Source organism: Halorubrum distributum JCM 10118 (assembly GCF_000337335.1).
GTDB classification, from domain to species: Archaea; Halobacteriota; Halobacteria; order Halobacteriales; family Haloferacaceae; genus Halorubrum; species Halorubrum distributum.
The window spans coordinates 1-57,671 of the sequence record NZ_AOJN01000024.1; the positions used below are offsets into that span (position 1 = coordinate 1).

The window sequence follows — 57,671 nt, forward strand, 5'->3', positions numbered from 1 at the left end:
GGCGCTTCGCGCCGGCTGCCAGAGGGACCTTCGGTCCCTCGCGTCTCGCGGCCGCCGAGGGCGGCCGCTCGCAGGCACGCGCCGCCGCACCGCCGATCAGTTATAAATGAAAAGTTAGATTCCGCCTTGGGCCGTCCTACGCGCTCGGCAGGTCGACCGGCTCGCCGTCGGCGTAGACGGTCGGATTCCGGATGATACCGTCGAGGTGGAGCGGCGCGTCGGTCTCGCCGCCGATCCCGGCGTTGTCGCCGATCGCGATGTGGACGGTGCCGCCCGCCTTCTCGTCGAGAAGGACCGAGCCGACGAGCTCCTCGACGCCGCCGTTCGTCCCGATGCCCAGCTCCGCGAGGTTGTACGCCGCGTCGCCGACCGCCTCGGCGGCCCCCTCCACGTCCGCGCGGATCTCGTCGTCGCCGATCTCGGTCACGAACCCCTCCTCGACCTCGAATGCGAGTTCTTGGCCGTCGTCGAGCAGGCCGTGGGGCATCATCGTCCCGTCGACGACGAAGGTCCCGGTCGCGGTCTCGGGGGCGACGAACACCTCGCCCGCGGGCAGGTTCGAGAAGTCGCCCGGCTCGCGGACCATGCCCGTGTCCGCGAGCCACTCGCGGTCGCCGATCCCGAACGTGATGTCGGTGCCGGCGGGCGCGGTGACGCGGACCTCGTCGGCGCCCGCGACCTGGTCGAGCACGTCGTCGCAGGCCGCGTCGATGGCGGCGTAGTCGGCGTCGAGTCCGGTCGTGAACACGGCCTCGGTGATCCCCGGGAGCGTCGCGCCGCGCGCGCCGGCGTCGCAGGCGGCGCCGCGGGCGCGGGTGTGGCTCAGGCTCTTCGTCGTCGGCGCGAGGAAGACGTCGGCTTCCCGCATCGCGGCCGCGACCGGGGCCGGCGGCTCCGTCCCGTGCTGCTCGGCCGGCGGGTACCGCAGGACCGTCGCGTCGTCGGTGACGGCGCTCGCGGCCGCGTACAGCGCCTCGCCGATCGGCTCGCGCTCGTCGTCGGTGACCACGACGACCGACTCGTCGGGCGCGACGTTCAGACACTGTTCGACCGCGGTCGCCGCGGCGTCGGAGAGGTCGGCTACCATGCCCGCGTCTCCGTTCGGCCGGGCGTTAGGCCTTGCCATCGACGATTTTACTCAATTCTGTAATCGAATTATTTACGTCCGGTGGCGATCGGCGTCGAATTAACCGATCGATTACTCGTGGGGTAGTTAATTCCAATTTGCGAACCTCGAAACAATTATACCGGTTCCCGAGCGAGGGGCAGATATGATACGCGTGGGCGTCAACGGCTACGGGACGATCGGGAAGCGGGTCGCCGACGCCGTCGCGGCCCAGGCCGACATGGAGCTCGTCGGCGTGACCAAGGCCTCGCCGGACTACGGCGTCGAGGCCGCGGCCCGCCGGGGCTACGACCTGTACGCGGCCGTCGAGGACCGCACCGACGAGTTCGCGGCCGCCGGCGTCGACCTCGCCGGGGCAATCGGGGACCTGCTCGACGCCGTCGACGTCGTCGTCGACTGCGCGCCTTCGGGCGTCGGCGAACGCAACGCGCCGGTCTACGAGGCGCACGACACGAAGGCGGTGTTTCAGGGCGGCGAGGACGCCGCCGTCGCCGACGCTTCCTTCAACGCGCGCGGCCGGTTCGAGGCCGCCCGCGGCGCCGACTCCGTCCGCGTCGTCTCCTGTAACACGACCGCGCTCTCGCGGCTGCTCGCGCCGCTCGACGAGACCTACGGCGTCGAGAAGGCGCGCGTCACGCTCGTGCGCCGCGGCGGCGACCCGAACGAGACCGACCGCGGTCCGATAAACGACATCGTCCCCGACCCGGCGACGGTGCCCTCTCACCACGGCCCGGACGTGAACGAGATCCTCCCCGACGTGACCGTCGACACCGCGGCGCTGAAGGCGCCGGTCACAGGGATGCACACCCACAGCGTCAACGTCACCCTCGAGACCGACCCCGACCCGGCGGCGGTCCGCGACCTGCTCGCCGACGAGAGTCGGATCTTCCTCGTCCCCGAGGGCGCCGGCATCGACGGCGCGGGCGCGCTGAAGGAGTACGCCGCCGACGCCGGGCGGCCGCGCGGCGACCTCTGGGAGAACTGCGTCTGGGAGGAGTCGATAAGCGTGACCGGCCGGGACCTCTACCTCTTCCAGAACGTCCACCAGGAGGCCGACGTGGTCCCCGAGAACGTGGACGCGATCCGCGCGATGGCGAGCGACGTCGACGCCGCCGAGTCGGTCGCGCGGACGAACGAGACGCTCGGGGTAGGCCTCGACAGTCGACTCGCAGACGGCGAACTGGTCCGGACGGAACTCCCGGCCGACGACTGACGCCCCCGGCGACCGCACTCGTTTCGCTACCGCCCGCTTCGCTACCGCTCGGGAGCGCCGCTCACTCCCGCGGTCGCGTGACGAGGAAGGTCCGCCCGCCCCGGCGTTCGAGGTGGACCTCGCTGCCGTCGACGCGGTTCGCCCGGACGCGGTCCGGGAGGCGGTCGGTTCGGCAGTCGGTGACGTCCACGCGCGTCGGCGTCGCGTACCGCGGTCGGTCGGCGGTGACTGCGCTCATATCTCACCGTTCGACCGGACAGCCCGTATAAGCGAGCCATCCGCGGAGTGAAAGTGAAAGTAGACGGCTTCGACCCGTTGCCGGGCGATCCGAACGGGGGTGCCGGTGGCCCGCCTCGCCGTCGCTCTACCGGCGGAGGCCCGTCGCCTCGTCGTCCGCGACGAACCGCACCGTGAAGTAGTCGTAGCCGCCGTAGGCGGCGTCGAGCGCGCCCATCCACCAGTTCCACCGCTCGACCAGCGAGGAGCCGTCGGGGGCGTCCGCTAAGTGACCGATCACCCCCGTCACGGTCAGCCCGTGGCCGCGGTCCTCGGAGGGCCGCCCGGAGTCGACGAGGTCGCGGGCCGACCGCGAGACGGCGCGCCGCTCGGCCTCGGTCCCGCCGAACTCGTCTTCGAGTTCGCGTTCCAGACGCTGTCTGTCCATACACGACCTACGTGCCGTAGGTATATGAGTCGCGTGATAGGGGGTGTCACGTCCGGTGACGAGCCCTGCTTAGAGCCGCGCGGCCAGCGCGAGGAACAGGATCGAGAACGGCGCCGTGAGCAGCGTGAGCGCGACGCCGCCGGCCCCCTCGCCGCCGGCGACGGCCATGAGGAGGCCGACGACGAGCGAGAACGACCCGAGGGCCGCGAGGGTGACCCGCTCCGGAACGCTCGCGCGGTCCGGGCCGTCGCTCGCCGTCAGCACCGCGTCGAGCGCCGACTCCACTGCGTCCGCCTTCTCGGACGGAACGAACAGCCACGGCGTCGATCGATACCACGCGTTCCCGCGGTACGCGAGCAGGAACACCGTCAACCAAGCGAGGTCGATCCGGCGGGTCCGGATCACCGCCGTGAGGTCGTCGGTCTGGGAGTGGTCGTGTGTGTGATTCGTGCGCTCGACGACGCGCTCCGCCGAGTCGAGCCGAATCGACGTTCCCCTCGACCCGGCGACCATCGGCAGGAACCAGATCAGTGGGAACAGATAGAACACTCCGACGTCGGCCAGCGGAGGTCCCCACACCCAGAGCGCCACGAACGGGACGGCGCCCGCGATGACCCAGGGAAGCCGGATCGACTCCCGCGAAAACGAGTAGTCGCCGAGCGCCGACCGGAGATTCTCGCGGGTCCGTCCGTCCGATCGATCGCGTGCGATCAGAAGGTACACGAGGGAGAACGGTCCGCCGACGAGGAGCAACACGCCCAGCACCCACAGCTCTCCGCCGGCGACGGCGCCGCCAGTCACCGCAGTCCGCGCCACACCGGCCGCGGCGACGCCGACGACCGCGACCACTGCGAGAAGCCCGACCGCAACGACGAGGCTCATGCCGAGGGCGATGGACCCGAGCCGGTCGTGGCGGACCGGCCCCCACTCGATCGGGCCGGAGTCCGGCTCCGATTCGGCCGCTGTCCGCGTGCCCGCCGGCGGCTCGGTCGTTCCGGTCGAGTCGGGCCGCTCTACGGTATCGGTGGTCTCGGCCGTGGAATCGCTTTTGGAGGGCATCTCGACGTTCGATACACGCGACACGGGATTAAAGCTGGCCACCGTCGAGGTCGGAACTCGGTTACGACTCGGTCCCGGGCGGCGCTTCCGCCTCCGGCGGCTCGGCGGGCTCGACGTTGCCGAGGCGGAGCGCGTTCCCGGTGACGCCGAGGCTCATCCCCATGTCGCCGACGACGACGGCCATCGCGACGCTCACGTAGCCGAGCGGCGCGCCCGCGGCGAGCAGCGCCTTCACGCCGAGCGAGGCGCCGATGTTCGTCCGGATGGTCGAGCTCGCGCGCGAGGAGAGGTCGATCACGTACGGGAGCCGCGTCAGGTCGTCGGCCATCAGCGCCACGTCGGCGGTCTCGATGGCGGTGTCGGCGCCGGCGGCCCCCATCGCGATGCCGACGTCCGCGGCCGCGAGCGCCGGCGCGTCGTTGATCCCGTCGCCGATCATCGCGACGCCCCCCTCGGTCTCGGCCGCGAGCTCGCGGACGGCCGCGACCTTCTCGTCCGGGAGCAGCTCCGCGCGCACCTCGTCGACGCCGACGCGCTCGCCGATCGCCCGCGCGGTCCGCTCGTTGTCGCCGGTGAGCATCGCGACGCGGTCGATGCCGAGCTCGTGGAGCCGGTCGACGACCCACGCCGCCTCCGGGCGGACGGTGTCCGCGACCGCGATGACGCCCTCCAGCTCCGTCTCTGTCCCCACGAGAACGACCGTCTTCCCCTCGGCCTGAAGGCGCGGGATCGTCTCGCTCGCCAAGTCGAGGTACTGGCCGTGGTCGCAGGGTTCGGCCGCCGTGACGGCGTTCGCAGCGTCACCCTCCGCGTCGCCCGCCTCGTCGCCGTCTCGCTCCTCCAGCACGGACCCGCCGTCCGAGCGGACGTGGGCGTGGCTCAGGTCGAAGCCGAGCTCCTCGAACAGCGAGGGCTTGCCGGCGTAGTGGGTCTCGCCGTCGAGGTCGGCGCGGACGCCCTCGCCGGTCAGCGCCTCGAAGCCGGTGACCTCGGTCCCGTCGTCGGGTGCGTCCTCGCCGTCGACGGGCTCGGCACCGACCTCCTCGCCGCGCGCGACGATCGCCGCCGCGACGGGGTGTTCGCTCCGGCGCTCGACGGCGGTCGCGCACGCGAGGACGTCGTCGGCCTCGCGGTCGCCGAGCGGGACCACGTCGGTCACCGACAGCTCGCCGCGCGTGAGCGTCCCGGTCTTGTCGAGCGCGACGGCGTCGACGTCGCCGGCGGCCTCCAGGTGTTCGCCGCCCTTGATCAGGACGCCGTTGCGCGCGGCCGCCGTCACGCCGGAGACGACGCTGACGGGCGTCGAGATGACGAACGCGCACGGACACGCGACGACGAGGAGGGTGAGTCCGCGGACGAACCACGTTTCCGCGCCGCCGCCGACGAGGAGCGGGCCGAGCGTCGCGGTGGCGATCGCGCCGACCACGACGATCGGCGTGTAGACGCTCGCGAAGCGGTCGACGAACCGTTCGGCGCGCGTCTCCTCGCCGTTGGCGGCCTCGACGAGCTCGACGACCTGCGCGATGGTCGACTCGCTCGCGGGCGCGGTCGCCTCGATCTCGAGGTAGCCCGCCTCGTTGATCGAGCCGGCGTACACCTCGTCGCCGGGCTCCTTCTCCGCGGGGACGGACTCGCCGGTGATCGGCGACTCGTCGACCGCGCCGGAGCCCTCGCGCACCACCCCGTCGAGGGGGACGCGCTCGCCGGGGCGCACCGCGAGCCGCTCGCCGGTCGCGACGCTCTCGGCGGGCACCGTCTCCTCGTCGCCGTCGCGGATGACGACCGCCTCGTCGGGCGACAGCTCCATCAGCTCGCGGAGGGAGGTGCGCGCCCGGTCGATGGAGTAGCGTTCGAGCAGCTCGGCGACCGAGAACAGCACCGCGAGCGTCGCGGCCTCGAAGGGGAGGTCGACGAGCAGCGCGGCGACGATCCCGACGCTCATCAGCAGGTCGATGTCGAGGCTCAGGCCGCGCAGCGAGTAGAACCCGTTCCGCAGGATTGGCGGCGCGGCGACCGCGATCGCGAGCAGGAACGCGACCGACGCGCCGGTGACGCCCCACGGCCCGAGGAAGCCGACGCCGCCGATGGTCGCGAACGTCGGGTTGAGCCCCGGGAGCAGCCACTCCAAGGCGAGCCCGACCGCGAGGATGACGCCGCCGACCGCGGTCGCGATCGCTCGCGGGCTCGTGAACAGGTCGTCGGCGACGCCGTCGGAGTCGGCGTCTTCGACCGCGTAGCCGGCGGCCTCGACGGCCGCCGTCAGGGCCTCGACGTCCGTCAGTTCGGGGTCGTACGTGAGGACGACGACGCCCGTCGTCGGCCGGGTGTCGACCGAGAGGACGCCCTCGCGGTCGAGCGCGCCCTCGACCTTCCCCGCGCACGACGAACAGTCCATGTCCGGCACCGCGAGCCGGAGCTGCGCGCCGTCGGGCCGCTCCGCCACCCCCCCGGACGGCCGACCGGCCGTTCCGTCGTCGGGACCGGTCGATTCGCGTGAGTCGCTCATTGGCCGACCGTAGCCGTCGCATCGTTATTAATCCAACTACCATTCTCCCGGCCTATTTTATAAGTAATTATTAAAATTAGGCAGTTTTCTAATAAACAATCCGCGCGTATTTATCCGTCGGTCGGCTACTCGGAGGCACGACAGACTGGCGCGCCGTCGGCTACGGCTTCGTCGTGATGCTGATCGCCGGCGTGTTGGCGACGACGGTCCCGGTCGTGGGGCACGCGGCCGCGGGCCTCGTCGGCCTCGTGGGCGGCCCGCTCGGAAGCCTGCTCGGCGGCGCCGGCGTGTTCGTCGTCGTTCGGTCAGCAGCTATTTATAAGCGATCCGCTGGGGCTCCAGAGGGATGCGCCACTACGGGCACCCTGCTGTCTTATAAAAGAACGACCGGAACGGCACTGGAACCGCCTCCTCCGCAACCAGTCGCTTACGAAGCGCTCTCGACGGCGTCGAGGACCGCCTCGTAGTCGGGTTCGTTCGTTGGGTCGTCGGCCACCCAGTCGTAGACGACCTCGCCGTCGTCGTCGATCACGAACACGGCGCGGTTCGCGATGCCGTGGAGGCCCAGCTCGGCGATGTCGATCTCCAGCCCGTACGCCCGGATCGCGTCGCCGGCCATGTCGCTCACGAGGTCGAACTCGATGCCGTGCTCCTCGCGGAACGCGCCCTGCGAGAACGGGGAGTCGGCGCTGATCCCGAAGAGGGTCGCACCGGCGTCCGCGAACGCGTCGGCGCGCTCCTGGAACGCGATCATCTCGTTCGTACACGGCGGCGTGAACGCGCCGGGGAAGAACGCGAGCACGACCGGTCCGTCACCGACGTGGTCGTCGAGGTCGAACGGCTCGTGGTCGCTCGTCCCGACGGTCGCGGTGAACGTGGGTGCGGCGTCGCCTGTGGATACCATCGTCGCACAGTACGGCCGATTCACGCAAAAGGCTTGTCGCGACCGCGTTCGGTGCCGGGGTCGGCGCGGGGTCGCGGACCGAGCGGCGGCTACTCGCGGTCGAGGTACTCCTGCTGGATCGCGACGATCTCCGAGGAGTCCTCGCAGTCGGCGTACCGCCGGAGCGGCTCCGCGTTGAGTTCGAGGAACGTCTCGCCCCACGTGAACTTCGCTAGTATCCGCTCAGCGTGGTCGCGCTCGCCGAGGATGATCAGTGCGGCCGCGAACGCCTCGACCGTCGTGAGTCGCATCGGCCGCCCGAAGTTCACGGGGTTTGCGGCGACGAGGTACGGGAGCGCGCGGTGCTCGCCGGGTAACGAGAACATCTTCTCGCCGGCCGACTCCCACGAGCAGTCGAGCGCGACGAGGGCGTTCTCGCTGGCGCGGTCAGCGTCCGCCGGCGAGAGCGCTCGCTCCGCGTGGGGGTTGAGGACGACTCCGTACGGCGTGGCCCGGTCCGAGCGGTGGAGCTCCGCGAGGTCGAAGCGCGCGAGCTTCCGGGCCGTACACTTGTCGGGGTCGTCGTCGCCCTCGTACCGGACGTGAAGGTCCACACTCGGCGTTCGGCGGAGCCGCTTATAAGCGGAACGGACGGGGGGAGCGCAAAAATAGGTAAAGCCGCCGCGCGCCGTCCGTCACGGGGCGCGAGTCTGCGTCACGATCGGTTCGCCGTCGTCGGTCTCCGACGGGACGCGGGTCTGCGTCGCGATCGGCGCCGGTTCGTCTTCCGATGCTGGTTCGTCCATCGCGGACGACCGTCGCCGCTCGCCGTACAAAACAGTTCGGCTGAATGTCTCGTTATCTCTGTTATTACCTAATATATATTTAATACTATGAGCGATTCGAGCGCTGTCGTGGGAGCTATATCCGAAGGATCTGATCGATACTTGTATTCTGATTTCGCTACCGGTTTCTCCTCCCGACACGACACCCCTGATACCGTCAAACCGGCCCGGTACCGGCGGGGTTTTTCCTCGTCGCCGCGCAGGTGATCGTATGGAGCTGTTCGCGGTTCCGGACCTCCCGGAGATCCGGGAGGGAGACGACCTGGCGGCCATGATCGACGAGCGCGTCGACCTCCGCGCGGACGACGTGGTCGTCGTCGCCAGCACGGTCGTCTCGAAGGCCGAAGGGCGCGTCTTCGACCTCTCGGACTTCCCGGCGAGCGAGCGCGCGGAGGCCGTCGCCGACCGGCTGGCGGAGATATCCGGCGAGGAGAAGGACCCGCGCTTCGCACAGGCCGTCATCGAGGAGTCGACGGAGCTGGTCATGGAGGCGCCGTTCCTCCTCACCGCGACGCGCTTCGGCCACATCGGCGTCAACGCCGGTATCGACCGCTCGAACGTCCCCGACGGCGACCTGCTGCTGCTCCCGGAGCGCCCCTCCGAGAGCGCGGCGCGGATCCGCGAGGGGATCGCGGCCGACCGCGTCGTCGTCAGCGACACCTGCGGGCGCCCGTTCCGCCACGGTCAGCGCGGCGTCGCTATCGGGTGGGCCGGGATGCCCGCCAGCCGCGACTGGCGCGGCGAGCGCGACCGCGACGGCCGCGAGATGGGCGTCACCGTCCAGAACGTGATCGACGAGCTGGCGGCGGCCGCCAACCTCGTCGCGGGCGAGGGCGACGGGGGCACCCCGGTCGTCGTCGTCCGCGACTGGGAGTTCGGCGACCACGACGGCTCGGACAACCACTTCCGCGAGGTCGAGGGCGACTTCGTCCGGCAGGCCCTGCGGGAGTGGACCTTCGACGAATAACCATGCTCGGTATCGAACTCACCCCCGAACACGAGTTGTCCCGCCTCGTCGACCTCGGCGTCCGCGCCGAGGACGCCGGCTACGACGCCGTCTACTCGACGTGTCACTACAACAACCGCGACCCGTGGGCGTTCCTCTCGCGGCTCGCGGCCGCGACGGACTCCGTCCGGCTCGGCCCGGGCGTCGCCAACCCCTACGAGACCCACCCCGTGACGCTCGCCTCCAAGGTCGCCACGCTCGACGAGGCGTCCGAGGGCCGCGCCGTCTTCGGCCTCGGCCCCGGCGACCCCTCGACGCTGGCGAACCTCGGGCTCGAAGACGAGCGCGGGCTCCGCCCCGTGCTGGAGGCGTTCAAGACCGCACAGAAGCTGTGGGCCGGCGACCGGGTGGACCACGAGGGAACCTTCGACGCGACGGACGCGGGACTCAACTACGAGCCCCCGCAGGGCGCCGCAATTCCGGTCCACGTCGGCGGCGAGGGGCCGCACATGTGCCGGATGGCCGCGAAGCACGCCGACGGCCTACTGTACAACGGCTCGCACCCCAAGGACCTTGCGTGGGCCCGCGAGCAGGTCGACGACGGCCTCGCCGACAGGCCCGACCATCGGGGCGACTTCGACCTGATCGCGTACGCCGCGGTCTCTATCGCCGAGGACGAGACCGCCGCCCGGGAGGCCGCCCGCCCGCCGGTCGCCTTTATCACCGCGGGCGCCGCGCCGCCCGTCCTGAAGCGCCACGGGATCGACCCGGACGCGGCGACGGAAATCGGCGACCGCGTCTCGGCCGGCGAGTTCTCCGCGGCCTTCGAGCGCGTGACGCCCGCGATGGTCGACGCGTTCTGTATGGCCGGCACGCCCGAGACCGTCCGCGATCGCGCCGCTGCCGTCGCCGACCACGCCGACGGGCTCGTCGTCGGGTCGCCGCTCGGCCCGGACTTGGAGAGCGCCGTCGACCTCGCGGCCGAGGCGGTCGACGGGCTGTTCTGAGCGGCCGCGACGGCGCGGCCGCCCGCCCCGCTCCGCTCCGCTCTCGGTCGGCGGATTCCCGCACCGTGACAATCGAGAATCGCTCGTGATAACCCCGGCGGGAGGTTCATATGCCGTTCTCGTCGAGGTCCGGACATGTCCACGACACGACAGCGCCGCCCGGGGATACGCGGGCGGTACGAGGCCCTCCTGTGGCGGACGATGGACGGGCTCGGCGTCACTGAGTCGATCGAGCGCAAGGTCGTCACGGCGGTCGGCATCCAGTTCCTCGTCACCGTCGGCATCTTTCTCACGCAGTTCGTTCTCTCCGGGACCGCCGCGTACGTCGTCTCCGGCGCCCTGTTCCTCGGCGCGGTCGTCGCCATCTACAACACGCTGCTCATCGTCCGACGCGACTTCGTCGCCCCGATCCGGGCGTTAGAGCGCGAGGCGGAGGCGATCGCTGCGGGCGAGATCGAGGGGACGAGCGGCGTCGACGCGGCCGGTCCGTCGGACGGCGAGTCCGCGGGCGCCCTCGATCCGACTCAGCCGGACGAGGTCGGCAGCCTCGTCGGCGCGTTCGGCGAGGTCCGCGGCTACCTCACCACCGTCTCCGCGCAGGCGGAGGCGCTCGCGGCCCAGGAGTTCGACGACCCGGCGCTCGACGAGGACGTCCCGGGCTCCTTCGGCGAGTCGCTCGACGAGATGGCCGAGAACCTCACCGCCTACACGGCCGAGCTGGAGGCGCTCGTCGACGCCTTCGGCGACGCCGCCGAGCGCGCGCAGGACGGCGACCTGACGGCGACCATCGACGCGGACGCGCTGGCGACCGACGAGGAGCGGTACGCCGAGCTCGTCGACAACTACAACCGGCTCGTCGCGACCCTCGGCGAGACGCTCGGCGACGTCGGCGCGTTCACCGCGGACGTGGCCGGCACCGCGGACGACGTGCGCGCGAGCATGGACGAGGTCGACGACGCGAGCGGCGAGGTCGCCCGTTCGGTCCAAGAGATCTCCGACGGCGCGGCCGAACAGACGGACGAGCTGGAGGCGATCGCCGGCGAGATGAACACGCTGTCCGCGACGGTCGAGGAGATCGCGGCGAGCGCGGACGACGCGGCCGAGACCGCCCGCGACGCGGCCGAGCGCGGTCGCTCCGGGCGCGAGGAGGCGGCAGAGGCGATCGCGGAGCTGGAGACACTCGAATCCCGGATCGGCGAGACGGCGGCCGCGGTCACCGACCTCGCGGAGCGGGTCGGCGAGATCGACGAGATCGCGGCCGTGATCGACGAGATCGCGGAGGAGACTAACCTGCTCGCCCTGAACGCTTCCATCGAGGCGGCGCGCGCAGACGGCTCCGGGGACGGGTTCGCGGTGGTCGCGGACGAGGTGAAGTCGCTCGCCGAGGAGACCCGCGAGTCCGCGGCGGAGATCTCCGGTCGCATCGAGGAGGTACAGACCGCCTCGGCGGAGACCGCGGCCGACGCCGAGGAGATGGAGACCCAGGTCGCCGAGGGCGTCGAGACGATCGAGTCGACGTTACGGGAGTTCGAGGGGGTCGTCGAAGACGTGACGACGGTCGACGAGACCGTCCAGGAGATCAGCGACGCGACCGACGACCAGGCGCGCACGACCCAGGAGGTCGTCGACATGGTCGACGGCGTCGCCTCCGTGAGCAGACAGACCGCGACCGAGGCCGAGACCGTCGCGGCCGCGGCCGAGGAGCAGACCGCGACCGTCTCCGAGGTGACGGGGCAGGTCCACACGCTCTCCGACCAGTCCGACGAGCTGCTCGCGCGGCTGAACGAGTTCGAGGTTCCGGACGGGTCGGACGGGAGCGCGACCGCGGTCGGGGGCCCGGCGAACGGTTCCGGGACGCGGTCGGCGACGGGCGCCGACGACGACTGAGGAAGAGACCGATCGGGCCGCCCGGTTTTCGGCTTCTACTCGGAGCGGCCGCGACCGCCGAGCGAGGGGAGGTTCACGCCGATCTCGCCGAGCAGCGCGCCGACCGCGGCGTACCCGAGCGCGCCGACGGAGGCGACGATCAGCACCTGTCCGACGACGACGAGCAGCGCCGACAGCGGGTCGCCCGCGCCGAGGATCAGGTCGTTCAGGAAGATGTCGACGAACCGGCCGACGTCGCCGACCAGCCGCGAGACGAAGTCGATGAGCGCCATCATGGGGCACGGTTGGACCGGGGGGTACTTGGGTGTTGAGTTCGCGGCGACGGTTCGCCACGCTCGGTCGCGTCGCGAACGGGGCGACGGCTACGCCTCCGCTGTCGCCGCTTCCGCTGTCGCCGCCGCTTCTTCGTCCGAGTCCGTGTACCGCAGCGCCCAAGCTATCAGGACCGCCTGAAACGGCAGCCGAATCAGCGCTGCGAGCCGCGCCGGCGCGAGGAGTCGGTCGGGGACGAGGTCGTTCAGCGTGTCGCTCCGGGCGAGGTGGACGTTCGCCGGGAACACCGCGACGAGGAGGGCGACGATCCCCCACGCGGACGGGCGCCGCGTCCGTCGCCACGCGACGCCGACCCCGAGGACGATCTCGGCGATTCCGGAGAGGTACACGAGCCCGACGGGCCGCGGGAACGACGGCGGGACCGCTTCCGCGAAGCGCTCGGGGATCAGGAAGTGAGCGATCCCGGCGACGACGTACGTCGCACCCATCAGCGGGGCGAGTGAGGGCCCGGACTCCGTTTCGTCTGCGTCGGTCGAGCAGGGTTGGTCTGCGTCGGTCATACCTCGCCACACGGGCGGGAGGGGTATCATTCCTCGCCGTCCGGGGTTCCGGGAACCGAACCCCTTACGAACGGGCGAGCCCAACGCCGTCGTAATGAATACGTTGTTCTGGGTGCTCACCGGGATCCTCGCGTACTCCGCGGTCGCGATGTACCTGCGGAACGAGGGGATCCTCCCGGACGCGTTCAGGGTCTCCGGACCGGTGTTGACCCTCCGGACGCTCCGCGGGCGCGCCTTCCTCGGCCGACTCGCGGCGCCGAAGCGGTTCTGGCGCGCGGTCGCCAACCTCGGGCTCGGGGGGGCCTTGGTGGCGATGGTGGCGTCGTTCGCGCTCATCCTCTCGTCGGCGACCTCGGCGTTCACGAACGCGCAGCCCTCCGCGATCCAGCAGCCGCAGAACTTCCTCATCATCCCCGGCGTCAACGACTTCCTCCCGCTGTCGGTCGCGCCCGAGATCGTCGCCGGCCTCGCCGGCGCGATGGTGGTCCACGAGGGCGCGCACGGCCTGCTCTGCCGGGTCGAGGACATCGACATCGACTCGATGGGGCTCGTCTTCTTCGCGCTGCTCCCCGTCGGCGCGTTCGTCGAGCCCGACGAGGAGGCGACCCAGCAGGCCTCCCGCGGCGCCCGCGCCCGGATGTTCGCGGCCGGCGTCACCGCGAACACGGTGCTGACGATCGTCGTCTTCGCGCTCCTCTTCGGCCCCGTCGTCGGCGCCATCTCGCCGGCGGCCGGCTACGCGGTCGGCGAGGTGAACCCCGGCTCCCCGGCGGCCGCGGCCGACCTCTCGCAGGGCGACCGGATCGTCGAGGTCGCCGGGACGCCGATCGAGACGAGCGGGGAGTTCGAGTCCGCGATCGCCGACGCCGGCGACTCCGTCGCGCTCACCGTCGACGACGGCGACACGCGAAAGGCGGTGACGATCGACCGCGAGCTACAGGTGGTCGGCTCCGCCGGCGGCAACCCCCTCGGCGTGACGATCGAGGAGGTGCCCGTGACGGTCGCGGCGGTGAACGGCGAGTCGGTCGCGACCGAGTCGGAGTTCTTCGACGCGGTCGGCGGCGACGAGCGCGCGACGCTGACGGTGACGGGCAACGCGAGCGTCATCGATCAGGTCCGCGACGCGCCCGGCGCCGAGAACGCCTCGGGCGTCGAGACGGCCGACGGCGACGCGGCGGTCACCGTCCCCGACGTGCCGGTCGGCGCGTACGTCGTCGGCGTCCAGGAGGGCGGTCCGATCCACGACGAGGGCGCCGCCCTCGGCGAGCCGCTGACGATCGTCTCCGTCGACGGCGAGCGCGTCGTCGATAACGGGGCGCTCTCGGCCGTCCTCGGCGAGCGCGACCCCGGTGAGACCGTCCCCGTCACCGTCTTCGACGCCGACGGCGAGCGCACCACGTACGACGTGGAGCTCGACCAGCACCCGAACCGCGACGGCGGGTTCATCGGCGTCAGCGTCTTCCCCGGCACGAGCGGGCTCGCGCTCGACGACGTGGGCGTCACCGAGTACCCGGCGGGCGCGTACCTCGAACTACTTGGCGGCGACGGCGGCGCGGAGGCCGCGGACGGCGTCCCGCTCGGCGGGGTCACCGAGTCGCCGCTCGGCCTCGTCTTCGTCGCGCTCATCCTCCCGCTCGGCAGCCTGTTCGGGCTTCCGTTCAACTTCGCGGGGTTCACCGGCGAGCTGACCAACTTCTTCGTCGTCGAGGGGCCGCTCGCGGCGCTCGGCGGCGGCACCTTCCTGCTGGCGAACCTCCTCTTCTGGTCGGGGTGGATCAACATCCAGCTGGCGCTGTTCAACTGCCTCCCGGCGTTCCCGCTCGACGGCGGCCGCATCCTCCGGATGGTCGCCGAGGCGGTGATCAGCCGGGTCCCGATCAGCGACCGACACGCCGCGGTGCGGACGATCACCGTCTCGTCCGGGCTCGTCATGCTGGCCGGGCTGGTCGCGATGATCTTCGGTAACCAGATCCTCACCGCGCTCGGCCTGATCTGAGGCGATGGCGCGTGCCTCCGAGCGCCCCTCGGGCGCGAGGAGCACGCGCGAGGGAGCGGTGAGCGCTCGAAGAGCGCGAACCGCGAGGCTGGGGAGGTGTGAGGCGCTGTGCCGTGCGGTGCGGGGCGGGACTCAAAGGGGCAGCCGGGAAGCGGGCGCAGGCGACGCAAGCACTGGAGGGAGCGAACGGAGTGAGCGACCGAAGCGCGCAGCGAGCGTGCGCCCGCTTCCCGGCTGGGGCTTTGGAGGTTGTCTCCGTCGATCCGCGACCAGGTATTTATAAACGAGCGACTGTGGCTTTGGAGATCGTCACCGCGCCATCGGTCACGTATAAATAGCCGACGCAATACCACGATCCGGTTTATAAGTAACCAATCAACGACACCGGTTCATACGCCCTCGCTACCGTTCGCCGCCGTTTCCGTACCGCGCGAGATACGTCGGAATCCTCTCTGTCGAAGAGTCGTAACAGCCCGAGGGAAACGGGTTTCCCCCGCGGGCGCGACGCCCCCGTATGACGCACTCGCGGACCGTCGAACTCGAGGGCCACATCATCGACAGCGGCACCATGCAGCGCTGCTTCGGCGCGGTGATGGACCTCGGCGGCTCGTTCGACGTCCAGCAGTTCGACGTCGGGAAACACGAGACCGAAGAATCGTACTGCCGGCTGACTGTCTCCGCGGACGATCCCGAGACGCTGCGGGACATCCTTCACGAGCTCCACCAGAACGGCGCGGTACTGGAAGATCCCTCCGAGGTGGACCTCGTCGCGGCGCCCGCGGACAAGGTGGTCCCGCCGAACTTCTACTCGACGACGAACCACCCGACCGAGGTGTTGTACGACGGCGAGTGGATCGACGTCGAGCGGATCGAGATGGACTGCGCGCTGGTGGTGGACCCCGGCGGTGATTCCGGCGAGAGTCCCCGCGCCTACACCAAGACCCTCAACGCGGTCGACGAGGGCGATCTCGTCGCGACGGACCAGTCGGGAATCCGCGTGAACCCCCCCGAGCGCCCACGGAGCGGCGGCGGCGCGTTCGGCTTCATGCAGGGCGGCGTCTCCGCCGAGCGCCCCTCCGAGTCGACGATCCGCGAGGTCGCCGAGGAGCTGCGCGCGGTGAAGGAGGACGGCGGCAACGTGATGGTCGTCGCGGGGCCGGCCGTGATCCACTCGGGCGCGGGCGACGCGCTGGCTGACCTCGTCGCGGCGGGCTACGTCGACGCGCTCTCCGCGGGCAACGGCTTCGCCACGCACGACTTGGAGCGCTCCATCTACGGCACCTCGCTCGGGATGAACGTCGAGACGCTCGAACACCCGCGGAAGGGCCACAAACACCACATCTGGACCATCTCGGAGATCATCCGGGCCGGCGGGATCGAGGCGGCAGTCGACGAGGGAATCGTCACGGAGGGCGTGATGTACGAGTGCGTGGTGAACGACGTCGACACCGTCCTCGCGGGGTCGATCCGCGATGACGGCCCGCTCCCGGACACGGTCACCGACGCGGTCGAGGCCCAGAACGCGATCCGCGAGCAGGCCCACGACGCCGACCTCGTGATCATGCTCGCCACCTTGCTCCACTCCGTCGCGGTCGGGAACTGCCTCCCGTCGACGACGAAGACCGTCTGCGTCGACATCAACCCGGCCACCGTCACCCAGCTGCTCGACCGCGGCTCCGCGCAGGCGATCGGGATGGTCACCGACATCGGGACGTTCGTGCCGACGCTCGCGGAGTTCGTGTTGGAGGGCGACGCGTGACGCTCGAAATCAGACCCTACGACCGCGAGCGCGACGCCGACGGCCTCTACGAACTGAAGATCGCCTTCGAGCGCGGCCTCGGCGAGAATACGGGCGGCGACGAGAAGGCGGCCGCCTACGAGGGGAAGCTCACCGACGCGTACCGCGAGCGCTGGCTCGACTGGGTCGACCGCTGCGTCGACGCTGACCCGCGGTGCGTGACCGTCGCGGTCGACGAGCGCGCGGATGACGGGGAGGGGGACGCCGGAGACGCGGGCGCCGGAGACGCGGACGCCGGAGACGCGGACGCCGGAGACGAACCCGAGGCGGAGGCGGTCGTCGGCTACGTCTTCGTCCTCCCCGAGCGCACCGCGATGATCTGGGACGCGGCGGTCCTGAACGAGATCTACGTCGCCCCCGACTACCGCGGCACCGGCGTCGCCGACGACCTGATCGACGCCGCGCTCGCGCTCGCGGCCGATCAGGACCTCCCGCTCGACCGAATTGTCCTCGACGTCGACCCCGCGAACGAGCGCGCGAAGGGGTTCTACGACCGTCACGGCTTCGAGCCGTGGGGCGAGATGGTCGCGCGGCCGCTGGAGGACGCCTGACGTCACGGCCGCGCGACCGCGATCGGCCCGACCTCCCGTTCCGACTCCCGAAGCTACAAGCGCGCTCGCCCGTTCTCGACGGCCGTGATACAGATCGGGATCGTCGGCTGCGGCGTCATCGGGAACCGACTCGCGGCCGCCGTCGCGGAGCACGACCGCTACGAACTGGCGGCCGCCTGCGACCTCGACGCGGACCGCGCGGCGTCGCTGGCGGCCGACCACGGTACCGACCGCACCGCGACGACGACCGACCACGCCTCGCTCGTCGAGCGCGACGGCCTCGACGCGGTGTACGTCGGCGTGCCGCCGCTCGCGCACCGCGAGGTGGTCGCCGACGCGCTCGCGGCCGGCAAACACGTCATCTGCGAGAAGCCCATCGCGGCCGACGCGGAGACGGGCCGCGAACTCGTCGCGCTCGCCGAGGAGACCGACCGCGTCACGGCCGTGAACCTCCCGTTCCGCTACACGCCGGGGTTCGTCCGCCTGCGCGAGGCGGTCGCCGCGGGCGATATCGGCGACCCGCGTCGGGTCGAGCTCCGGTTCCGGTTCCCGGAGTGGCCCCGCGAGTGGCAGGACGTGGCGTGGCTGGAGTCGCGCGAACAGGGCGGCCCGCTGCGCGAGGTCGGGACGCACTTCCTGTTCGGCGTCCAAGAGCTGTTCGGACCGATCGACTCCGTCTCGGCCGACGTGGGCTACTCCGGACCCGACGCCTACGAGGACGACGTGGCGGGGATATTCCGGGCCGACGGCGTCCGCGGGACGATCGATCTGCTCTGCGACCACGAGGGCGAAGCGGAGAACAGCGTCACGGTCGTCGGCGACGACGCGTCGCTGTCGCTGACGGAGTGGTATCGGCTCGCGCGGAATCGAGGGCGCGAGGACGAGGAGACGCTCGTCGACGAGCGGGGCGACACGGTGCGCGCGCTCCTGACGGAGTTCGCGAGCGCGGTCGACGGCGACGGCGGCGACCTCGTCTCCTTCGCCGAGGCGACGCGCGTTCAGGAGGTGCTCGAAGCGATCCACGCCTCCGACGGGGACCGGGTTCACCTCGGTGCGGGCGACAGGAGATAACCCGACCGCGGAGTCGCGGCCCGGGAACGCCCGGCAGGAGTTATGTGTCTCACGGGTCCATTACCGCGTATGAGCTACCTCGTTGCGACCGACGGGTCGACGGAGAGCGACGAAGCCGTCCGATACGCGGCGCGTCAGGCGGTCGCGTTCTACGAGACGCTCGAGATCGCCCACGTGCTGACGCCGGACTCGGAGCTGGTCGACGGGACGATCGTCCTCCCGGGCGAGGAGGCGGCCGTCGAGGCCGGACAGGGGGTCTTAGAGAGCGCCCGGAGCATCGCCGAGGAGGCGGTCGGCGACGAGTCGATCGACGTCGAGACCCAGCTCCTCACGGGGCGTCCGGCCGACGCAATCACCGAGTACGCGGTCGAGGAGCCCGTCGACGCCATCTACGTCGGCCATCGCGGACTCTCGGAGGAGCGCGAGCAGGTCGTCGGCAGCGTCGCGAAGAGCGTCGTCGACAAGGCCGACGTGCCCGTGACGGTGATCCGATAGGTGTCAGCCGAAGAAAACGACTGAGCGGCCGCGAAGCGGTCGAATTTTCCGTTTTCGCGCGGCGATCCGGCTGTCACAGGCGCCGGAAAGAACCGCCATTATCGGACGTTCAAAACGGCGTTAGGCCGTAGTACCGCCGATGACAGAAGACGTACTCGTCACGGCGGACTGGGTCGAAGACCACCTGGACCGGTTCCAAGACGACGATTCCGACCACCGGCTCGTCGAGATCAACAACCCGACCGTCACCGACGAGTCGGAGTACACGCCCTACGAGGAGGGCCACATCCCCGGCGCGCTCGACTTCGAGTGGGACGCGGTGTTCACCGACGAGACCGAGCGCGACATCGTCTCGAAGGAGGACTTCGCGGCCCGAAACGGCGAGGGCGGCATCGACGCCGACACGACCGTCGTCGTGTACGGCGGCGGCCGCGTCCCGAACTGGTTCGCGCTGTTCGGCTACTGGATCTACAAGTACTACGGCCACGACGACGTCCGCGTGATCGACGGCGGGAAGGGGTACTGGGTCGCCAACGACTACCCGCTCTCGACCGAGGAGCCCGACTTCACGCCGCGCGACTACGAGGCCCGCGGCCCCTTCGAGAGCGTCCGCGCGTACAAGGACGACATCGACAAGGCGATCGAGGAGGGGATCCCGATGGTCGACGTGCGCTCGCCGGAGGAGTTCTCCGGCGAGGTCATCGCCCCCGAGGGGCTCAACGAGACCGCCCAGCGCGGCGGGCACATCCCCGGCGCGAGCAACGTCCCGATCGGCACCACGCTGAACGAGGACGGCACGTTCAAGAGCGCGGAGGAGCTCCGCGAGCTGTACAGCGAGGCCGGGGTCGACGGCGACGAGTCGACGATCACCTACTGCCGCGTCGGCGAGCGCTCGTCGATCGAGTGGTTCCTCCTGCACGAGCTGCTCGGCTACGACGACGTCCGCAACTACGACGGCTCGTGGACCGAGTGGGGCAACCTCGTCGGCGCGCCGATCGAGACGGGCGAGTAAGCGACCCCCGCGGTCGCCCGTCCCCGCACCGCGCGACCGATCACCGGCGATATGTATCTGGGGAGGCAAGGCGTCGCATGGCGGCGTCTCACGTCCTCGTTCCCCTCGACGGATCGCCACTGGCCGCCGACGCGCTCGACGACGCGCTCGAACTCTTCGACTGTCGGGTGACCGTCCTGAACGTGGTGACGCCGCTCGACGCGCCGATGAGCGAAGGCGGGGTCCTCGGCGCCGGCGAGAGCCGCCGCGAGAGCGCGCGCGAGCGGGCCGACCGCATCGTCGACCGGGCGACCGACCGAGCCGCGGAGTGCGATCGCCGCGTCGAGACGGCGGTGCGGACGGGCGACCCGGCGGAGGCGATCCTACAGTACGTCGACGCCCACGACGTCGACCGCGTCGTCATGGGCGGACACGGCGGTGAGCGCGGCCGCGTCGCGAGACGGCTGCTCGGCACCGTGGCGACGAACGTGGTCGGCGAGGCGCCCGTGACCGTGACGGTCGTGCGCTGAGGCCCCCTCTTCACCCGCCGAGCACCGCGGCGAAGGCTGCGTAGAGCCCGTACCCGATCGCGATCGAGGCCACGAGCGTGATCCCCCAAAAGAGGAGCGTGACACCGATCTTGCGCCGCGAGACGCCCGCGGAGCCGCCGGCGAGCCCGCCGCCGATGACCCCGGAGATGATGATGTTGTTAAACGAGATGGGGATCCCGAGCGCGATCGCCACCTGCGCGATGATGAACCCGGGGACCAGCGCGGCGATCGACCGCCGCGCGCCGAGCTGCGCGTACTCGCGCGAGGTCGCCTGGAGCAGCTTCGGCGCGCCCATCCACGCACCGGTGAGGATGCCGGCGGCGCCAAGCGAGAGCAGCACGATGCCGGGCAGCCCGAGCTCGGCGCCGTAGAGGTTCTCCAGCGGGCCGGTCGCCAGCCCGACTTGGCTGCCGCCGCTGGAGAAGGCAACGACGCTCCCGAGGACGAGGAGGAACGTCCGGATACCGCCCTCGGCGGACGCCTGCGTCCGGCGCCGAACGGCGACGAACCACGCCGCGGCCGCGAGCAGCGTGACGAGTACCGTCACGGGATCGATACCGGCGACCGTCGGCGCGTCGACCCGTCGTGCGATGAACCCCGCGAGAGAGCTCTGGGCCGCGTCCGGCGGCGAGGGGATGACACCCAGCCGGACGTTGGCCACGATACCGCCGACGACGGCCGCGAGCAGCGGGACGCCGACCGTCTCCGGGATGTCGTCGCGCCGGAGGAGGGTGGCGGTGACGTACGCGAGCCCGCCGGAGACGGGCGGCACGAGCGCCCAGAACAGCGCGATGCGGCGGTAGGTGTCGATTGCGGGGTCGCCCCCGAGCGAGAGCCCGACGCCGACCATCGCGCCCGTCGTCGCGAACGCCGCCGGGACCGGATAGCCGGTGGAGACGCCGAAGGCCATGAACCCGGTCGCGGTGAGCAGCCCCGCCGTCGCCGCCAGCGACGTTATCTGGACGCCGTCGATCAGCCCCGCGCCGACCGTCTCCGAGATCGCTCCGCCCTGCGTGAGCGCGCCGAGTGCGGCGAGAATTCCGATGAGGAAGGCGGCCCGCATCGTCGAGATGGCGTTGGCGCCGATCGCCGGGGCGAACGGCGGCGAGTTGCTGTTCGCCCCGAGCGCCCACGCCGTGGCGAGGCTGGTCAGCGTCGCCAACGCGACGAGGGCCCAGAAGCCGACGCCGGCCACGCTCACGCGACCCCCTCGACGAGCGATCGAGCCATGTTACTCCCCCCGACGACGGCGCCGGCTAAATAAGCCCGGGCGGACGGGCGCCGGCCGGGTCGCTTCGAGGCGGTCCTCGCGCGCTTCGAACGACGGCTCGACTCGGTCGGCAACATGCGGTCCCGGGCCGAAATCCAGCCCGCGCCGTCCGGCGTGCGCGGGTCCGTCAGAGGCGACCGCTCCGACCGTTCCGGGACCGTTCCGCCGGTCCCGACGGCAGCGATCCGCCCGCGCCCCGCTAGTCGTCCAGCGAGGCGACTGCGGTCCGCTCCGCGCCGATCCGGCGGTCGAGGAAGTCGTCGAGCAGCTCCAGCGACCGGATCTTCTGGTCGATGTCGCCGGAGCCGTGGCCCTCCTCGCCGAGCTCCTCGTACTCGTAGTCGACGCCCTCCTCGAAGCCGGCGTCGTCGAGCGCGTCCCGCAAGATTCTGGCCTGCGAGACGGGGACCCGCGGGTCGTTGACGCCGTGGACGATCAGGAGCGGCGCGTCGACGTTCTCGACGTAGTTCACGGGGCTGCGCTCGCGGTAGATCGCCTCGTTCTCCTCGGGCTCGCCGAGGTTCTTCACCATGAGCTCCGTCCGGAAGTGCGGCATGGTGTTCTCGTACATGTCGAACAGGTCGCTGACGCCGACCCACGTGACCCCGGCGGCGTAGAGGTCCGGATACTGGACCATCTGCCAGTTCGCGGAGTAGCCGCCGTAGGAGCCGCCGTAGACGGCGACGCGGTCCTCGTCGAGCCAATCGTACTCGTCGAGGACGTGTTCGACGCCGGTCGCCACGTCGCCCTGCTCTGCGCCCCCCCAGTCGTCGTACAGCTCGCGGACGAACTCGCGGCCGCGCCCCGTGGAGCCGCGGTAGTTCACCTGAAGCACGGAGTAGCCGCGCGAGAGCAGGAACTGGACGCGGTAGCTGAACCGCCGCATGTCGTGGTGTCGCGGCCCGCCGTGCGGGTTGACGATCAGCGGCGAGGGGCGTCGGCCCGAGTCGAACAGCAGCCCCTCGATCTCGAACTCCTCGTACGGGTCGTGGTCGACCGCGCGCGCCGGCGTCTCGGGGACGCCGTCGGAGGCGAACGAGACCGCCTCCGGCTCGACGAAGTCGTCCGGATCGAACGGGCCGTACTCGGCGTCGAACAGGGTCTCCGTGGCGTCCGCGTCGAGGTCGTACGCGACCAGCTCCGGCCGCTTACTCGACGTGGTGCGGTACGCGAGCAGACGGTCGTCGTCGAGGCGGCCCTCCGCCACGTTCGCGACGCCGGCCGGGAAGTCGAGCTCGCGGCCCTCGCCGGACTCGACGTCGTAGACTACGGGGACCGTCACCGCGCCGCGCGTCCGCCCGGCGACGAAGCGCTCGCCGCCGTCGAGGAAGTGGCTGGGCGACTCCTCGAACTGGCCGTCGCCGAACCAGGTCACCGTCGCGTCGTCGACGCCGCCGGAGAGGTCGACGACCCCGGCGCGACCGAGATCGGTCGTGTTGTCGCCGACGAGGAGCCGGTCACCGTCGGGCCCCCAGTCTATCGGTACCGACTCCGCGCCCACGTCGCCGATCTCTAGGTTCCGGGCGTTCGACCCGTCGCCGTCGGCGACGTACACGTCGCTGTTCTCGTAGGTGTCGGTCTCGTTCGTCATGTACGCGATCCGGTCGCCCTCGGGAGAGAGCTGGCCGGCCGCGACGGCGCGCTCGTAGTCGGTGACCTTCGTCGTCTCGCCGCCCGGCACGTCGTGGCGGTAGAGGTTCATCTGTCCGTCGCGGCTGGAGCCGAGCAAGAGGGTCTCCCCGTCCTCGCCCACGTCGTGGAGGCGGATCTGCCCGTCCATCTCGACGACGGGCTCGCTCTCGCCGTCGAGCGACATCGCCCACACGTCGTGCTGCTCGTCGCCGCCCTCGTCGCGGTGGTAGAACAGTCGGTCGCCGCTCGGGTCCCACTCGAACCCGGCGCGGACCGACCGGGGAACGTCACCGTCGCTGAGCTGTTCTAAGGACCCGTCCTCCGGGTCACAGAGATGGAGCTCGTTGCGGCCGGTGACGTCGTAGTAGAGGGCGACGGTCTCTCCGTCCGGGGACACGCGCGGGCTCGCGATCGTCGGCAGCTTCGCGAGTTCGCGCAGTACGTCGGTCTCGCCTGAGTCTGACATCCGGATCATACAGGCGGCGGAAACGTCTTGAACGTTTCCCGGGGATCGGTGGGTGCGCGCGGCGCGGTGGGCGACGAGCGGGTTTCAGTCGGGCGTCGACTCGGACCGGTGGGTGAAGTCGGCGACGGTGATCGCCGTTCCGAACACCATGAGTCCGAACGCCGCGGTCGCGGCCGGTACGGAGATCTGTACGAAGGCGCTCGTGGCTCCCCCTGCGACACCGCCGCTCACGGCCCCTAGGACTCGCTGTTTCCGGTCCGAATCGGTATCAAAGAACGTTCGCCACGTCCCTCGGTGGGCGACGACGAGCGATGTCGTGGCCGCGTAGATGAGGAAGACCGACGGGGCCAGCGAGTGGTCACCGTTGCCGAAGCGTGCGACGAGACCGGCAACGGACAGGCCGACGGTCAGGGCGACACCGTAGCGGAGGGCTCGGTTCACGGACTTTTATTGTAGCTTTTTTGTAAATGTATTTTGTTCAGTTACCGACGGCGCCGACGGTTCGCCGACAGACCCTTGCCCGGACGCGACGAAGCCTGAAACGAGATGGGTCCGTCCGCCGACGCTCCCCTTCCGACGACGCCAGCGGCCGAGGCGGTCCGCTCCCTTTCCCGGACGGGCGACGCCGACACCGGAACCGTCGTCTGGCACCGCTCCGACCTTCGGATCGCGGACAACCCGGCGCTCGCGGCGGCCGCCGACGACTCCGACCGGATCCTCCCGCTGTTCGTCTTCGACCCCGGGTTCCACGACGAGCGCGGCGCGGCCTGCGACGCGCGGATCGCGTTCCTCCACGACTGCCTGCGTGACCTCGACCGTCAGTACCATGACGTCGACGGCGCGGGGCTGACGTACGCGCACGGCGACCCGATCGAGGTCCTCGGTCGGTTCGCCGACGCCGGCTGGGACGTGGTCGCGAGCGCGACCCCGACCGGCCGGTACGGGCGGCGACGCGACGAGCGCGCCCGCGAGCGACTCGGCGTCCGATTCGTCGCGGGCGACGGACTCGTGCGCGACGCGGACCGCCCCCGCGAGGGGTGGAGCGACCGCGTCGAGTCGTGGCTCGCGGGCGACCCGTTCGATTGGGACCCCCGGTCGGTCGCGGTCGACGGCGTCGAGACCGGGATCTCCCCCGGGCGGCTCGCCGACGCGTACGGGATCGAGCCGGCGAAGACGCGCGTCCCGACCGGGGGACGCGGCCCAGCCAGAGAGCGGCTCCGGGCGTTTACGGACCGGATTGCGGAGTATCCCGGATCGATCTCCTCGCCGGTGGACGCTCTGGAGGGGACGAGCGGCCTTTCTCCCTATCTGCGGTTCGGCTGCCTCTCGGTCCGCGAGGTCCACCGACACGTCGACGAGCGGGCGCCCGACGGCCGCGGCAAGTCGATGTTCGTTTCGCGACTGTTCTGGAACCGCCACTACACGCAGAAGCTACTCGACTGGCCGGGGTGGCTCGACCGCGCCGTCAACCCCGTCTACGAGGGGTTCAACCGCGACCGACACGACCCAGACCTCGTCGCGGCGTGGAAGCGCGGCGAAACGGGGTTCCCGATGGTCGACGCGAGCATGCGCTGCCTGCGCGAGACGGGGTGGCTCAACTTCCGGATGCGGGCGCTGTGCGCCTCGTTTTACTTCCACATCCTCCAGCAGCCCTGGAAGATCGGCGCGGACCACTTCTACGAGCACCTGATCGACGGCGACCCCGCGATCAACTACACCCAGTGGCAGTCGCAGTGCGGGCTGGTCGGCCGTCCCGGTCTGCGATTGTACGATCCGCGAAAGCAGGTGCGCGATCAGGACCCGGACGGCGAGTTCGTCACGCGGTGGGTCCCCGAGCTCGACCCGCTGCCGGCCGCACACCTCGACGCCCCCGAGAAGGCCCCGCTCGCAGTTCAGCGCGAGGTCGGGATCGAGATCGGCGAGGCGTACCCGTACCCCGTCGTCGACTACGAGGCGGCCCGGGAGGAGTTCCGCGAGCGCTACGGAGCGGCGTACCCGGCCGCGGCCGAGAGGCTCGGCGACGACGCGATCGCCCGGCGGGCGTCGCTCTCGGGCGGACTCGACGCAGCCAGTTCCATCGCGGCAGACCACGGGGAATCGGACGCGGACGTCGACGGCGGCCCCGCCCAAACGGACCTCGACGAGTTCTGACGGGCGGCCGGCCGCGGTCTCGGACGCGGTGGAGACACTGTGGAAAGGTTCATACGGCCGTGTACCGTATTGTGTGTTATGGACCAAAACGTCGGTGCGATGGACAAGCGCGTCAGGACCGCCGTCGGCGCCGTCGCCGGTGCCGCCTCGATAGCGACGCTCGCGGGTGCCGCGCCGCTTCCGGCCCTCGCGGCGCCGATACTGGGCGTCGTCGCGATCGCGATGCTCGCGACCGCCGCGACCGGGACCTGCGGCCTGTACGCCCTGATCGGTGTCGACACCTGTCCCGCGGACGCCGGCAGGTCGCGCTGAGAGCAGTCGCGGAGAATCACTAATCGGCCGGAGAGGGCTCGATAAACTGCTTTTATCGCCGCCTGACAGCAGCCTCAAGTGTTCGGAGTGCGTATTGATCGCATGTTCGACAGCGACCCGAGCAGGCGGCGTCCCGTGGCGGACCTGTTCTCCTGTACGACCGAGGTGAGCAACGCGTGACCGACGACCCGACCGTCCTCGTGATCGGCGGCGGCGCGACGGGGACGGGGATCGCCCGCGACCTCGCCGCCCGCGGGGTCGACGCGACGCTCGTCGACCGCGGCGGGCTCGGGAGCGGAACCTCCGGGCGCTCGCACGGGCTCCTCCACAGCGGCGCCCGGTACGCGGAGGCCGACGCGGAGGGGGCGCGCGAATGTATCGAGGAGAACCGGACGCTCCGGGAGATCGCCGGGGCCTGCGTCCGCGAGACCGGGGGGTTGTTCGTCCGGCTCGCGGACGACGACCCCGACTACTTCGAGGAGAAGCTCGCGGCCTGCGAGGCGATCGGGATCGAGCCCGAACGGCTCGACGTCGACGCCGTCCGCGATGTAGTGCCGGGAATCGCGGACGACGTGGCGGAGGCGTTTCGGGTTCCGGACGGCGTCATCTACCCGTCCCGGCTCGTCGCCGCCAACGCCGCGGACGCCGAGCGCCGCGGGGCGAGCGTCCACCCGCACGCGCCGGTCGAGAACGTGACGGTCACCGGCGGCGCGGTCGAGTCGGTCCGGGTCGGCGGCGATGTCGACGGGACGCTCTCGCCCGAGGTCGTCGTCAACGCCACCGGCGCGTGGGCGGACTCGATAGCCGAGATGGCCGGCGTCGAGGTCGGGATGGCTCCGAGCCGCGGCGTGATGGTCTCCGTGGAGTACGACGGGCTCGGCCCGGTGTTGAACCGGTGTCGCGACCCCGACGACGGCGACATCGTCGTCCCCCACGACGGCGAGGTCGTCCTGGGAACGACGAGCGTCCCCGTCTCCAATCCCGACGACTACGAGACGGCCGACTGGGAAATCGAGCGCTCGGTCGAGGAGTGCGCCGCGATGCTCCCCGCGGTCGCCGACGCGCCGACCGTGCGGACCTGGTGGGGCGTTCGACCCCTCTACGAGCCCGACGAGGCCGGACAGGACCGACGCGGGATCTCCCGCGGGTTCACGCTGCTCGACCACGAGCGCGACGGCGCCGCCGGGCTCTACAGCGTCGTGGGCGGGAAGCTGACCACCTACCGGCAGATGGCCGAGACGACCGTCGACCGCGTCTGCGAGCGGTTGGGAGTCGAGGCCGACTGCGAGACCGCCGAGGAGCCGCTCGCACACGCCGACGACCCCGAGCGGCTGGACGAACTCGTGGCGGCGTACGGCGGCGCGAACCCGACCGACGCCGACGTGGTCGACGCGCCGGCGGACGACTGATCCGAGCGGGCCGACGCGCTGTCGTCTCCGGGTCGATGGCGGGGCACGGCGGCGCCGGCCCGGTCCCGTTGCGACACCCACACTCAAGTCCGTCCCGGGTGTCGGTCCCGCATGGACTCCGCGAACTTCCTCTTCGTCTCGGCCGACGCGGCACTGATCACGGACTTGGCGTGGCAGGTCCACCGCGAGGGCCACGCCGTGAAGTACTACGTCGAAGCCGAGAGCGACCGGGAGATAGGCGACGGGTTCGTCCCGAAGACGGACGACTGGCGCGCCGAGGTCGACTGGGCCGACGTGATCGTCTTCGACGACATCTGGGTCGGTTCCGACATCGGCACGGGCGAACTCGCCGAGGAACTCCGCGAGGAGGGGAAGGCCGTCGTCGGCGGGACGCCGAACACCGATCACCTCGAAGAGGACCGTGGCTATGCGATGGAGATACTCGAAGAACACGGCGTGAACACCGTCGAACACCACATCTTCGACAGTTTCGACGCGGGGATACAACACGTTCAGGAGAACCCCGCCCCGTACGTGATCAAACCGCTCGGAGAGGTCCAGAACGTCAAGCGCCTACTGTACGTCGGGAACGAGGACGACGGGAGCGACGTCGTAGACGTGCTGAAGGCGTACGAGAAGGCGTGGGGCCACCGGATGAAGGGCTTCCAACTCCAGCGCAAGGTCGAGGGGGTCGAAATCGCTATCTGCGGGTTCTTCAACGGCAGCGAGTTCATCGACCAGGTCAATTTTAATTTTGAGCATAAGAAATTATTCCCGGGAAACATCGGTCCCTCGACCGGGGAGATGGGAACCTCCATGTTCTGGGCCGGCCAGAACAGACTCTTCGAGGAAACGTTCGGGAAAATCGAAGACTGGCTCGCCAACGAAGGCTACGTCGGGAGCATCGACATCAACTGTATCGTCAACGAGAACGGGATCTACCCGCTGGAGTTCACGCCGCGGTTCGGGTACCCGACGATCGCGCTGCAGGAGGAGTCGATCGAGTCGTCTACCGGCGAGTTCTTCTACGACCTCGCGCACGGCAACGAGCCGGAGGTCGAGGTTCACAACGGGTACCAGATCGCCGTGCGGGTCGTCCTGCCGCCGTTCCCGTTCGACGACGAGCAGACGTACGACGAGAACTCGCGGAACGCGGCCGTGGTGTTCGAAACGGAGAGCCGCGACGGCGTTCACCTCGAAGACGCCAAGAAGGTCGACGGCCAGTGGCGGGTCGCCGGCGACAACGGGATGCCGATCGTCGTGACCGGGAAGGGCGAGACGATGCAGGCCGCGCGTGAGCAAGCGTACGACCGCATCGATGACATCCTCATGCCGAACATGTACTACCGCGACGACATCGGCGAGCGGTGGGTCGACGGCGACGGCGACCGACTCCAGGCGTGGGGGTATCTCGGACCCTGACGCCCGACCCGGGCGACGCTCCGGCTCGCGCCGGCGTCCCCGGCGGCGACGGACGCTCCCCTCCACGACCTTTTAACGGTCCGGTCCCACTACTCGTGGTATGCCGAAGTACTCGACGGGCGGCGGCGGCGGCGGCGACGACGGCGACGCGTGCGAGCTCTGTGGGCGCGAGACCACGGACCTGCGAAAGGCGACGGTCGCCGGCGCGAAGCTGCTCGTGTGTTCGGACTGCCGTCCCCACGACGACGCCGGGAACGCCCCGAGCGACCGGGGCGGGCCGAGCGGCGGCAGTTCCGGGGGCAGCCCCGGCGGCGCCGGCGCCGACTCCGGTTCGGGAGCCACCGAGAGCCGGAACAAGGAGCTCGCCCGGAAGCAGGCGAAGATGTACGACTCCGCGACCGGCGACTCGAAGCGCTGGGAGGAGGAGGGGACGAGCTACGAGTCGGACCGCCTCCCGTACCTCGTCTCGGGCTACGGCGACGTCGTGACCGGGGCGCGGCAGGACGCCGGGCTGACGGTCGAGGAGGTCGCCGCCGAGCTCGGGGTCGACGAGGACGACCTCCTCGCGGTCGAGGACGGGCGGGCCGCGACGGCCAACGTGGGCGGGTCCGTCGTGCGCGCGCTCGAAGAGCGGTTCGGGATCGACGTCGTCGACGAGTGACTTCCGTCCTCCCCGTCGCCGAGGCGAAACGACCAATCCGGCGCGGAGCGACCGTCCGCCAATGAAGGCGATCAAGGACAGCGTCCACGGCCACGTCCGGCTCGGCGAGGTCGCCGCCGAGCTGGTCGACACGCCGGCGTTCCAGCGGCTGCGACACATCAAACAGCTGTCCACGGTCCGGCTCGTCTACCCCTCCGCGAACCACACGCGGTTCGAGCACAGCCTCGGCGTCTACCACCTCGCGCGCAGCGCGATCGAGGGGCTCGGCGTCGACGACGACACGGCCGCGCACGTCCGGGCCGCGGCGATGCTACACGACGTCGGGCACGGGCCGTACGGCCACCAGACCGAGGGGATAATCCGGCGCGCGACCGGGCGCGACCACGACGACGTGCGGTGGCTGCTTACCGACGCGGACCGCGAGGTCTGTCAGGTCCTCGAACGCAACGGGCTCGATCCCGAGCGCGTCGCCGCCCTGATCGACGGCGAGGGCGCGCTCGGCCCCCTCGTCTCGGGCGAGCTCGACGTCGACCGGATGGACTACCTCGTGCGCGACGCCCACCACACCGGCGTCCCGTACGGCACCGTCGACACCGGCCGGCTCGTCACCGAGCTCCGGCTGATCGGCGGCGACGGGAGCGGGACGGCCGCCGACCTCGTCTTGGACGAGGGGAACGTCGCCACCGCCGAGAGCCTGCTCGTCGCGCGCTCGCTCATGAACGCCGTCGTCTACCGCCACCACGTCTCCCGGGTGGCGGGCGCGATGCTGGAGCGCGCCTGCGAGCGGTACCTCGACCGCACCGGGACGGAGGTCGAGGCGTTCCGCCGGATGGCCGATCACGACCTCCTCGTCGCGCTCCGCGACCGCGTCCCGGGGCTCGGCGAGCGCATCGAGCGGCGCGACCTCTACAAGCGCGCCGTCTGGGCCGGGATCGACGAGGTGCCGGCGGGGACGGTCGACGCGGGACGCGCGGAGGAGCGGGCCGCCGAGCGCGAGATCGCGGACGCCGTCGGCGTCGACCACGACGCGGTCCTCGTCGACATCCCCTCGCGCCCGGCGCTCAAGGAGGCCGGCTCCGCGGTCGTCGTCGACGGCGTCCCCCAGCGGCTGGAGGACGCCTCCGAGCTCGTGACTGGGCTCCGGGCGGCCGAGCGCCGCCGCTGGACGCTCGGCGTCTACTGCCCGGCCGAACGCGTCGACGCCGTCGCGGCCGCGGCGCGGGACGTTCTGGGACTGCGCGCGACGGGACGGCCCTCTGCCTGAGCGCCGCGGGGGACGTCGGCTCCCGACCCCGCCGCTTCTGCGTCGACTCAGTCCCCGGCCGACACCGGGACGGTCAACACGGGTCGGTCCGCGTTCAACACGACCGTCTGCGTGGTGCTACCGAAGACCGCCTTGCCGGCCGGGCTCCGCTTGCGGCCCGACACGCAGATGAGGTCGACGTCGGCGGCGTCCGCGGCAGCGATGAGCTCCTCGCCCGGATCGCCGCTCGCCTCGTGGTGGACGCAGTTCACGCCGGCGTCTTCCAGGATCTCCCGGGCGCGCCGCACGGTCCCGAGCTGGTGGACCGACGCCCCCTCCGGGTTATCCTGGAAGACGTGACAGAGGTGTGCGGTGACCTCGTCGGAGTCGCCCGGCAGGTCGACGACCGCTTCGGCCTGTGCCGTCGCCCGCGATTCGTCGTCGAGCCCGACGCCGATGAGTACGTCGTACATACGCGACCGTTCGCGGGGCCGGATGTTAAATCGTGCCGCAAATTCGCGGGCGACGGAATCGGTCGGGGGGCGGAGTCGGATTGCGGGGACAGCGGCTCGCGGCGGAGTCGGAGCGCGGGGACAGCGGCCCGCGGCGGAGTCGGCCCGCAAGGACAGCGGCCCGCGGCGCCGCTCCCCCGACACGGGCGACACTCCCAGCCTTTTATCCCGTGCCGCCGAAGGCAAACGCATGATCACGGTCAAGGACACCGTCCACGACCACATCGAGATCGACGGTGTCGCCGCGGCCCTCGTCGACACCCCCGCCCTCCAGCGGCTCCGCCACGTCAAACAGCTCGGGACGGTCCAGCTCGTCTACCCCTCCGCGAACCACACCCGGTTCGAACACAGCCTCGGCGTCTACCCCCTCGCGAGCCGCGCGCTCGACCACCTCGGGATCGAGGGGAAACGGGCCGACCGCATCGAGGCGGCGGCGATGCTCCACGACGTCGGTCATGGACCCTTCAGCCACAACCTCGAATCGCTCACCCACCGCCGCACCGGGAAGTACCACGACGACGTCGACGAGCTGCTCGCGACCGGCGCGGTCGGCGAGGTGTTGCGCGACCACGACCTCGACCCGGACCGGATCGCCGAAATCGTCGCCGGCGAGGGCCCGTACGCCGGCCTCGTCTCGGGCGAGCTCGACGTCGACCGCATGGACTACCTCGTGCGCGACGCTTACCACACGGGCGTCCCGTACGGCACCATCGACACCGAGCGGTTCGTCCGCGAGTTAACCTTCGTTGAGCGCGGCGCTGGCGCGGACGGCGACGGCGGGGGCGGACCCGATCGCGACGGCCCGGAGCTCGTCTTGGACGAGGGGAACGTCCAGACCGCCGAGAGCCTCCTGCTCGCCCGCGCGCTGATGAACCCGGTCGTCTACACCCACCACGTCGCGCGCATCTCGAAGGCGATGCTGCGCCGGGCCGCGAGCGAGCTCCTCGACGCGACCGCGACGACGGCCGCCGAGCTGCGCCGGATGGACGACCACGACTTCCTCGCTGCGGTCCGCGACTGCCGGGCGACCGCCGAGCTCTCCCGCCGCTACGACGAGCGCGACCTGTACAAGCTGGCGGTGTGGGCCGAGTACGACGACGTCCCCGACCGCGTCCACGACGCGGACCGCGCGGCCGAGACCGCCCTCGAACGCGAGATCGCCGCGGAGGCCGGCGTCGCCCGCGATCACGTGATCCTCGACGTGCCGCCCGAGCCGACGATGCGCGAGTCGACCGCGCGCGTCACCGTCAACGGCGAGATACGGCGGCTCGAACGGCAGTCGCCGCTGGTCTCCGCGCTCCGGACCGCGCAGCGAAACCAGTGGCGCCTCGGCGTGTACGCCCCCGAGCCGGCGACCGACCGCGTCGGCCGCGCGGCCGCGGACGTGCTCGGCCTCGACCCCGACGGGCTCGTGACCGAGGTGCGCGGCGCGATGCCGACGACGCTCGACGAGTTCGAGTGAGGTTTATGCCGACCCCGTTCGACGTGCCGGCGTGACCGACGCGCACCGCGAGAACCGCCGCCTCTGGAACGAGTGGAGCGACGCGTTCCAGGCGCTCTGGAACGCCGACACCGACGAGGGGGGATCGCCGCCCGCGCCGACCCCGTTCGACTCCGACGGCCACGCGGCCACCGGCGCCGAGTATCCGCCGCCGATCGAGGAGGCGGCGGTCGTCGAACTGGGCTGCGGCGGCGGACAGGGGACCGTGGGCACCGCGCTGGCGGGCGCCGGCCGGGCCGTCGGCGTCGACATCTAGGAGGAGCAGCTCCGACACGCACGGCGCCTCCGGGACCACTACGGCGTCGACGCCGAGTTCGTTCAGGGGGACGCGACCGGCGTCCCGCTCGCCGCCGACGCCTTCGACGCGGCGTTCTCGGAGGCGGCGTTCCAGCTCGTGGCGGACCTCGACGCCGCCGTGCGCGAGGCGCGCCGCGTCCTCCGGCCGGGCGGCGCGTTCTACATGGCGGTGATGCACCCGTTTCGGGAGCTGATCGACCCGGACGGCACCGGCCCGCGCCGGGGGTACCACGCGTCCCCTCGGCGGGAGATCGAGGTCGACCAGTCGTACGACGCGGAGCTGGTCGCGTTCGACCGCACCGTCTCCGAGCTCCACCGCGCCCTCGTGGACGCGGGGTTCACCGTCGAGCGCGTCGTCGAACCGGAGCCCGAGGACGGCGAGACGACGAGCGAGGGCGACGCCGCGGCGGCCGCCGCCCCGCGGGCGCTCCTCCCCGAGACGCTCGGGTTCTGGGCCCGACCCGACGGGCGCTGAGGCCGCCGAGCGGGGTTGCTTCCCGTGACGTTTTAACCTCGGGCTGGCGAGCCACCGGTATGCATCTGGAGGGGACGGTGCTGGTCGGCCCCGACTTCGAGCCCGTCGAGGGCCGGGTCGTCGTCGCGGACGGCGAGATCGTCCGGATCGAGCAGGAGTCCGTCGAGAGCGACGAGGTGATCCTCCCGGCGTTCGTCAACGCGCACACCCACATCGGCGACTCGATCGCCAAGGAGGCGGGCGAGGGCCTCTCGCTCGACGAGCTCGTCGCGCCGCCGGACGGGCTGAAACACCGCCTCCTCCGGGCGGCGGACCACGGGGAGAAGGTGGCCGCGATGGCGCGCACCCTGCGGTACATGGAGTCGACGGGCACGGGGACGTTCCTGGAGTTCCGCGAGGGCGGCGTCGACGGCGTGAGCGCGCTCCGCGACGCGCTCGCGGGCGAGGGTGTCGGGTTCGGCGAGCGCGCGATCGAGGGGGTCGTCTTCGGCCGCGACGACTCCGACGTGCTCTCGGTCGCGGACGGGTACGGTGCCTCCGGCGCCCGCGACGCCGACTTCGACGCGGTCCGGGCGGCGACGCGCGAGGCCGGAAAGCTGTTCGGGATCCACGCGGGCGAGCGCGACGCCGACGACATCAACGCCGCGATGGACCTCGATCCCGACTTCCTCGTCCACATGGTCCACGCCGAGGGGATCCACCTCGAACGGCTCGACGACCGCGGCACGCCCGTGGTCGTCTGCCCGCGCTCGAACCTGGTGACGAACGTCGGCGTACCGCCGATCCGCGAGCTGGCCGAGCGGACGACCGTCGCGCTCGGCACCGATAACGTGATGACCGACTCGCCGTCGATGTTCCGCGAGATGGAGTTCGCGGCGAAGCTCTCCGACCTCCCCGCCCGGGAGATACTTCGGATGGCGACGGTCAACGGCGCCGAGATCGCCGGGCTGAACCGCGGCGCGATCGAGCCCGGCGCGGACGCGGACCTGCTCGTCCTCGACGGCGACTCCGACAACCTCGCCGGTGCGCGCGACCTCGTCCGCGCGGTCGTCAGGCGCGCCGGCCACGCCGACGTCTCGCGCGTCGTGACCGGCGGCGAGCCCGTCGTCCAGCGCGACGACTGAGGCGCCGACGGCTCGGGGCTCCCGACCCGTTTCCGCCGCCGACGGAGTGAAACCGCTTCCGCCCCTCCCTGCTCCCATGACGACGCTCTCGCTGCTCGCCGGCCTCGCGCTCGGGCCGGTCGTCGGACTCGTGGCGACGCTGGCGATGGACGTGGCCATGGCGCGGCTCCCCGAGGGAGCGACGGCGCCGAAGGTCGCCGCGGGCGTGCTCACGGACACCCCGGTCGACGATGCGCCCGAGCGGCTGGCGACGTGGGTCCACTACGTCGCCGGCGGCGGCTCGGGACTGCTGTTCGTCGGGCTCGTCGCGGCGGTGGAGGCGGCGCTCGGCGTCGGGGTCGCCGTCGCAGTGGTGGTCGCCGGCGTCGCGCAGTTCGCGCTGATGGTCGGCTTCTTCGCGCTCGTCCCGCTCCCGCGCGCGCCCGGGCTCCCGCGCCAGCGGCTTGGACCGATCCGGCGGGACTGGGCCGTCTCCGCGGCGACGTACGTCCTCGTCGCCGCAGTCGCCGTCGCGGTCGCGACCGGGTTCTGACCCCGGAGAGAAACGGTTTAGTCGCTGGCTCCGGCCCGATCGGGTATGCACGCCATCACTCGATCCGGGTGGATCGAGGTCATCTCCGGGTCGATGTTCTCGGGCAAGACGGAGGAGCTGCTCCGGCGGCTCCGACGCTCCGAAATCGCCGGCCAGTCGGTCGCCGTCTACACGCCCGCGATCGACGACCGCTACGGCGAGGCGACGATCGGCAGCCACACGGGCCGGCAGTGGGAGGCCACCGTCGTCGACAACGAGGGCGACGGCCCGCTCGACATCCTCGACGACGACCCCGCCGAGGTCGTCGCGATCGACGAGGCGAACTTCTTCTCGGAGGCGCTCATCGAGGTCTGTAACGCCCTCGCGGACCGCGGCAGCCGCGTGATCGTCTCGGGGACGGACCAGACGTTCCGCGGCGAGCCGTTCGACCCTCTCCCGCAGCTCATGGCGACGGCCGAGTACGTCGACAAGCTGCAGGCCATCTGCTCGGTCTGCGGCGAGCCCGCCTCCCGGAACCAGCGGCTCATCGAGGGCGAGCCCGCACACGTCGACGACCCGACGATCCTCGTCGGCGCCGAAGAGTCCTACGAGGCGCGGTGTCGCGACTGCCACGTGCTGTTGACCGGGGACCGCCCCGACGAGGAGCGCCCGTTCGAGAGCGCCGAGGCCGACTCCGCGAACGACTGAATCAGTCGGCTCGCTCGGACGAACGCGCCCGCCGGTAGGCCCACAGGTGACCGTCTCCGTCCGGCAGGTCGATCGGCCGATAGGTCAAAATCAGCGTGTCCCCGTCCGCGAGCGCGAGCCGCTCGCCGTCGATCGGGCGCCGGCTCCCGACGATCCGCTCGATCCGTTCGACGAACCCCTCCGGGTCGGCGAACCGCTCGCTCAGTTCGGCGGCGAGCGCCTCGCAGTCGCGGCCGGCGGCGGCCTCCGGGTCGCCCTCGACGCCGAACAGCTCGTACAGCCGCTCGTTCACTCGGATCACCCGTCGGTCCGCGTCCTCGACGAGCATCCCCACCGGGAGCGCGTCGAGCGCGGTCGACAGCACGGCGTTCGACCGTTCGATCTCACGTTTGCGCGCCTCCGCCTCGGTGACGTCCTCGAACTGCGAGAACACGCCGATCACCGCCCCCTCGGCGTCGGTCACGACCTGGTTGTGCCACGCGCAGCGGATCCGCTCGCCGTCGCTGCGGACGTTCTCGTTGACGCTCTGGTAGCCGCCTTTATCGGAGAGGAGGTCGCGTTCGAGCGCCGCCACGTGTCGGTGCTCCGGCTCGGGAACGAACGGGAGCCACGTGCCGCCGAGCAGTTCGGACTCGTCGTAGCCGAGGATCTCTTCCGCGGCGGGGTTCACCCGGACGATCCGGAAGTCGGCGTCGTACTCGATCGTCCCCAGCGGCGACTGGTCGATGAACCGCGAGAGCCGCTCCTGGCTGGCGGCGAGTGCGACCCGCGACCGGTGCTGGTCGACGGCGTTGCGCACCCGGTTGGCCAGCACCTCGTACTGGTCGTTGCCGCCGACCTTCTGGATGTAATCCGTCGCCCCCGCCGAGATAGCCTCGCTCGCGATCTCTTCGCTCCCCTTCCCGGTGAATAGGACGAAGGGGACCTCGATACCCCGGTCGCGGACCCGCTGGAGGAGCGTCAGCCCGTCCGTTCCGGGCATGTCGTAGTCCGAGACGACGCAGTCGATGGGCTCGGTCTCCAGCGCGTCGAGCGCGTCGCCGACGTCCGTCTCGGAGCTGACCTCGAACGCCTCGTCGATCCGTTCGAGGTAGGTCGCTGTCAGATCGAGGTAGTCCGGGTCGTCGTCGACGTGAAGCACCCGAACCGTCGACGCGTCCTCCGACCCGGAGTCCACGGGAGGCTCCGACATGCGAAGTTGTACCGAGGGCCGCCAGATATACGTTCGGGTGGGCCGGGGCGACGCCGGCAGCCTATCGGCTCACGCCGCGTCCGCGTCGGCGTCGTCGTCGCGCCCGTCCGCCTCGCCACCTGCCGCGGCGTCGTCCGCGGTCGCGAGCCGGAACAGCCCCACGAGCGCCGCGGCGGCGACCAGCGCCCCCTCGGCCTTCGCGGCCGCGTACGTCCAGTCGCGCGGCTCCGCCTCGCCGGCGTTCCGGTAGAGCGCGCGCGTCCAGAGCGCGACGGCGCGCCGCGGCGCGACGGCTTCGAGCAGTCCGCCGATTCCGGCCGCCAACAGCAGTAGCGCTTTCATGCGACCCCCTTCGATGCCGACCCTCAAAAGCGGAGCGGGGACCGTCGCGGGCGGTCGGGCTCGGGGCGCTCAGCCGCCGCTCGCCGGCTCGGCCGCGTCGAGGTAGCGTCGGCAGGTCGCGGCCGCCCACTCGCGGACAGTGGGGTCTCGCGTCCACAGCAGCGCGGCGACGCCGGCGTCGTCGATCAGGCCGACGGCTGCGCGGTCGTCGCCGAGGGCCACCGCCACCGGCGACTCGCCGTCGTGGCGGTACGCGTCGACGCCGCGGTCGGCGAGCGCGCGCCTGACGACGGGTCCCGTCGCGCCGGAGAGGCGGTCGGCCGCGGACCCGGTGAACACGACGCGGGCCGACCGCGGCGCGCTGGGGTCGGTCCCTCCGTCCGTTCCGTCGTCTCCGACCTTCAGCGACGCGTTGATCCGACGGGCGAGGTCGGCGTCGAGCCGCGGGACGACGGCGACGACGCTGTCCGCCTCGCCGAGGAGTTCGGCGAGCCGCTCCGCGGGGGTCGCGGAGTCGCTCCCGGCCGCCTCCCCGCGAGTCGATTGGCTCCCGCGCTCGACGACAGCGATCCGCCCGTCGAGTTCCCCGAGGTCGGCGTCGACCGCGCGCGCCACGACCGATCGGAGGACCGCCGCGGGCGACGCGGAGCCGTCGTCGCTCACGCGTCTCGTTCCCCGGCCGGCCACCGAGCCGGCTCGTCCGGGCGCGTCGGATACGACTGCCGGCCGCCGCTCGACTTCTGTGCGAGCAGCCGCGCCGTCGCGCGCCGGCGGTCGCCGGGGCGCTCCGCCGTCGTCTCGTCGTAGTACCGCACGCTCAGTCCGAGCCCGGCGCGGAGCAGCTCGTTCGCCGCGAACCGGTACCGGTCGTCGCTCGGCCCCGACGGCGACGGCGCAGCCGACCGGAGGTGCCCCTCCACGAAGAGGTAGCCGTCCGGCGCGAGCGACTCGACGAGGTCCGCGAACCGGTCGAGCGTGTGGAAGTAGCTCATCGCCACGAGGTCGTACGCCTCGGTCGGGAACCCGTACGTCGAGACGTCCGCCCGAACCGTCTCGACTCGGTCGGCGACCCCGCGTTCCGCGGCGCGCTCGCGGACGATCCGGAGCCCCTCCGCCGAGGCGTCGAGCGCGTCGACGTCGTAGCCGCGGTCCGCGAGGAACACCGCGTTGCGGCCGGTGCCGGCCGCGACGTCGAGCGCGCGGCCGCCCGGCAGCGACGGCTCGTAGGCGCGAAGCACGGGGGACGGCTCCGGCGCGCGCGGGTACTCGCCCGACGCGAAGCGCTCGTCCCAGTCGGTTTCGGTCACGCTCGCCTTTCGACGCCACGGGGCGTAAACCTCAGGGGCGCCTCGCCCGGAACGGGGGTATGGAAGACGAGACGGAGCCCGCCGAGCGCCTGAACGCGCTCCTCGAGGACCGCGACGAGACGCTCGCGACCGCGGAGTCGCTCACCGGCGGCCTCGTCGGGTCGCGGGTGACGGACGTGCCGGGCGCGAGCGCCTATTTCGACCGCGGGTTCGTGACGTACACGTACGACGCCAAACGGGAGCTGCTCGGCGTCTCCCGCGAGTCGCTCGACGCCCACGGCGCCGTGAGCGAACCGGTGGTCCGCGAGATGGCGGCCGGCGCGCGCGACCGGGCCGACGCGGACTGGGCGGTCGCGACGACCGGTATCGCCGGGCCGACGGGCGGCACCGACGAGAAGCCGGTCGGGCTGGTGTACTTCGGCGTCGCGCACGCCGCGCCGTGGGGCACCGAGGAGTCGTTCGTCCGGACCGAGCGTGCGGTCCTCGACGGCGACCGCGACGCGGTGAAGCGCGGCGCCGCCGAGCGCGCGCTCGACGCGCTCGTTCGGGCCATCGAAGGCGTCGAGGACTGAGCCAGCAGGGACCGGGCCGCGCGACCCGGTCCACCACGTGCGTTTATCAGGTGACGGCGCGTATTGCCGGTATGATAGAGCGCGTACTCGTCGCGATGGACGGCTCCGACCTCTCCGAGCGCGCGCTTCGGTACGCGCTCGACGGGCACCCCGACGCCGAGATCACCGTCCTGAACGTCGTCGGCGGGGCGTCGCCGATGATGGGACAGGCCGCGGGGATCGCGCTGTCGGACGACGACGAGGGCGGGGTCCGCGAGGCCGCCGAGCCGGTGTTCGAGCGGGCGCGAGAGATCGCTGCCGAGTACGACAAGACGGTCGAGACGGCCGTGGAGGCGGGCCGACCCGCACGCCAGATCATCGACCACTCGGAGGGGTTCGACGTCGTCGTGTTGGGCACGCACAGCGGGTCGCTCGCGGACCGCCTGTTCGTCGGCAACGTGGCCAAGACGGTGTTCCAGCGGTCGCCGGTGCCGGTGACGGTCGTCCGGTGAGGAGGGAACGTTTCGGAAGGGGCGCGAGGGCGCCCGCCGTCAGTCGATGTAGGCGTTCCCGACGACCGCGACGACCAGCGCGGCGATCACAATCCACGTGAGGGGTTCGACCGCGAGGAGTCGGATCGGTCGCGCGGCCGACTCGTCGAAGCCGAAGAGGGCGCCGCCAGCGAACGCGATCGCGATCACGAGCGCGCCGACGATCCCGGCCACGCCGAGCAGCGCGCGGTCCGACGAGTCCATACCGGCGATCTGCGCGAAGGATACTTAAGTGGATCCCGGTGCGATCGAACCTGCCACCGCTTATCAGTCGTTTCCCTCGACAGCGTCGATAAGCCGCGTCGGGGGCCGAGATTCGACGTGCGCCGTTCACGACCGGTCAAAGAGTTCCACTAGTGGGCGCATCGCCAACTTGTTGCTCTCGTGAAGTACAAGGCCGATGTGGAAGGCATCTGCGTGGAGTACTTCGATCTGGAGAATGCGAGTCGTCAGTGTCTCGAATGTGGAATACAAGTAATCACCGGTACTTTTGAACGCTGACACCGGGAATCGTGGCGAAATGGCTGTCACCAGTAAGGACAGACTCGTCGCGCTCTAAAGCGGCTGCGGCGATTACGAGGTCACCGGCGGTTCAGCGTACGCGATCGGGTCGCGTGACCCGGCGTTCCGGAACGCCTCTAACCGGAAGGCACAGGCATCGCACGTTCCACACGCTGGTTCTTCATCGCGGTAACACGACCATGTCATGTCGTACGGCACCCCGAGCTCTAACCCGCGCTCCGCGATCTCCGTTTTCGACCACTCGACGAACGGTGTTTTCAACTCGATGTCCGTCTCCGGTTTCGTCCCCACGTCGATCAAATTCTGAAACGCGTCAAAGAACGCCTGGCGACAGTCAGGATACCCGGAGAAATCCTCCGAGTGCGCCCCAATAAACAGCGCTTCTGAATCTGTTGCTTCCGCGTACGATATCGCTACCGACACCAGATTCGCGTTTCGGAACGGGACGTACGACGTCGGAATCCCATCACTCTCCAGGTCCGCGTCAGCCACGCCCATCTCCTCGTCCGTCAAGCTTGACGCTCCGATTTGGGAAGGTGTCCCATTTCGATATGCGAGAAGTCAGCTGCGCCAACCTCCTCAGCAAGCGCCTGTGCGCACTCGCACACCCAGTCTTTGTACAGTGCCTGTATCCCCTTAGCTATATTATCTATCCGTTGGTGGACAAAATAATGGCAGTCACGCTCGCCGAGCCAATGGTGCTTGCTGCCGCGAAAGACACGCTGTACCCTGACGAAGACACGACCGCAGATCAGTACGCGGTCACGGAAACCCAGTTCACACAATCTACGTGGGGCGGTTGGACCGTCCCGGACACGATTCGTGACTGCCTCGCACCGTACAACACGATTCGACTCATTGCTGGCGAACCCGATTTACTTGGTGTTGGCATGCCAGCCACCGGTGTTCTCAACGGCGACGCAGCGACGACCCCAGTCACGGTGATCGAAGCGAAAGGCCACAACTCCAATCCGGCTGCCGCGGATGTCGCTCGCGGCATCACCCAAGCGCACGCGCACCTCCCTGAAGTCAACCTCGGGTACGTCGCCGCGCCAGCCCCCAGTATCACCGACACGGCACGCGCACAAGCGAGGAACCTCAACGTCGGCGTCATCGCCGTGGAAAACACTGACTCCGCGCGTGTCGTTGAACCGGCGCGCGTCACCGGGGCCGGTGAGTTCTCCACGACGATCGACGCGGTGCGACTCCAAGCAACCACGCACCGCCTCACCGACGGGAGTTTCCCCGTGAACCACCCGAAAAACTACCTCGGGTACGCGCTCGCGCTTGCTGCCGACGGCGACACCGAGACTGTGTACGCCGACAACGTCATCAACACTATTTCTGATGGGCGACGTGGTGCTATTCTGTTGAATCTCGTTGACGACCAGCCAAACGGCGACTCACTCACGCACCTCGGCGCAGAGGTCGTCCGCTTCGCCCGCAACCAGCACGGCAGCGTCACAGCCGCGCTCGCCGAGTTCGACACGTGGACCGGTAGTCGAACGCGATTCACCGAGCTCGCTCCGCGATGGGCGCAGCTCGCACGGTCCATCGCAATCCAATACGAGCCCACGCGGCTGATCATTACTGCGCTTGAGCGTCTTCATCAGAACGGGGTCCGTGACGCGACGCTTGCTGATGTCGCGCTTGAAGCCACGCGCATCAACCAGCCACTCGCCGTCGAAGTCTTCTTCACCCAGCATCGCCGCGACGACGTTCTCACCGCCGATGGTGATATTAACGAGTTCGTGTTAACTGACCCGACGATCTACAAATCCGGCATCCACTTCCAATTTAAATACCAGCTCTACCACCTCGGAATCCTCACCACCGGCGGCACCGACGACAAAAGCAACGTGTTGAGCAACACGTGGCAGTTAGAGCAAGCGGTTGGTGGCACATCTGAACTATACTGACTCACGAGAGTATTCCAAATATAGAGATGTTCGACTTCATTGAAATCCTCAGTAAGTGACACGAGTACGTTGATTAACTCAATTACGTGGGATTGCCCCTAGCCGCAATTAACGAGCTTGAATCAACTGGAGCAGGTAACTCCACCGCAGATCTTCACCGATTTGCGAAAATATTGTGTCACTCCGAGCTGATAACGTCTTGAATTTCTTGTTCGATTGCCGAGGTTATCTCATCTTGATCGGATTCTTGCTTTTGATTTCCCTGCTCAGACACAGTAGTTGAGTCTGGTTCATCCTCCGCTAGTCGCGGTTCAGTAGATTCTTTCCGAGACACATCTACCTCGGCGGTATCAATGCGTACAGCACTAATATCATCGGCTAAAAGAAGTCGCTGTCTCGGGCGACCAACCTCAACTGGGACCTTTTCCGTATAGATTACACCATCTGTTTCTAACGCCGTTTTTCGCCTCGAAATAGTTGCCTTGCTTGCGACACCCGTCTCCTCGGCCCACTTTCCTAAATCGTAACTGAGAGCACCACTCTGGGCCGCAGCTATTAGTGCCACTGACACGGCATCAAGTGAATCCATCTCCTCAAGTTTGGCCGCTTCAATGAGTTGTTCAAATTCAGAACGGGTCTGTAACCCGACGACGGATTCGAGTTTTGCGAGAAGTTCTGACCAAACAGGGGTATCTATATCAACACGAGATGCGGCTTCAAGAAGTGATTCGAACTCATCAGTGAGAATTGATCCGATCTCGTCATCAGAGAGCTTAACGAACCTCCTAACATTACCCATTCGTACATAGTAGTGTGCTTGGTTCCCGTCGATAACAGTAGTTGGTAAAGAGGGCTCCTCAGTCAGGTAGAGGGTCGCGTTGTGTTGTTCAAGTATCTCTTTAATCTTCGAATTCAAAGGGAATGACCTTCTAAGATTATCAGCAGTTGTCTTCGACACCAAAATATTCATGTCGCTCAAGTCAGACGCAATAAGCCACTCAGCAAATTCTGACACAGAAATATCATCCGAGATTACTATTTTTACCCCGTCTGATCCGTCGACTGATATCGTATCCATAGTGAATGACAATACCTCAACGTAACTGTATAAAATGTTCTGTTGGACCCATGGGATACGAAGGACAGCGCCATTCTAAACGTGGAAAGGAAGTAGAAGAGTCAAGATGTTACGACCAACCCAGCTTACAACTAGTAGCTCTGAGCATGTCAGCAACCAGGGGACAGGGGTGAGTCGATACCATTATTGACTCACATCAGTTTATATACCAGACATGAGTGAGGAGTTTATTGAGGAGATTGACGATATTCTCTCAGATGTTCTCAGCGATGTCGATGCCACGTCTTCAGCAGAGATAGAGCAGAACATCACGTTCGGACAGTCGGTGTCTGCTGAGCGGCAAACCGCGATCGTTGATGATGGGATCGACCAGTTAGCGGCTGAGCTGGATGTTCCCGCGGCGACGGTCGATCTTGCAAAATCTCTGCGCGATCAGTACCGTGATCAGCGCGGAGACCTCATCGGAACCGCGCTCGAATTAGTCGCTGCTTCATGCTTGTACTGCGCAGTCAAAGTCACAGAAGTCCCGTTGGATCCAACTGACTTCGTTACCGCGGACGATACTGTGGTGACCCGGAAAGCATTACTTCGACGGTCGAAAGATATCGCCAGTACCGTCGGACTCGACCCGTCCGCGTTCTTCGGCAGCGGACAGTATGTGGACCGGTACTGCGACGCGCTCGACGTGAGTGACGCAGTCAACGAGCGTGCACGCGAGATCATCGAAATCACAGAGGAATCCGGGCTGTCCAGCGGGAAAAGCCCGTCCGGCTGGGCCGCCGCGGCCGTGTACAACGCGTGTCTCGACGTCGGTGAGAAACGGACGCAACAGGAACTCAGTGGGATAGCGAACGTCTCGGAAGTAACGATCAGAAACCGGTATCAGGAACAGCGCGCCGGCCTGCGGCAGGCCGAACCGCTCCCGGCTGACCCGATCAAAGTTATCGACCACGTCGCGGGTGCAAGCGAGGTCGGGTCGGCAACCAGAGACCTCGCGGAACTGTTGATTGAAAATGCACGGGCGGACGAGTACCCTGTTGATAAAGAAGCGACGCTGTGGGGGCTCGCGGCACTCCGGCGAGCAAGTCAACTGACAGATGGCGACATCAAAATCAAAACGCTCTCTCAATACACGGACGAAAGCTCGGATGAAATATCCTCACGAGCGAGACGGTTGCGCTCTGTCTTGGATCACCGTGAGTTGAACGACTCCCGCTTCAAACACACTCAGCAAGCGAGCGAGTTCGAACAGGACTGAGAACGAAATGACCTGGTCCGCACTGCCTGGGTATAAAACGAACATGGGCAACATGGTGTTTTGAGACTGGAAACCGTGTGACGTAGATGCCTCTCGTTATTGCGGGTTGACGGGTGAGAGAATAGCGAAAATACTTGTTCGACGATCGACCATCGGTAATTGAATGACCTCGCCGACCCGGCGCGGTTTCCTGTATGGTCTCACACTCACTGGCGGTGTCGCTGCAGGGTGTTCCACCGCCGGGTTGGTCACGGCACAGGAGACGTCGATTGGTGACTCGCGGATGGACCAGTACGACGCCGCGAACACCGGGTACGCACCGAACGAACGTGGGCCGCGGAGTAATCCGCGGGAACTGTGGCGTTCCGACGCCGGTGACGCACTCATCGGTTCCGCCGCAGTCGTCGATAGCGTCACATACACGGCGGATGAGACCGGGACTGTTCGTGCTCTCGACGCCGTCACCGGAATGGAGCAGTGGGCGGTCGATCTCGACGAGGAGATCGTTACATCCCCGGTTATTGCCGGTGAAATGGTCTGCGTTACGACGGGTGAATCACTGCACGCACTCGACGTGAGTGATGGCGCTGAGAGATGGGTCGAAACGATCGGTGCCGACCCGTCATCCCCGATAGTGACCGACGGGGTGATCTTCGTTGCCGGGGGAAACACCGTACACGCGTTCGCTCTTGATGGAACGGCTGCAACGGCCGTCGATCTGACGGGTGAGATTGTCTCGACACCGGCAGTCGACGGATCCACGTTGTACGCCGCGACTGACGCGGGCACGGTGTACGCGTTCGACGTCGAGCGGTCGACCAGTTCTGTGACGCTCACCGAAAGGTGGACGACCAGTACGGTGATCGACCGGCGACCGACCGTCACGGTTTCAGGCGGAATACTGGTCGTTACCGGGGCGAGTCCGGGTGAGGGCGAACAGGGGCGCGTCTACGCACTCAGTGCGGACACCGGAGAGGACCAATGGGCGTTCAGTACCACGAGATGGATTGAGAGCGGGGCCGCGATTGATGATGACACCGTGTACGTCGGCGGGGATAACGGCGATGTCGTTGCATTAGCGGCGGAGTCGGGGGCGGAGCGCTGGCGGTTCAATGCGAACGACTCGTGGAGTTTCCTCTACTGGGGGCCCGGTGTGTCGGGCGGGCTCGTGGTTACCGACGACACGGTGTACGTCGGGAGCGAAGACTACAACCTGTACGCGATCGATGCGGATACGGGTGCCCCGCAGTGGCGGTTCCCGACTAGTGACGCGATTGTGTCGACGCCGACGGTCGTCGACGGGATCGCGTTCGTTGGGAGCACTGACGGCGCGCTGTACTCGATCACGTCGCCTGAAGCGTCACCGGTTCCCCTCGACGGGGGCGCTGGAGGTGCCGGTGTTGAAACCGATTTTGACGACTCGAATACCGGCGACGGCGGGGTCCTAGGATTCAGTTTGCCGAACGGTCTATCGGGGCTTGTCACGTCACCAGTCACGCTGCTCGTCCTCGCCATCGGACTGCTGTACGGAATTGCGTCGATCGCGTTAAACGACAGCGACGGAAACGACACGGCGTCGACGGGATCGGCGGCCGAGGCCCAATCGACGCCAGCAATCTATAGAGGATCTGCATCGTCTATAACCGTCGAATCGGACACTGAGTCAGGGACACCTGTTGAATCGGCCGGCAGCGTTGCGTCAGGGGCAGCCGATGAAGTACGGGGCGAATCACCCGACGACAGGGGTGACGGGTCGCAACGCACCGAGCTACTCGACGAGTTACGCGAGTTGGACCGCAAGTGGTCGGAGATCGACCGGACACTGCTTTACTCCGTCGGTAACCATCACCCCGACGAGTACGAAGACATCTTCGGGAGTCTTGACGCCGCACTCGCCGTCGCCGGCGTCCACGATCCAGACGACTCCGCAACGCCGTCAAATGAGACTGACTCCGACCCCGCAGACACCACCTCCAGCACGTCCACGCGTGACACCGACGAGGCGGCGGAAACCACGGAAACGTCGTCCGAGACTCCCAATTCCCAGACAAGGACAAAAAAGACAACCACAGGGATGCCATCACGCGAGGCGCTCATCAACGAGTTACAAGCACTCGCGGAGGACTGGGACACAATCGACCGGAAACTGTTGTACTCCGTCGGGAACCACCACCCGGACGAGTACGAAGACGTCTTCGGGAGTTTCGACGCGGCGCTCGTTGCCGCCGACATCGCCGACCCGGACACAGCGACGGCGGTCACCGCGGACAAATCGTCACCATTCGATGAGCACGACGAACTCATCACCGAACTCCAAGAACTCGCGGAGGACTGGGACACGATTGACCGGAAACTGTTGTACTCCGTCGGTGATTACCACCCGGACGAGTACGACGACGCGTTCGGAAGCGTCGATGCCGCTCTCTTCGAAGCCGGACTCACAGACACTGACACGACCGATGACGACACAGCCGCCGAGACCGCCGAGAACTCGACGGATACAAGACCCGCGTCGACTACCGGGAAGCAACCGCAGTCAGTCGATTCGAGCACCATGACCGATCTTCACTCGAACGAACTCGCCGAGCTGTACGTCGCGTTCGACCGGTTCCAGCACCTGTTAACCGAGCTCGCAGGCGAACTCGACACCGACGGGACCGCACCGATGGAGCAGTGGGCGGACGCTGTCGCCGACCACTGGGGCAGCGGCGGCCCGGCCGGCGCGCCGAACTACGGCGTTCAACAGCGCGACCGGAACGACTTCAGCATCCGCGACTACCGCGACGCGCACGGCGACGGCGAGCGCGTCACGGACTTCCATCACGTCGAGTTCGCCCCTGCCGACGACCGGATCCAGCACTTACTCGGCGACGCGATCGACGACTGGGACCACGCCGTCCCCGTCGCACCCGACTCGAACACGCCGCTCCCCGTCGCTATCGCAAGCACCGAAGCGCTCGACACAGCTATCGAACTGCTCGACGAATTCCCCGCGTACCCCGACGCCGACCGCCCAGCACCGGACGACACCGACGTGAGTCCGGACAGCCCGACCCTGCCCGACGGGCGCGTCGACACGCTCACCGTTACTGTCCTCAACCACGACCCGAACCCCGGGTCGAAACGCGACGCCCGTCTCCAAGTCGCACTCACAGACGGCACCGAAGTCCCGCTCGACATCTGGTCCACACACGACCTCTCGCTTGACTGGAGCGTCGGCGAGACGTACACGATCGAGCAAGCTCGGCACAAAAGCTGGGAGACAAGCACCGGGACCGGACACCAACTCAGCAGCACGAAAGACTTCCGCGTCATGCCAACTGACGCTGGCTCTGCGGGCAACACGCCGGACATCAACCCGCCGTCACGGTCGAGCGCGGATACGAGTTCGACGTCCGGACGTAGCCGGGACACCAGTACGAGCAGTGGAAAGAGCGCTTCGAACAGTGGCAGAAGTCGAACGAGGAGTAGTGGCACCCCAAGCCGTGGCGACCTCCTTGACGCGATGCAGCACGTCGGCGAGACGATCGACCGGCCGTTGAAAGCGAGCGACGTGAGCGACACCACAGCGTATTCCGTGAATGATATCACCCGCGTGTTCGGTTCCTGGCAAAACGCCCTCGACTCAGCCGGCATCGACAACAAAGCCCGACTCATCGACGACCTGCACCGCGTCGCCGACACCCTCGGACACCGCCCCACCACCACCGAAATGAACGAGCACGGGCACGTCTCCGCCACCACCTACGCCACGTACTTCGGCACGTACACCGCCGCCGTCGAACAAGCGTTCGACGAAGCAGAAGCCACTCGTTCACCGACCGGCACGGACACCGCAGATCAGGCCGACGCCACGAAGACGGGATCCGGCGCGAGCACAGCGAGGAGTGGGGGGACAACCGCACGGGACACTGGAGACAGCGACCAGGCCACCAGCGGTGATGAGAGCACTGGCACGACCCCTGACGACGACGGGATTCTCGGCGATATTATGAACGATTTCGACGAATTTTCTGATTCCGAAGCGGAGTGAGTTCCGCACAACAACATCCGTTCCGACCGAGGTCCAAATGGAGTTCCCTCGCCGTTACGCCGTGGTCCAGATTCGACCGTGTGGCCGCCCGTGAACGCTGTCCATCGCCATGAGTACTTGCGTGACGTACTCCCACAGTTCAGTCCGGTCCCGATCGCCAACGTCAACGGCGTCCCACACGGCCTGCTTGACGTGCTGTGAACGCGCGACCGTGCGCTCGCGGATATACCGCGCAGCGGCGACGGCACCGTCCACCACTCCCGACTCCGTGTACGCACCGAACTCCGGTGACTCCGTCTCCTCCTGACCGGACACCGTATCGGAGTCTTGTTCTGAACGCACAGCCCGGGCTCCGGTCGAGCCTGACGCCTCACGAACGGTGGTTTCAGCCGCATCGGACCGGTCCCGACGCTCGGAATCACCGGCCTCTGCCGACCGCGGCGAATCCGTACCCTCATCGGCACGCGCTGTCACCCCGTCGTCCGTCTGCGCGTCAGTCTCCACATCACCGACGGCCTCCGTACTTGCATCCTCCTCACCGCCGTCCGCCTCGTCAACCAACGACGAGAACGACGAGGCGATCTCGCCGAGCATCCCGCCCTCGTTTTGAATCTCATCGAACGAGACGTCCGGTGCCGGGCGCTCTGCATCGGAACTGTACTCGGCTAAATGCCGCCGCGGATCCAACTCCGCGTTGATAAACAACGGTTCGAAATCAGCATCTTCGAAGATCCGGTCGTACTCCGCGAGGATACCTTGCAGTGCAATCTCACCGTCTACTGTGACCGTATACGTCTCATCGATCGTCGCGTGCAAGTCTCCGTTCGACGCGGTGTCGTGACTCTGCAGCTGCTCCGACGCAGTGCTCACCGGTTCGATGAGATGACTGCGAAGGAATCGCGTCAAAAACCCGATTTTACTCTCATCAACTGTTGAAACGGCACCGAACAACTCTCGCGGCGTGAACCGGTCCCGGTCCAGCATCGCTTCAGTCAACGCGCGGTACTCATCGTACGTCGCCACCAACCACAACATGTCGTACACGATCGGGTTGTACTCCTCGGGCGGCGCCGGAATGATATCGAACAGGAATGCGAGATCGTCCGGCGTGAACCCCTGTTGAAGTAACTGGCGCTCCCCGGACATCCCGCGGTTCAACTGGATTTCAAACAACCACCGATACCGGATCACCAAGCGAACCAACGCCCACTCACGGTGCGCCGAATCAAAATAAATCGCGTACACACCGGTCGCAGCGGACTTCGCCGGCACAATCCGGAGTGACTCGATCGAATCATCACGGAGCACGTCCTGCGGCTGGCGTGTCAACTCATCACGAAACGTCGGACCTTCTTTGATAATTGACACAGGGAACCCGGAGCGATTCGTCATGGAAACCTCATCATTAGTGAAAGTATGAGTGCTTTCCTGTGACGACTCGGGTGAAGCGACGTGATCAGCTGCTCATCATGTCGCTATCGAAGCTATCGACGATCTGTGAGAGGATATCCTCGTTGTCCGTGGTGCCGTCGGCCTCGTGGAACTTATCGATGAACGAAACGAGCCCGTCACGCGGCGGGTTCGCCGCGTCGCCGAACTCGCGGTCTAACCGCATCGCCCCGGCGTGCGCGTACCGTGCGAGCACCTCCAGTTGCGTTTCCGGTTCCACGAGCGCGCTCGAATCGCTCGTGTGCTGATACGCGATCGACGCGGCGACCGCCCGGTACGTCGGCTTGTCAGTGAAATGCATCCACAGCATTTCGCCTTGCGTTCCCTCGTCGGTTTTCCCTTGGAACTCTTTGTCGGCGTACGTGTTCACCGTCGGCCGGTCGCTCACGGCGTACCCGACGCTCGCCGAGAACACGAAGAAATCGACGAGGCTATCGAATATCTCCCAGTCGCTCACCATCTGATCGTAAATGTCGTGCCGGTGGTAGTACTGCCGTGTCGTCGCCGTACTGGAGTCGCTCATTGATTCACCTTCTGAGAAATCTCTTCTTCAACGATCCGGGTCCGCGGGTACGACGTGTCACCGTCGCCGTCGTCGAAATCAAGCCGGTACTGCCGACTGGCGATCTCGTTCATCTCGTTCGCAACCGGGCCCCGCCACTGCGAGTCCGTGACGAGCACCACGACCTGCTCGGCCATCCGCGGGATCACGCGACTCACCGTCCGCCGATGGTCGTCGTCTAACGCCCCGAACGGCGAATCCATCACGATCGGGTAAATCCCGCCGCTGAAATACTCCGCGTCAGTATCCGACTCGTACCGTTCCCGGGCAATCTGCACGAGACTCCCGATGAACGTCAGACTCGCAATCTGCCGTTCCCCACGCGACTTGTCGACCTCCAAGTACTCACCCTGCAACTGATCGCGGATCCGGAGTTCGAACTCGTCCGTAATCTCGGCCTCATATCCCTTCGTCGCAATCTCATCAAACGTCTTCGACACGAGATCGTTCGAGTACTCCCGCACCTGATTCTGGAGCTGTTCGAACGACGCTTCAAGTTGCTGTTGGACCTTCGACGTCGCCTGCATCCGTCGCCGCGCAAGCTCGGCTTGACTCTCCTCTTGCCGCGCCTCATCGATCTCCTCGCCGATTTCTTCAAGCCGTTCCTCGCGCGTCTCGATATCACGCTCCAAATCCCAAATCTCGCGTTTCAACTCCTCACGTTCAGATTTCTTCCGGTTCCGCGCCGACTCCAACTCGGACGGCGTTTCGCCCGTCTCGGGATCCGTGATGTTCATCTCCTCTAACTCGCCTTGAATCTCGTCTAACTGCTCGTCAACGGACGTGAGTTGATCCCGTAATTCCGACCGCTCCTCAAGCAGCTCGTCAACCGTGTCCAAATCCTCCGCCTGCTCGTCCTGAATACTGGTGAGATGCGAGATAATCCTGATCGCCGCCTGATCAACCCCGTTCTCCGCTGCATCCGACCGGTACGCCTCAACGCTGTCGTACGGGTGTGTCCCTTCCTCTAACGGTCGGCCACAGATACACTCGCCTTGCGCGAGGAGCTTGTCCACGAACTGATTCGACACCTCTGACGGGATCTCACCGCGTTCGCGCAGATCGTCAAGGTCCTGTGCCGTTGCTTCGATCGCTGGCATCACGAACGGGAGGTGACCCTTCTTACTGATCTCCGCGTCAATCGACTCGTTGATCTCCGCGATTTCCGCCTGTAACGCGTCCTGCCGCGACTCCAACCGGTTCCGTTCTTCTTGTAACTCCGCTGCTTCTTCGATCCCTTCGAGCTTCCGCTCGATCTCACTGATTTCCTCTCGAAGCCGTTGGCGGCTCTGCTTTTTCGTGTCGATCGACCCGGTCAAATCCTCAACCTCGTCTCGAAGTTCACTGCGCGTGTCGATCAGGTCAGATAACTCCGAGTTCCCGTGTTCCTGCACTTCCGATTCGAACCGTCCCTCAACCTCACCGAGATGCCGGATCGACCGCTCGATGATGGTGAGGCCCATAATATTTTGAATCGCCTGCTTCACCTCGTCTTGACTGTGCCCCTCGGAGAGCTGTGTGATGTACTCGCCGTCGAAAAAGAACAGGTCGCTCAACCGGTCGGGGAGAATCTGCTCGATCGACCGCTGCGGGTTCTGTCGCGTCCCGCGTTTCCCGTCCGCCGTCTCGTAGGACAACGACAGGTCCTCATCGACGATCTCGCCGAGATAATCGTCCGTCGCCTGCCGCTGATACTCGTAGGACCGCGTGACTTCGTAATCGACGTCCTCGTGTTCGAACTCCAGTGCCACTTCGACTGACACCGTCTCACCTGGGTCCACCTCAGCGAGCGCGCCTTGACTAGCGAGCTTGTCAGGTCGCAAGTTAAAATTCGACTCGTCGTACAGCACCCACAGGAACGCGTTTTTCAGCGTCGTCTTCCCGGACCCGTTCTGCCCGTGCACAACGGTGACGTTCTGATCGTCACCTAACGCGAACTCCACGGTTTCAGACCGGAACTGCCGGAAATTCGTGAGGTGCAGTCGATGCAGTTGCATCTATTCCGGGATCTCCTCTTCGACGATCTCTCGGATCTCCGGGATGATCTTGTGCGGGCGGCGCATGTGGAGCTGCTCGCTTTCCGCCTGTAACGTCCGCTCTCGAATCCGTCGCAGCGTCTCGTCCCCAATATCAGCTGTTGACCCCTGATCGTCCATGCTTCGAACGTATCTGTCCCTCTGTCTTAATGATTGTTCCAGCTTGGAGACACTCCCGTCACCGACAGTCACGGCACGATACCGGAACGCAAAGCCCGCAGCTCCGGCATGCGCTTACAACTGCCGTAAGTTGAACGCGCGCTTCAACTCCCCGATCGCTCCGGCGTCCGTCGAGATGCCTTGCACATCTGCATCAGGATGATTCCGCGCTGCCTCCCCGAACAGATTCACGCGCTCCAGCTCTTGCCGAACGAGATTCCGCTCCGTTTTGAACCGTTCGTCACCCGCCGTCGCGTCCCGGATCTCGCTCGGCGGTGCCACGATAAAATCGTGAATCACCGCGTGTTGCTTTCCCGGGTGTGTCCGGAGAATCCGGCCGCGGCGTTGCACGAACTGCCTGGGGTTCGACGAACTCGCCAGCACGTATGCCGTCCGCGTCGCCGGCACGTCAACTCCTTCATCGAGACACCGAATCGCCACCAACGCTTCCACGTCACCAGCATCGAACGCCGCGAGCAACTCCTCGCGTTCTCCGCGGTCCTCATCTGCTGTGAAGCGCTTCGCACGAATCCCGAGCTTCCGCAGCGTAGACAGCGCTGCGTCCACGTGCCGCTCCGTCCGGTCCCCCACGCTCCCCTCAACCGTCCCGTCCCCGCAGTACACCAGCGTGTGCTCAACTGGGCCTTGCTCACCGATCAACTGCATTAACCGGTCGAGTTTATTCTCCGCGCTCCCGATCAACCGCGCCCGCTCGAACAACGCGAATTTCAAATCCGTCTGCTCGTTGTTCTCGGCGTCGCCCAAGTCACCGCCGTACCGCTGCACCAACCGCGCGATCTTTCTGGACAACCCGAGGTACTCGTCTTCTTCTTCCGGCGTTAACTCGACGACATGCGGGATGTAGTAATACTCACACAGGTTCCCGTTCCGGATCGCTTCCTGCAACGAGTACTCGAACACGACATCACCGAAATACTCGAACAGCGCTTCCGACCCCTCGTCGTCGTAGAAGCGTTGCGGCGTCGCCGACAGGCCGAGCCGCATCGGGATACTTTCCGGTAACCGTTCCCGGCGATGCGCCGCCCCGAGGTGATGCACCTCATCGCCGATCAGCATCAGCTCCTGCCGGTTGACCCGAGTGAGGACCCGTTGAAACGCGTCCGACGTAAACGTCTCGTGTGTCGTGATCACGACGAATCCGTCACGGAACCCGCGATTGAACTCCGCCACTTGCCCCTCGAACTGATCTTGCCACGTCGCCCGGGACTCGTACGCACGCACCGGACTCACGCCGAAATCCTGCACGTCCTCACGCCACTGATCGACGAGGTGCTGATACGGCACCGCAATAATCAGGCCGAGTTTCCCGTCGAGTTGCGCCGTGATCGTACTCGCCGCCATCAACGCAGTCACCGTCTTCCCCGTTCCCGTCGCCATCTGTAACACGCCTTGCGCACCGCTTTCCACCCACGACCGGATCGCATCCTGCTGATACGACCGGGCTTCAACCCACTCCGGATTCGACAGCGCAAACCCCATTTACACCACCCTCTCCAAGATACGTATCCCTGCGAGGCCAGGGGTCATAAGTCCCGGGACGCACTGCCACACACCCCTCCCCGCCCGGAGCACAGGCCTTTATGTCACCCGTTACGCGTTATGTAGCTACGCATGCGCTCGACGCTCCTTCTCGCGTCTCTCACCGACTCACCCGGTCTCTTCGACACGTACGTGCGACCCGGGATCGACCGCCGCGACTTCCCGGCCGATCTCCCTGCGACCCACGCCGACCCCGTCCACTGCCTCCCAGTCCCCGCCGACACGGATCTCGACCCCTACCACGCCGTCGGCGACACGATCCTCTTCGACGTCAACGGCGACCAATACACGTGGGTCGCAACCGTCAACGACGTTCGAACCGCCCCCGGACTCACCGCAGGATCCAACCACTCCGACTCGTCTGCGACCTTCACCGACACGGTGCTACTGCTCAGCGTCCCACTTCCCGTCACCATCAACCGGCGTGATCTGCACGACACACTCGACACCGACACCACGCAGCTACTCCACCGACTCACCGAGACCGAACACGCAGCCGTCGAAGACGACTACGCCACCATTCAACGATTTCTCCTCACGCACCGCGACGACCCAGACGTGTGGATCGACACGCGCCCCGATGATACTCCGCACTCGCCCGGCGACACCGCCCGCCTCACGAATCCGCACCTCACCGTCACCGACCACGCAGTAGACGCCGCACCCGGTGACATCGTCCTCCATCTCTCCAGTGACACGCACACCATCACCGGCACATCAGTCATCGCCACCACCGACACCCCGGACGACACCGCAGCCACCGTTACCGTCGGCGAGTACCACGCACTTGATCCCGCAATCCACCTGTTCGAGGACGTACTTGATGACCCGTCGTACAGCACCCGTCTCAACCACATCGCCGACTCCCACGAGCAGCTCCTCTACGACGCCAACCGCGAACTCGTCGCCGACACGCAGTTCACGCAGTGCCCGCCCGCCCTGCTCGAATTATTCATCGCGGAAGCCCCGGCGCTCCTCGACCAGCTGAAAACGTGGCACTACCAAGTACAACGCCCCGCGCCCACCGACACGTACACGTCGATCGAGGAAGCGCTCGTCGACATCCGCGTCCGCATCGCGTTCAGCGACCACGGCCTCGACTGGTTCGCCGACGAAACACTCGCCACCGTCATCACGCACCTCACCGACACGCTTCCGACCATCCAGCCGGACAGCGACGTCACGCCGCGCGAAGACACGTACTGCGAGATCCTCCGTGACGTGTTCGACAGGACCGAACCGCATCTCACAACAACCGTGTCACGCCTCGGGATCGGCGCCGTCCAACCACTCAGCGAACCGGAAACCCTGTTTTTTGTCTTATTCCGCGATCTGCAACGCACCGCCGACACGACCGAGTACGTCAAACCCGTGAACGTCCGCGCCGTCCTCGACGAATCCTACACCGTCACGACGCCGCGCCGCCCGACGACACCGCCGCAAGGCCAACCGCTCGACGCTGCCGCGAAACCCGACCAGGCCGACGACATCGCCCGGCAACTCGACACGACCGGACAAATCGTGTTCTACGGCCCGCCCGGCACCGGGAAGACCTACACCGCCGCGCAGTTCACCCGGTGGTGGCTCCACCAACAACCCGGGATCGACCCGACCACCGACCAGTTCGAAACCGTCACGTTCCACCCGTCGTTCACGTACGAGGACTTCATCGAGGGCCTGAAAGCCGACAACACCGACGACGGCGTCGTCTACGACTACCAGCCCGGCGTGTTCAAAGAATTCGTCGACGCCGCCCGCGACGCGTACCGCACCGCGACCGACGCGCCGCCGCGGTACGTCATGATCATCGACGAGATCAACCGCGGGAACCTCGCGCAGATCTTCGGCGAAACCATCACCGGCCTCGAATACGACAAGCGGCTCGACGCCGCCAACGAAACCAGCGTCTCACTCGCGCACTCCGGGCAACCGTTCACCATCCCGCCAAACCTGTACCTCATCGGCACCATGAACACCGCCGACCGATCCATCGCACTCGTCGACGCCGCCCTCCGCCGCCGCTTCCGCTTCCTCTCATTCCCCCCGAACTTCGACGCCATCATCGAAGACGACACCACGCCGTTCACCTCCATCGACGCGCTCCGCGCCGCCGCCAACACCCCCGGGCACGCCAACCGCCTGTTCGCACTGACAATCCTCGCCGTCCGCAAATTCAACGACACGATCCTCACCACCGCCGACCTCGGCAAAGGCAAGCAAATCGGGCACTCCTTTTTCTTCGGGAAAACCACCGGACCGGAACTCGTTGACACGTGGCGGTTCGAACTCCTCCCACTCCTCGAAGAGTACTTCTACGGACAGTTCGACCGGATCCGCGACACACTGTTCGACGGCGGCGGCCACCGCCTCATCAACTACGACAGCGAAGAGATCCGATCGTTCGACGCCGCCACGCTCACCGCCGAACTCGCTGCGCTGCTCGACGTCGACGAGTAACCCGGCATGCCCACACCGCCCGACACGACCGGTGACCCCGGCGCGACCGACCCGCACCCACCCCGCAACGAGACGCACGTCATCACCGAGTACGACTCCACTCCACCGATCCCGCTGTCCGAACAGGCGCGAGCGTACCTCCGCGATGAAATCAACGGCGGCACCGACCGCGACGGTGACCGCATCAACGTCACGTACACGCCCGACGGCGACGCCGTTCTCACCGCTACGTCGTACGTCGGGCTCATCGCACTCCCGAACGGTCCGACACTCGAAATCCGGCCGAAGCTCCCCGCCACCAACCTCCTGTACATCCTGCAGTACGCCACCAACGTCTCCGCCGACACGTTCGACACCGACACGCAACTCCAAGCCGGCACCGTGTTCGTCGACGCGCTCGGCGTCCTGTACGAACGCGAACTCCAACGCGTCCGCAACCGCGGCCTCCACACCGACTACGTCACCCGGCACGCCACCGAACAACGCCTCCGCGGCCGCCTCGACATCCAACGCCAACTCCAACGCCAACCGCCCGTCCCCACCGAATTCGAATGCACCTACCAGGAGCTCACGCCTGAC

Annotated in this window: 52 protein-coding genes and 3 pseudogenes (1 of these 55 running past the window's edge); 30 read left to right on the top strand and 25 right to left on the bottom strand. The window is 67.8% G+C overall.

The genetic code is table 11. The features are described from left to right. Positions 1 to 136: 136 nt before the first annotated feature. Complete coding sequence (locus tag C466_RS04800; RefSeq protein WP_004597989.1) at positions 137 to 1,087, bottom strand: aminopeptidase; 951 nt, start codon at positions 1,085 to 1,087, stop codon at positions 137 to 139. A gap of 184 nt (positions 1,088 to 1,271) precedes the next feature. Between C466_RS04800 and C466_RS04805 the strand changes: the two genes are divergently transcribed. Further along, positions 1,272 to 2,339: a type II glyceraldehyde-3-phosphate dehydrogenase gene (locus tag C466_RS04805; protein WP_004597988.1), complete on the top strand. Its 1,068-nt coding sequence runs from the start codon at positions 1,272 to 1,274 to the stop codon at positions 2,337 to 2,339. Positions 2,340 to 2,400: 61 nt separating this feature from the next. On the opposite strand, the gene C466_RS16910 is transcribed toward C466_RS04805, so the two are convergent. The 6 genes from C466_RS16910 to C466_RS04830 all read right to left on the bottom strand — a co-directional run bounded on the left by C466_RS16910 (position 2,401) and on the right by C466_RS04830 (position 8,065). Then, positions 2,401 to 2,577 (bottom strand): hypothetical protein, encoded by a 177-nt coding sequence (locus C466_RS16910; RefSeq protein WP_004597987.1) that lies wholly within the window; start codon positions 2,575 to 2,577, stop codon positions 2,401 to 2,403. 126 nt (positions 2,578 to 2,703) lie between these two features. Next, complete coding sequence (locus tag C466_RS04810; RefSeq protein ID WP_004597986.1) at positions 2,704 to 3,003, bottom strand: hypothetical protein; 300 nt, start codon at positions 3,001 to 3,003, stop codon at positions 2,704 to 2,706. 69 nt (positions 3,004 to 3,072) lie between these two features. Next, positions 3,073 to 4,062, bottom strand: a complete 990-nt coding sequence (locus C466_RS04815; RefSeq protein ID WP_004597985.1) for a hypothetical protein — start codon at positions 4,060 to 4,062, stop codon at positions 3,073 to 3,075. 61 nt (positions 4,063 to 4,123) lie between these two features. Beyond that, entirely contained in the window at positions 4,124 to 6,568 is a 2,445-nt protein-coding gene (locus C466_RS04820) for a heavy metal translocating P-type ATPase (protein WP_004597984.1), read from the bottom strand. Positions 6,569 to 6,995: 427 nt separating this feature from the next. Next, positions 6,996 to 7,472 (bottom strand): redoxin domain-containing protein, encoded by a 477-nt coding sequence (locus C466_RS04825; protein WP_004597983.1) that lies wholly within the window; start codon positions 7,470 to 7,472, stop codon positions 6,996 to 6,998. An 89-nt stretch (positions 7,473 to 7,561) separates the two neighbouring features. Next, positions 7,562 to 8,065, bottom strand: coding sequence for a DUF367 family protein (locus tag C466_RS04830; RefSeq protein WP_004597982.1), 504 nt, complete (start codon positions 8,063 to 8,065; stop codon positions 7,562 to 7,564). 442 nt (positions 8,066 to 8,507) lie between these two features. Between C466_RS04830 and C466_RS04835 the strand changes: the two genes are divergently transcribed. The 3 genes from C466_RS04835 (at position 8,508) to C466_RS04845 (ending at position 12,136) form a co-directional block, all read left to right on the top strand. Further along, entirely contained in the window at positions 8,508 to 9,263 is a 756-nt protein-coding gene (locus C466_RS04835; protein ID WP_004597981.1) for a coenzyme F420-0:L-glutamate ligase, read from the top strand. A 2-nt stretch (positions 9,264 to 9,265) separates the two neighbouring features. Further along, positions 9,266 to 10,249 (top strand): 5,10-methylenetetrahydromethanopterin reductase, encoded by a 984-nt coding sequence (locus tag C466_RS04840; protein ID WP_004597980.1) that lies wholly within the window; start codon positions 9,266 to 9,268, stop codon positions 10,247 to 10,249. Between the two features lie 201 nt (positions 10,250 to 10,450). Then, positions 10,451 to 12,136: a methyl-accepting chemotaxis protein gene (locus C466_RS04845; RefSeq protein WP_004597979.1), complete on the top strand. Its 1,686-nt coding sequence runs from the start codon at positions 10,451 to 10,453 to the stop codon at positions 12,134 to 12,136. A 35-nt stretch (positions 12,137 to 12,171) separates the two neighbouring features. Here C466_RS04845 and C466_RS04850 read toward each other — a convergent pair whose 3' ends face one another. Together C466_RS04850 and C466_RS04855 are read right to left on the bottom strand one after the other, a co-directional pair. Beyond that, complete coding sequence (locus C466_RS04850; protein ID WP_004597978.1) at positions 12,172 to 12,411, bottom strand: hypothetical protein; 240 nt, start codon at positions 12,409 to 12,411, stop codon at positions 12,172 to 12,174. A gap of 87 nt (positions 12,412 to 12,498) precedes the next feature. Continuing rightward, complete coding sequence (locus C466_RS04855) at positions 12,499 to 12,969, bottom strand: DoxX family protein (protein WP_004597977.1); 471 nt, start codon at positions 12,967 to 12,969, stop codon at positions 12,499 to 12,501. 94 nt (positions 12,970 to 13,063) lie between these two features. Here C466_RS04855 and C466_RS04860 point away from each other — a divergent pair, with 94 nt between their 5' ends. The 7 genes from C466_RS04860 to C466_RS04890 all read left to right on the top strand — a co-directional run bounded on the left by C466_RS04860 (position 13,064) and on the right by C466_RS04890 (position 20,401). Beyond that, the gene (locus tag C466_RS04860; RefSeq protein ID WP_004597976.1) at positions 13,064 to 14,965 is read left to right on the top strand and encodes a site-2 protease family protein; all 1,902 of its coding nucleotides are present in this window, start codon (positions 13,064 to 13,066) and stop codon (positions 14,963 to 14,965) included. Positions 14,966 to 15,479: 514 nt separating this feature from the next. Further along, the gene (locus C466_RS04865) at positions 15,480 to 16,724 is read left to right on the top strand and encodes an ornithine cyclodeaminase, nickel-pincer nucleotide-dependent (RefSeq protein ID WP_004597975.1); all 1,245 of its coding nucleotides are present in this window, start codon (positions 15,480 to 15,482) and stop codon (positions 16,722 to 16,724) included. Beyond that, a complete protein-coding gene (locus C466_RS04870) occupies positions 16,721 to 17,314 on the top strand; it encodes a GNAT family N-acetyltransferase (protein ID WP_004597974.1) in 594 nt (197 codons plus the stop codon). The genes C466_RS04865 and C466_RS04870 overlap by 4 nt, the downstream gene beginning before the upstream one ends. A gap of 84 nt (positions 17,315 to 17,398) precedes the next feature. Then, positions 17,399 to 18,385, top strand: a complete 987-nt coding sequence (locus C466_RS04875; protein ID WP_004597973.1) for a Gfo/Idh/MocA family protein — start codon at positions 17,399 to 17,401, stop codon at positions 18,383 to 18,385. Between the two features lie 69 nt (positions 18,386 to 18,454). After that, on the top strand, positions 18,455 to 18,880 hold the full coding sequence (locus C466_RS04880) for a universal stress protein (protein WP_004597972.1): 426 nt from the start codon (positions 18,455 to 18,457) through the stop codon (positions 18,878 to 18,880). Between the two features lie 139 nt (positions 18,881 to 19,019). Beyond that, complete coding sequence (locus tag C466_RS04885) at positions 19,020 to 19,892, top strand: sulfurtransferase (RefSeq protein ID WP_004597971.1); 873 nt, start codon at positions 19,020 to 19,022, stop codon at positions 19,890 to 19,892. A gap of 77 nt (positions 19,893 to 19,969) precedes the next feature. Further along, positions 19,970 to 20,401, top strand: a complete 432-nt coding sequence (locus C466_RS04890; protein WP_004597970.1) for a universal stress protein — start codon at positions 19,970 to 19,972, stop codon at positions 20,399 to 20,401. A 10-nt stretch (positions 20,402 to 20,411) separates the two neighbouring features. On the opposite strand, the gene C466_RS04895 is transcribed toward C466_RS04890, so the two are convergent. The 3 genes from C466_RS04895 to C466_RS04905 all read right to left on the bottom strand — a co-directional run bounded on the left by C466_RS04895 (position 20,412) and on the right by C466_RS04905 (position 24,231). Continuing rightward, positions 20,412 to 21,617, bottom strand: a complete 1,206-nt coding sequence (locus C466_RS04895; protein WP_049908391.1) for an inorganic phosphate transporter — start codon at positions 21,615 to 21,617, stop codon at positions 20,412 to 20,414. 274 nt (positions 21,618 to 21,891) lie between these two features. Beyond that, positions 21,892 to 23,790, bottom strand: coding sequence for a S9 family peptidase (locus C466_RS04900; protein ID WP_049908390.1), 1,899 nt, complete (start codon positions 23,788 to 23,790; stop codon positions 21,892 to 21,894). Between the two features lie 84 nt (positions 23,791 to 23,874). Beyond that, positions 23,875 to 24,231, bottom strand: a complete 357-nt coding sequence (locus C466_RS04905) for a hypothetical protein (protein WP_004597967.1) — start codon at positions 24,229 to 24,231, stop codon at positions 23,875 to 23,877. Positions 24,232 to 24,336: 105 nt separating this feature from the next. On the opposite strand from C466_RS04905, the gene C466_RS04910 reads away from it, so the two are divergent. The 6 genes from C466_RS04910 to C466_RS04935 all read left to right on the top strand — a co-directional run bounded on the left by C466_RS04910 (position 24,337) and on the right by C466_RS04935 (position 31,009). Next, positions 24,337 to 25,941: an FAD-binding domain-containing protein gene (locus C466_RS04910; protein ID WP_004597966.1), complete on the top strand. Its 1,605-nt coding sequence runs from the start codon at positions 24,337 to 24,339 to the stop codon at positions 25,939 to 25,941. A gap of 78 nt (positions 25,942 to 26,019) precedes the next feature. Further along, positions 26,020 to 26,253, top strand: coding sequence for a YgaP family membrane protein (locus C466_RS04915; protein ID WP_004597964.1), 234 nt, complete (start codon positions 26,020 to 26,022; stop codon positions 26,251 to 26,253). 176 nt (positions 26,254 to 26,429) lie between these two features. After that, positions 26,430 to 27,662 carry an FAD-dependent oxidoreductase gene (locus tag C466_RS04920; protein WP_004597962.1) on the top strand — a complete coding sequence of 411 codons (1,233 nt, stop codon included), beginning with the start codon at positions 26,430 to 26,432 and terminating at the stop codon, positions 27,660 to 27,662. Positions 27,663 to 27,773: 111 nt separating this feature from the next. Next, on the top strand, positions 27,774 to 29,084 hold the full coding sequence (locus C466_RS04925) for a phosphoribosylamine--glycine ligase (protein WP_004597960.1): 1,311 nt from the start codon (positions 27,774 to 27,776) through the stop codon (positions 29,082 to 29,084). Positions 29,085 to 29,184: 100 nt separating this feature from the next. Continuing rightward, the gene (locus C466_RS04930) at positions 29,185 to 29,745 is read left to right on the top strand and encodes a helix-turn-helix domain-containing protein (RefSeq protein WP_004597957.1); all 561 of its coding nucleotides are present in this window, start codon (positions 29,185 to 29,187) and stop codon (positions 29,743 to 29,745) included. 61 nt (positions 29,746 to 29,806) lie between these two features. Beyond that, positions 29,807 to 31,009, top strand: a complete 1,203-nt coding sequence (locus C466_RS04935; protein ID WP_004597955.1) for an HD domain-containing protein — start codon at positions 29,807 to 29,809, stop codon at positions 31,007 to 31,009. Positions 31,010 to 31,056: 47 nt separating this feature from the next. Here C466_RS04935 and C466_RS04940 read toward each other — a convergent pair whose 3' ends face one another. Beyond that, positions 31,057 to 31,461: a universal stress protein gene (locus C466_RS04940; RefSeq protein ID WP_004597953.1), complete on the bottom strand. Its 405-nt coding sequence runs from the start codon at positions 31,459 to 31,461 to the stop codon at positions 31,057 to 31,059. Between the two features lie 229 nt (positions 31,462 to 31,690). Between C466_RS04940 and C466_RS04945 the strand changes: the two genes are divergently transcribed. The 5 genes and pseudogenes from C466_RS04945 (at position 31,691) to C466_RS04965 (ending at position 36,116) form a co-directional block, all read left to right on the top strand. Continuing rightward, complete coding sequence (locus C466_RS04945; RefSeq protein ID WP_004599590.1) at positions 31,691 to 32,962, top strand: HD domain-containing protein; 1,272 nt, start codon at positions 31,691 to 31,693, stop codon at positions 32,960 to 32,962. Between the two features lie 31 nt (positions 32,963 to 32,993). Continuing rightward, positions 32,994 to 33,773: pseudogene (locus tag C466_RS17545) on the top strand (class I SAM-dependent methyltransferase). 59 nt (positions 33,774 to 33,832) lie between these two features. Continuing rightward, positions 33,833 to 34,897, top strand: a complete 1,065-nt coding sequence (locus tag C466_RS04955; protein WP_004597943.1) for an amidohydrolase family protein — start codon at positions 33,833 to 33,835, stop codon at positions 34,895 to 34,897. A 76-nt stretch (positions 34,898 to 34,973) separates the two neighbouring features. Then, the gene (locus C466_RS04960; protein ID WP_004597942.1) at positions 34,974 to 35,429 is read left to right on the top strand and encodes a hypothetical protein; all 456 of its coding nucleotides are present in this window, start codon (positions 34,974 to 34,976) and stop codon (positions 35,427 to 35,429) included. Positions 35,430 to 35,474: 45 nt separating this feature from the next. After that, positions 35,475 to 36,116 (top strand): thymidine kinase, encoded by a 642-nt coding sequence (locus tag C466_RS04965; protein WP_004597941.1) that lies wholly within the window; start codon positions 35,475 to 35,477, stop codon positions 36,114 to 36,116. Position 36,117: 1 nt separating this feature from the next. Here the strand turns inward: C466_RS04965 and C466_RS04970 are convergent, their stop codons facing one another. From C466_RS04970 to C466_RS04985, 4 genes are all read right to left on the bottom strand, one after another. Continuing rightward, entirely contained in the window at positions 36,118 to 37,308 is a 1,191-nt protein-coding gene (locus C466_RS04970; RefSeq protein WP_004597939.1) for a PAS domain-containing response regulator, read from the bottom strand. 69 nt (positions 37,309 to 37,377) lie between these two features. Further along, positions 37,378 to 37,650 (bottom strand): hypothetical protein, encoded by a 273-nt coding sequence (locus tag C466_RS04975; protein WP_004597937.1) that lies wholly within the window; start codon positions 37,648 to 37,650, stop codon positions 37,378 to 37,380. Between the two features lie 69 nt (positions 37,651 to 37,719). After that, positions 37,720 to 38,313, bottom strand: a complete 594-nt coding sequence (locus C466_RS04980) for a transcriptional regulator FilR1 domain-containing protein (protein ID WP_004597935.1) — start codon at positions 38,311 to 38,313, stop codon at positions 37,720 to 37,722. Further along, entirely contained in the window at positions 38,310 to 38,957 is a 648-nt protein-coding gene (locus tag C466_RS04985) for a class I SAM-dependent methyltransferase (RefSeq protein ID WP_004597933.1), read from the bottom strand. The genes C466_RS04980 and C466_RS04985 overlap by 4 nt, the downstream gene beginning before the upstream one ends. A 59-nt stretch (positions 38,958 to 39,016) precedes the next feature. On the opposite strand from C466_RS04985, the gene C466_RS04990 reads away from it, so the two are divergent. Next, positions 39,017 to 39,529, top strand: a complete 513-nt coding sequence (locus C466_RS04990; protein ID WP_004597932.1) for a CinA family protein — start codon at positions 39,017 to 39,019, stop codon at positions 39,527 to 39,529. Positions 39,530 to 39,600: 71 nt separating this feature from the next. Further along, positions 39,601 to 40,020 (top strand): universal stress protein, encoded by a 420-nt coding sequence (locus tag C466_RS04995; protein ID WP_004597929.1) that lies wholly within the window; start codon positions 39,601 to 39,603, stop codon positions 40,018 to 40,020. A 39-nt stretch (positions 40,021 to 40,059) separates the two neighbouring features. Here C466_RS04995 and C466_RS05000 read toward each other — a convergent pair whose 3' ends face one another. Continuing rightward, positions 40,060 to 40,263, bottom strand: coding sequence for a hypothetical protein (locus tag C466_RS05000; RefSeq protein ID WP_004597927.1), 204 nt, complete (start codon positions 40,261 to 40,263; stop codon positions 40,060 to 40,062). A 171-nt stretch (positions 40,264 to 40,434) separates the two neighbouring features. On the opposite strand from C466_RS05000, the pseudogene C466_RS17625 reads away from it, so the two are divergent. Beyond that, positions 40,435 to 40,560: pseudogene (locus tag C466_RS17625) on the top strand (hypothetical protein); the annotation flags it as partial. A gap of 72 nt (positions 40,561 to 40,632) precedes the next feature. On the opposite strand, the pseudogene C466_RS05010 reads toward C466_RS17625, so the two are convergent. Further along, positions 40,633 to 41,183: pseudogene (locus C466_RS05010) on the bottom strand (7-cyano-7-deazaguanine synthase); the annotation flags it as partial. 69 nt (positions 41,184 to 41,252) lie between these two features. Between C466_RS05010 and C466_RS05015 the strand changes: the two are divergent. After that, a complete protein-coding gene (locus C466_RS05015) occupies positions 41,253 to 42,500 on the top strand; it encodes a hypothetical protein (protein ID WP_049908387.1) in 1,248 nt (415 codons plus the stop codon). Between the two features lie 178 nt (positions 42,501 to 42,678). On the opposite strand, the gene C466_RS16440 is transcribed toward C466_RS05015, so the two are convergent. Continuing rightward, entirely contained in the window at positions 42,679 to 43,578 is a 900-nt protein-coding gene (locus C466_RS16440; RefSeq protein ID WP_152418571.1) for a transcriptional regulator TbsP domain-containing protein, read from the bottom strand. Positions 43,579 to 43,792: 214 nt separating this feature from the next. Between C466_RS16440 and C466_RS05020 the strand changes: the two genes are divergently transcribed. Next, a complete protein-coding gene (locus tag C466_RS05020) occupies positions 43,793 to 44,836 on the top strand; it encodes a transcription initiation factor IIB family protein (protein ID WP_004597919.1) in 1,044 nt (347 codons plus the stop codon). Positions 44,837 to 45,119: 283 nt separating this feature from the next. After that, the gene (locus tag C466_RS05025; RefSeq protein WP_239641182.1) at positions 45,120 to 48,869 is read left to right on the top strand and encodes a homing endonuclease associated repeat-containing protein; all 3,750 of its coding nucleotides are present in this window, start codon (positions 45,120 to 45,122) and stop codon (positions 48,867 to 48,869) included. Positions 48,870 to 48,923: 54 nt separating this feature from the next. Here C466_RS05025 and C466_RS05030 read toward each other — a convergent pair whose 3' ends face one another. From C466_RS05030 to C466_RS05045, 5 genes are all read right to left on the bottom strand, one after another. Then, positions 48,924 to 50,261 (bottom strand): hypothetical protein, encoded by a 1,338-nt coding sequence (locus tag C466_RS05030; protein ID WP_152418570.1) that lies wholly within the window; start codon positions 50,259 to 50,261, stop codon positions 48,924 to 48,926. Between the two features lie 64 nt (positions 50,262 to 50,325). Continuing rightward, positions 50,326 to 50,841 carry a hypothetical protein gene (locus C466_RS05035; RefSeq protein WP_239641183.1) on the bottom strand — a complete coding sequence of 172 codons (516 nt, stop codon included), beginning with the start codon at positions 50,839 to 50,841 and terminating at the stop codon, positions 50,326 to 50,328. Beyond that, positions 50,838 to 52,877, bottom strand: coding sequence for an AAA family ATPase (locus C466_RS05040; RefSeq protein ID WP_004599592.1), 2,040 nt, complete (start codon positions 52,875 to 52,877; stop codon positions 50,838 to 50,840). Before C466_RS05040 ends, C466_RS05035 begins: the two co-directional genes overlap by 4 nt. Further along, positions 52,878 to 53,036 carry a hypothetical protein gene (locus C466_RS16750; RefSeq protein WP_160163047.1) on the bottom strand — a complete coding sequence of 53 codons (159 nt, stop codon included), beginning with the start codon at positions 53,034 to 53,036 and terminating at the stop codon, positions 52,878 to 52,880. It lies immediately after the preceding gene. A gap of 114 nt (positions 53,037 to 53,150) precedes the next feature. Continuing rightward, on the bottom strand, positions 53,151 to 54,575 hold the full coding sequence (locus C466_RS05045; RefSeq protein WP_004597909.1) for a DEAD/DEAH box helicase family protein: 1,425 nt from the start codon (positions 54,573 to 54,575) through the stop codon (positions 53,151 to 53,153). A gap of 132 nt (positions 54,576 to 54,707) precedes the next feature. Between C466_RS05045 and C466_RS05050 the strand changes: the two genes are divergently transcribed. Both C466_RS05050 and C466_RS05055 read left to right on the top strand, forming a co-directional pair. Next, complete coding sequence (locus C466_RS05050; protein WP_004597907.1) at positions 54,708 to 57,092, top strand: McrB family protein; 2,385 nt, start codon at positions 54,708 to 54,710, stop codon at positions 57,090 to 57,092. A gap of 6 nt (positions 57,093 to 57,098) precedes the next feature. Beyond that, positions 57,099 to 57,671 carry the 5' portion of an McrC family protein gene (locus tag C466_RS05055; protein WP_004597906.1) on the top strand. Its footprint extends 720 nt past the window's final position, so only the first 573 of its 1,293 coding nucleotides appear in the window; the start codon lies at positions 57,099 to 57,101; the stop codon falls past the right edge of the window.

Coding starts and splice junctions, on each gene's coding strand:
- C466_RS04855 (WP_004597977.1), bottom strand. CDS start 12,969: ATGACCGACGCAGACCAACCCTGCTCGACCGACGCAGACGAAACGGAG.
- C466_RS04975 (WP_004597937.1), bottom strand. CDS start 37,650: ATGAAAGCGCTACTGCTGTTGGCGGCCGGAATCGGCGGACTGCTCGAA.
- C466_RS04810 (WP_004597986.1), bottom strand. CDS start 3,003: ATGGACAGACAGCGTCTGGAACGCGAACTCGAAGACGAGTTCGGCGGG.
- C466_RS04960 (WP_004597942.1), top strand. CDS start 34,974: ATGACGACGCTCTCGCTGCTCGCCGGCCTCGCGCTCGGGCCGGTCGTC.
- C466_RS05040 (WP_004599592.1), bottom strand. CDS start 52,877: ATGCAACTGCATCGACTGCACCTCACGAATTTCCGGCAGTTCCGGTCT.
- C466_RS04805 (WP_004597988.1), top strand. CDS start 1,272: ATGATACGCGTGGGCGTCAACGGCTACGGGACGATCGGGAAGCGGGTC.
- C466_RS04955 (WP_004597943.1), top strand. CDS start 33,833: ATGCATCTGGAGGGGACGGTGCTGGTCGGCCCCGACTTCGAGCCCGTC.
- C466_RS04965 (WP_004597941.1), top strand. CDS start 35,475: ATGCACGCCATCACTCGATCCGGGTGGATCGAGGTCATCTCCGGGTCG.
- C466_RS05030 (WP_152418570.1), bottom strand. CDS start 50,261: ATGACGAATCGCTCCGGGTTCCCTGTGTCAATTATCAAAGAAGGTCCG.
- C466_RS04865 (WP_004597975.1), top strand. CDS start 15,480: ATGACGCACTCGCGGACCGTCGAACTCGAGGGCCACATCATCGACAGC.
- C466_RS16750 (WP_160163047.1), bottom strand. CDS start 53,036: ATGGACGATCAGGGGTCAACAGCTGATATTGGGGACGAGACGCTGCGA.
- C466_RS04860 (WP_004597976.1), top strand. CDS start 13,064: ATGAATACGTTGTTCTGGGTGCTCACCGGGATCCTCGCGTACTCCGCG.
- C466_RS04825 (WP_004597983.1), bottom strand. CDS start 7,472: ATGGTATCCACAGGCGACGCCGCACCCACGTTCACCGCGACCGTCGGG.
- C466_RS04840 (WP_004597980.1), top strand. CDS start 9,266: ATGCTCGGTATCGAACTCACCCCCGAACACGAGTTGTCCCGCCTCGTC.
- C466_RS04925 (WP_004597960.1), top strand. CDS start 27,774: ATGGACTCCGCGAACTTCCTCTTCGTCTCGGCCGACGCGGCACTGATC.
- C466_RS04890 (WP_004597970.1), top strand. CDS start 19,970: ATGGCGGCGTCTCACGTCCTCGTTCCCCTCGACGGATCGCCACTGGCC.
- C466_RS04815 (WP_004597985.1), bottom strand. CDS start 4,062: ATGCCCTCCAAAAGCGATTCCACGGCCGAGACCACCGATACCGTAGAG.
- C466_RS04800 (WP_004597989.1), bottom strand. CDS start 1,087: ATGGTAGCCGACCTCTCCGACGCCGCGGCGACCGCGGTCGAACAGTGT.
- C466_RS16440 (WP_152418571.1), bottom strand. CDS start 43,578: ATGGATACGATATCAGTCGACGGATCAGACGGGGTAAAAATAGTAATC.
- C466_RS05000 (WP_004597927.1), bottom strand. CDS start 40,263: ATGGACTCGTCGGACCGCGCGCTGCTCGGCGTGGCCGGGATCGTCGGC.
- C466_RS04990 (WP_004597932.1), top strand. CDS start 39,017: ATGGAAGACGAGACGGAGCCCGCCGAGCGCCTGAACGCGCTCCTCGAG.
- C466_RS04845 (WP_004597979.1), top strand. CDS start 10,451: ATGGACGGGCTCGGCGTCACTGAGTCGATCGAGCGCAAGGTCGTCACG.
- C466_RS04820 (WP_004597984.1), bottom strand. CDS start 6,568: ATGAGCGACTCACGCGAATCGACCGGTCCCGACGACGGAACGGCCGGT.
- C466_RS04940 (WP_004597953.1), bottom strand. CDS start 31,461: ATGTACGACGTACTCATCGGCGTCGGGCTCGACGACGAATCGCGGGCG.
- C466_RS04930 (WP_004597957.1), top strand. CDS start 29,185: ATGCCGAAGTACTCGACGGGCGGCGGCGGCGGCGGCGACGACGGCGAC.
- C466_RS05045 (WP_004597909.1), bottom strand. CDS start 54,575: ATGGGGTTTGCGCTGTCGAATCCGGAGTGGGTTGAAGCCCGGTCGTAT.
- C466_RS04935 (WP_004597955.1), top strand. CDS start 29,807: ATGAAGGCGATCAAGGACAGCGTCCACGGCCACGTCCGGCTCGGCGAG.
- C466_RS04910 (WP_004597966.1), top strand. CDS start 24,337: ATGGGTCCGTCCGCCGACGCTCCCCTTCCGACGACGCCAGCGGCCGAG.
- C466_RS04945 (WP_004599590.1), top strand. CDS start 31,691: ATGATCACGGTCAAGGACACCGTCCACGACCACATCGAGATCGACGGT.
- C466_RS04970 (WP_004597939.1), bottom strand. CDS start 37,308: ATGTCGGAGCCTCCCGTGGACTCCGGGTCGGAGGACGCGTCGACGGTT.
- C466_RS05020 (WP_004597919.1), top strand. CDS start 43,793: ATGAGTGAGGAGTTTATTGAGGAGATTGACGATATTCTCTCAGATGTT.
- C466_RS05035 (WP_239641183.1), bottom strand. CDS start 50,841: ATGAGCGACTCCAGTACGGCGACGACACGGCAGTACTACCACCGGCAC.
- C466_RS04995 (WP_004597929.1), top strand. CDS start 39,601: ATGATAGAGCGCGTACTCGTCGCGATGGACGGCTCCGACCTCTCCGAG.
- C466_RS04850 (WP_004597978.1), bottom strand. CDS start 12,411: ATGATGGCGCTCATCGACTTCGTCTCGCGGCTGGTCGGCGACGTCGGC.
- C466_RS04880 (WP_004597972.1), top strand. CDS start 18,455: ATGAGCTACCTCGTTGCGACCGACGGGTCGACGGAGAGCGACGAAGCC.
- C466_RS04835 (WP_004597981.1), top strand. CDS start 8,508: ATGGAGCTGTTCGCGGTTCCGGACCTCCCGGAGATCCGGGAGGGAGAC.
- C466_RS04900 (WP_049908390.1), bottom strand. CDS start 23,790: ATGTCAGACTCAGGCGAGACCGACGTACTGCGCGAACTCGCGAAGCTG.
- C466_RS04885 (WP_004597971.1), top strand. CDS start 19,020: ATGACAGAAGACGTACTCGTCACGGCGGACTGGGTCGAAGACCACCTG.
- C466_RS05015 (WP_049908387.1), top strand. CDS start 41,253: ATGGCAGTCACGCTCGCCGAGCCAATGGTGCTTGCTGCCGCGAAAGAC.
- C466_RS05025 (WP_239641182.1), top strand. CDS start 45,120: ATGGACCAGTACGACGCCGCGAACACCGGGTACGCACCGAACGAACGT.
- C466_RS05050 (WP_004597907.1), top strand. CDS start 54,708: ATGCGCTCGACGCTCCTTCTCGCGTCTCTCACCGACTCACCCGGTCTC.
- C466_RS04915 (WP_004597964.1), top strand. CDS start 26,020: ATGGACCAAAACGTCGGTGCGATGGACAAGCGCGTCAGGACCGCCGTC.
- C466_RS16910 (WP_004597987.1), bottom strand. CDS start 2,577: ATGAGCGCAGTCACCGCCGACCGACCGCGGTACGCGACGCCGACGCGC.